The sequence below is a fragment of the Candidatus Rokuibacteriota bacterium genome, from assembly GCA_030647435.1.
Taxonomy (GTDB): Bacteria; Methylomirabilota; Methylomirabilia; order Rokubacteriales; family CSP1-6; genus AR37.
In genome coordinates, this window is record JAUSJX010000060.1 from 56974 (window position 1) to 114644 (window position 57671).

The 57671-nt window shown below is 66.8% G+C and carries 50 protein-coding genes, 1 tRNA gene and 4 pseudogenes (2 of these 55 only partly in view); 43 read left to right on the forward strand and 12 right to left on the reverse strand.

Annotated elements, in window-relative coordinates:
- Positions 1–48, forward strand: partial view of a carbonic anhydrase gene (locus Q7W02_10945; protein MDO8476684.1) — the final stretch only. The gene continues 426 nt to the left of window position 1, outside the view; only the last 48 of its 474 coding nucleotides appear in the window; its start codon lies off the left edge, out of view; the stop codon is at positions 46–48.
- A gap of 17 nt (positions 49–65) precedes the next feature.
- On the opposite strand, the gene Q7W02_10950 is transcribed toward Q7W02_10945, so the two are convergent.
- On the reverse strand, positions 66–443 hold the full coding sequence (locus Q7W02_10950) for a hypothetical protein (protein ID MDO8476685.1): 378 nt from the start codon (positions 441–443) through the stop codon (positions 66–68).
- Between the two features lie 128 nt (positions 444–571).
- Between Q7W02_10950 and Q7W02_10955 the strand changes: the two genes are divergently transcribed.
- The 12 genes and pseudogenes from Q7W02_10955 to Q7W02_11010 all read left to right on the forward strand — a co-directional run bounded on the left by Q7W02_10955 (position 572) and on the right by Q7W02_11010 (position 18122).
- Positions 572–1885 (forward strand): APC family permease, encoded by a 1314-nt coding sequence (locus Q7W02_10955; GenBank protein ID MDO8476686.1) that lies wholly within the window; start codon positions 572–574, stop codon positions 1883–1885.
- Positions 1886–2281: 396 nt separating this feature from the next.
- Entirely contained in the window at positions 2282–2860 is a 579-nt protein-coding gene (locus Q7W02_10960; GenBank protein ID MDO8476687.1) for a hypothetical protein, read from the forward strand.
- 30 nt (positions 2861–2890) lie between these two features.
- Complete coding sequence (locus Q7W02_10965) at positions 2891–3727, forward strand: aldo/keto reductase (GenBank protein MDO8476688.1); 837 nt, start codon at positions 2891–2893, stop codon at positions 3725–3727.
- A gap of 158 nt (positions 3728–3885) precedes the next feature.
- On the forward strand, positions 3886–4317 hold the full coding sequence (locus Q7W02_10970) for a hypothetical protein (protein MDO8476689.1): 432 nt from the start codon (positions 3886–3888) through the stop codon (positions 4315–4317).
- A gap of 16 nt (positions 4318–4333) precedes the next feature.
- A complete protein-coding gene (locus Q7W02_10975; GenBank protein MDO8476690.1) occupies positions 4334–5341 on the forward strand; it encodes a hypothetical protein in 1008 nt (335 codons plus the stop codon).
- 13 nt (positions 5342–5354) lie between these two features.
- Positions 5355–5791 (forward strand): annotated as a pseudogene (locus Q7W02_10980) (hypothetical protein).
- A 15-nt stretch (positions 5792–5806) separates the two neighbouring features.
- Positions 5807–7300, forward strand: coding sequence for a cytochrome c (locus Q7W02_10985; protein ID MDO8476691.1), 1494 nt, complete (start codon positions 5807–5809; stop codon positions 7298–7300).
- Between the two features lie 12 nt (positions 7301–7312).
- Entirely contained in the window at positions 7313–8812 is a 1500-nt protein-coding gene (locus tag Q7W02_10990) for a hypothetical protein (GenBank protein MDO8476692.1), read from the forward strand.
- On the forward strand, positions 8809–11103 hold the full coding sequence (locus Q7W02_10995) for a DUF2339 domain-containing protein (protein MDO8476693.1): 2295 nt from the start codon (positions 8809–8811) through the stop codon (positions 11101–11103). The genes Q7W02_10990 and Q7W02_10995 overlap by 4 nt, the downstream gene beginning before the upstream one ends.
- 530 nt (positions 11104–11633) lie before the next feature.
- Positions 11634–13643 (forward strand): hypothetical protein, encoded by a 2010-nt coding sequence (locus tag Q7W02_11000; GenBank protein ID MDO8476694.1) that lies wholly within the window; start codon positions 11634–11636, stop codon positions 13641–13643.
- A gap of 137 nt (positions 13644–13780) precedes the next feature.
- Positions 13781–16222 carry a hypothetical protein gene (locus Q7W02_11005; protein MDO8476695.1) on the forward strand — a complete coding sequence of 814 codons (2442 nt, stop codon included), beginning with the start codon at positions 13781–13783 and terminating at the stop codon, positions 16220–16222.
- Position 16223: 1 nt separating this feature from the next.
- Complete coding sequence (locus Q7W02_11010; protein MDO8476696.1) at positions 16224–18122, forward strand: GMC family oxidoreductase N-terminal domain-containing protein; 1899 nt, start codon at positions 16224–16226, stop codon at positions 18120–18122.
- 63 nt (positions 18123–18185) lie between these two features.
- Here the strand turns inward: Q7W02_11010 and Q7W02_11015 are convergent, their stop codons facing one another.
- Positions 18186–20222 (reverse strand): C1 family peptidase, encoded by a 2037-nt coding sequence (locus Q7W02_11015; GenBank protein ID MDO8476697.1) that lies wholly within the window; start codon positions 20220–20222, stop codon positions 18186–18188.
- A 463-nt stretch (positions 20223–20685) separates the two neighbouring features.
- Here Q7W02_11015 and Q7W02_11020 point away from each other — a divergent pair, with 463 nt between their 5' ends.
- The 13 genes and pseudogenes from Q7W02_11020 to Q7W02_11080 all read left to right on the forward strand — a co-directional run bounded on the left by Q7W02_11020 (position 20686) and on the right by Q7W02_11080 (position 34202).
- Positions 20686–22287 (forward strand): ABC transporter substrate-binding protein, encoded by a 1602-nt coding sequence (locus Q7W02_11020; protein ID MDO8476698.1) that lies wholly within the window; start codon positions 20686–20688, stop codon positions 22285–22287.
- Between the two features lie 51 nt (positions 22288–22338).
- Positions 22339–23292, forward strand: a complete 954-nt coding sequence (locus tag Q7W02_11025; protein ID MDO8476699.1) for an ABC transporter permease — start codon at positions 22339–22341, stop codon at positions 23290–23292.
- Positions 23293–23324: 32 nt separating this feature from the next.
- Positions 23325–24227, forward strand: a complete 903-nt coding sequence (locus Q7W02_11030; protein ID MDO8476700.1) for an ABC transporter permease — start codon at positions 23325–23327, stop codon at positions 24225–24227.
- Between the two features lie 11 nt (positions 24228–24238).
- Complete coding sequence (locus Q7W02_11035; GenBank protein ID MDO8476701.1) at positions 24239–25378, forward strand: ABC transporter ATP-binding protein; 1140 nt, start codon at positions 24239–24241, stop codon at positions 25376–25378.
- A complete protein-coding gene (locus Q7W02_11040; GenBank protein ID MDO8476702.1) occupies positions 25375–25593 on the forward strand; it encodes a hypothetical protein in 219 nt (72 codons plus the stop codon). Before Q7W02_11035 ends, Q7W02_11040 begins: the two co-directional genes overlap by 4 nt.
- Entirely contained in the window at positions 25590–27005 is a 1416-nt protein-coding gene (locus Q7W02_11045; GenBank protein ID MDO8476703.1) for an amidase, read from the forward strand. Before Q7W02_11040 ends, Q7W02_11045 begins: the two co-directional genes overlap by 4 nt.
- 28 nt (positions 27006–27033) lie before the next feature.
- Positions 27034–28071 carry an ABC transporter ATP-binding protein gene (locus Q7W02_11050; protein MDO8476704.1) on the forward strand — a complete coding sequence of 346 codons (1038 nt, stop codon included), beginning with the start codon at positions 27034–27036 and terminating at the stop codon, positions 28069–28071.
- Between the two features lie 17 nt (positions 28072–28088).
- A pseudogene (locus Q7W02_11055) lies at positions 28089–28295 on the forward strand (transposase).
- 783 nt (positions 28296–29078) lie between these two features.
- Positions 29079–30770, forward strand: coding sequence for a peptide ABC transporter substrate-binding protein (locus Q7W02_11060; protein ID MDO8476705.1), 1692 nt, complete (start codon positions 29079–29081; stop codon positions 30768–30770).
- Positions 30771–30825: 55 nt separating this feature from the next.
- Positions 30826–31779: an ABC transporter permease gene (locus Q7W02_11065; GenBank protein MDO8476706.1), complete on the forward strand. Its 954-nt coding sequence runs from the start codon at positions 30826–30828 to the stop codon at positions 31777–31779.
- Between the two features lie 62 nt (positions 31780–31841).
- Positions 31842–32678 (forward strand): ABC transporter permease, encoded by an 837-nt coding sequence (locus Q7W02_11070; protein MDO8476707.1) that lies wholly within the window; start codon positions 31842–31844, stop codon positions 32676–32678.
- Positions 32679–32718: 40 nt separating this feature from the next.
- Entirely contained in the window at positions 32719–33915 is a 1197-nt protein-coding gene (locus Q7W02_11075) for an FAD-binding oxidoreductase (GenBank protein MDO8476708.1), read from the forward strand.
- A 210-nt stretch (positions 33916–34125) separates the two neighbouring features.
- Positions 34126–34202 (forward strand) — tRNA-Arg (locus Q7W02_11080).
- 31 nt (positions 34203–34233) lie between these two features.
- Here Q7W02_11080 and Q7W02_11085 read toward each other — a convergent pair.
- A complete protein-coding gene (locus Q7W02_11085; GenBank protein ID MDO8476709.1) occupies positions 34234–34914 on the reverse strand; it encodes a transposase family protein in 681 nt (226 codons plus the stop codon).
- Positions 34915–35080: 166 nt separating this feature from the next.
- Here Q7W02_11085 and Q7W02_11090 point away from each other — a divergent pair, with 166 nt between their 5' ends.
- The 4 genes from Q7W02_11090 (at position 35081) to Q7W02_11105 (ending at position 38909) form a co-directional block, all read left to right on the forward strand.
- Entirely contained in the window at positions 35081–36613 is a 1533-nt protein-coding gene (locus Q7W02_11090; protein MDO8476710.1) for an ABC transporter substrate-binding protein, read from the forward strand.
- Between the two features lie 39 nt (positions 36614–36652).
- Positions 36653–37573, forward strand: a complete 921-nt coding sequence (locus Q7W02_11095) for an ABC transporter permease (protein MDO8476711.1) — start codon at positions 36653–36655, stop codon at positions 37571–37573.
- On the forward strand, positions 37573–38445 hold the full coding sequence (locus Q7W02_11100; protein MDO8476712.1) for an ABC transporter permease: 873 nt from the start codon (positions 37573–37575) through the stop codon (positions 38443–38445). The genes Q7W02_11095 and Q7W02_11100 overlap by 1 nt, the downstream gene beginning before the upstream one ends.
- Positions 38446–38732: 287 nt before the next feature.
- Entirely contained in the window at positions 38733–38909 is a 177-nt protein-coding gene (locus Q7W02_11105) for a hypothetical protein (protein MDO8476713.1), read from the forward strand.
- 4 nt (positions 38910–38913) lie between these two features.
- Here the strand turns inward: Q7W02_11105 and Q7W02_11110 are convergent, their stop codons facing one another.
- Positions 38914–39459 carry a hypothetical protein gene (locus Q7W02_11110; GenBank protein ID MDO8476714.1) on the reverse strand — a complete coding sequence of 182 codons (546 nt, stop codon included), beginning with the start codon at positions 39457–39459 and terminating at the stop codon, positions 38914–38916.
- A gap of 140 nt (positions 39460–39599) precedes the next feature.
- Here Q7W02_11110 and Q7W02_11115 point away from each other — a divergent pair, with 140 nt between their 5' ends.
- From Q7W02_11115 to Q7W02_11125, 3 genes are all read left to right on the forward strand, one after another.
- Complete coding sequence (locus tag Q7W02_11115) at positions 39600–40586, forward strand: heterodisulfide reductase-related iron-sulfur binding cluster (protein ID MDO8476715.1); 987 nt, start codon at positions 39600–39602, stop codon at positions 40584–40586.
- A gap of 267 nt (positions 40587–40853) precedes the next feature.
- A complete protein-coding gene (locus Q7W02_11120; GenBank protein ID MDO8476716.1) occupies positions 40854–42335 on the forward strand; it encodes a lipase family protein in 1482 nt (493 codons plus the stop codon).
- Between the two features lie 16 nt (positions 42336–42351).
- Positions 42352–43038: a hypothetical protein gene (locus tag Q7W02_11125; GenBank protein MDO8476717.1), complete on the forward strand. Its 687-nt coding sequence runs from the start codon at positions 42352–42354 to the stop codon at positions 43036–43038.
- A gap of 143 nt (positions 43039–43181) precedes the next feature.
- Here the strand turns inward: Q7W02_11125 and Q7W02_11130 are convergent, their stop codons facing one another.
- From Q7W02_11130 to Q7W02_11160, 7 genes and pseudogenes are all read right to left on the reverse strand, one after another.
- Positions 43182–43547 (reverse strand): hypothetical protein, encoded by a 366-nt coding sequence (locus Q7W02_11130; protein ID MDO8476718.1) that lies wholly within the window; start codon positions 43545–43547, stop codon positions 43182–43184.
- A 26-nt stretch (positions 43548–43573) separates the two neighbouring features.
- A complete protein-coding gene (locus Q7W02_11135) occupies positions 43574–43927 on the reverse strand; it encodes an HAD family hydrolase (protein ID MDO8476719.1) in 354 nt (117 codons plus the stop codon).
- 78 nt (positions 43928–44005) lie between these two features.
- The gene (locus tag Q7W02_11140) at positions 44006–44209 is read right to left on the reverse strand and encodes a hypothetical protein (GenBank protein ID MDO8476720.1); all 204 of its coding nucleotides are present in this window, start codon (positions 44207–44209) and stop codon (positions 44006–44008) included.
- 123 nt (positions 44210–44332) lie between these two features.
- Entirely contained in the window at positions 44333–45421 is a 1089-nt protein-coding gene (locus Q7W02_11145; GenBank protein ID MDO8476721.1) for a uroporphyrinogen decarboxylase family protein, read from the reverse strand.
- A gap of 90 nt (positions 45422–45511) precedes the next feature.
- Positions 45512–46048 (reverse strand): hypothetical protein, encoded by a 537-nt coding sequence (locus Q7W02_11150; protein MDO8476722.1) that lies wholly within the window; start codon positions 46046–46048, stop codon positions 45512–45514.
- 107 nt (positions 46049–46155) lie between these two features.
- Positions 46156–46932, reverse strand: a pseudogene (gene moeB, locus Q7W02_11155) (molybdopterin-synthase adenylyltransferase MoeB).
- A 27-nt stretch (positions 46933–46959) separates the two neighbouring features.
- Positions 46960–47265 (reverse strand): annotated as a pseudogene (locus tag Q7W02_11160) (rhodanese-like domain-containing protein).
- Positions 47266–47414: 149 nt separating this feature from the next.
- Between Q7W02_11160 and Q7W02_11165 the strand changes: the two are divergent.
- Genes Q7W02_11165 through Q7W02_11190 form a run of 6 tightly spaced genes read left to right on the forward strand, consistent with a single transcriptional unit; the run spans position 47415 to position 53675 of the window.
- Positions 47415–48476, forward strand: a complete 1062-nt coding sequence (locus tag Q7W02_11165) for a glucose-1-phosphate thymidylyltransferase (protein ID MDO8476723.1) — start codon at positions 47415–47417, stop codon at positions 48474–48476.
- The gene (locus Q7W02_11170; GenBank protein MDO8476724.1) at positions 48476–49012 is read left to right on the forward strand and encodes a dTDP-4-dehydrorhamnose 3,5-epimerase family protein; all 537 of its coding nucleotides are present in this window, start codon (positions 48476–48478) and stop codon (positions 49010–49012) included. The genes Q7W02_11165 and Q7W02_11170 overlap by 1 nt, the downstream gene beginning before the upstream one ends.
- A 7-nt stretch (positions 49013–49019) precedes the next feature.
- Entirely contained in the window at positions 49020–50036 is a 1017-nt protein-coding gene (gene rfbB, locus Q7W02_11175) for a dTDP-glucose 4,6-dehydratase (protein MDO8476725.1), read from the forward strand.
- A 2-nt stretch (positions 50037–50038) separates the two neighbouring features.
- Complete coding sequence (locus Q7W02_11180; protein MDO8476726.1) at positions 50039–51058, forward strand: S1C family serine protease; 1020 nt, start codon at positions 50039–50041, stop codon at positions 51056–51058.
- Positions 51059–51077: 19 nt separating this feature from the next.
- On the forward strand, positions 51078–52472 hold the full coding sequence (locus Q7W02_11185; protein ID MDO8476727.1) for an HD domain-containing protein: 1395 nt from the start codon (positions 51078–51080) through the stop codon (positions 52470–52472).
- Positions 52473–52502: 30 nt separating this feature from the next.
- Entirely contained in the window at positions 52503–53675 is a 1173-nt protein-coding gene (locus Q7W02_11190; GenBank protein MDO8476728.1) for an acyl-CoA dehydrogenase family protein, read from the forward strand.
- A 39-nt stretch (positions 53676–53714) separates the two neighbouring features.
- On the opposite strand, the gene Q7W02_11195 is transcribed toward Q7W02_11190, so the two are convergent.
- Entirely contained in the window at positions 53715–54101 is a 387-nt protein-coding gene (locus Q7W02_11195; protein ID MDO8476729.1) for a VOC family protein, read from the reverse strand.
- A gap of 27 nt (positions 54102–54128) precedes the next feature.
- Between Q7W02_11195 and Q7W02_11200 the strand changes: the two genes are divergently transcribed.
- From Q7W02_11200 to Q7W02_11215, 4 genes are all read left to right on the forward strand, one after another.
- Entirely contained in the window at positions 54129–55343 is a 1215-nt protein-coding gene (locus tag Q7W02_11200) for an MFS transporter (protein ID MDO8476730.1), read from the forward strand.
- A 13-nt stretch (positions 55344–55356) separates the two neighbouring features.
- On the forward strand, positions 55357–56190 hold the full coding sequence (locus Q7W02_11205) for a tRNA (adenine-N1)-methyltransferase (GenBank protein ID MDO8476731.1): 834 nt from the start codon (positions 55357–55359) through the stop codon (positions 56188–56190).
- Between the two features lie 26 nt (positions 56191–56216).
- A complete protein-coding gene (locus tag Q7W02_11210; protein ID MDO8476732.1) occupies positions 56217–56999 on the forward strand; it encodes an NCS2 family permease in 783 nt (260 codons plus the stop codon).
- Between the two features lie 313 nt (positions 57000–57312).
- Positions 57313–57671 carry the 5' end (the start) of a peptidyl-prolyl cis-trans isomerase gene (locus Q7W02_11215; GenBank protein ID MDO8476733.1) on the forward strand. It continues 1552 nt past the right edge of the window, so only the first 359 of its 1911 coding nucleotides appear in the window; the start codon lies at positions 57313–57315; the stop codon falls past the right edge of the window.

Below are 57671 nucleotides of genomic sequence, written 5' to 3' on the forward strand. Positions count from 1 at the left end.
GGCGCCGTGTACGACCTGCGCACGGGCGGCGTGACGCTGACCGTGTGAGGCCGACCCGCGGCAGGCTACTTGCCGGCGCCTGCCACGGGCCGGTACGCCACGTCACCGGACAGAAGCGCGAAGCGCGGTTCCATGCACGAGGCCGTCCAGCCGGTCTCCGCCAGATGCGTGCAGCCCTTCTTGCACGTGACGGCTCCCTCGTCTCCGAACCGCGAGCAGGAGACGACGTCCGACGGCTCTTCGGAGCCGGCCTGCGTGAGGAACGCCGCCGTCACCCAGCGCTTGGAGAACGGGCAATAGAACCCCGCTCTCGCCACACTCGGCGAGGCGTAGAACACCCAGCTCACAGCCCCGAGAAGGAACACGGATCCCACGGCCACAGCCGCCGGGACCACCAGGAGGAACAGGACGAACGTTGCTACCAGCGAGCCGATCCATTCCATGAGCTTCACCCCCAGTCAAACACGGTGAAACCATCCAAGCAAAGCATCCTCCTCCACGCCACGGAGCTCAATGATGCGGACAGCTCATTTCCCTGGGCTATATGGCCGAGAGCCGGCGGGCGCCGGATGTGAAGCCCGGCTCTCCTGACTCACTGGGCGACAGCCGAGGGCCGCACCGGACCCTCGGCCTCGGCGAGGTGACAGCCGGCGGTGTCGGAATCATCATCGGCGCCGGCATCTACGTGCTGATCGGCGCCGCGACGGCGCATGCCGGCGAAATGGTGTGGCTGGCCTTCGTTCTCGCGGCGGTGCTGAGCGCCCTGACGGGGCTCAGCTACGCCGAGCTCGCCTCGATGTACCCGAGCGCGGCTGCGGAGTACGAATACACTCGGCAGGCGCTGCCCGAATGGATCGCGTTCGTCGTCAGCTGGGTCATGGTCGCAGGGTTGGTCGTGGCTGCCGCGACGGTTTCACTCGGCTTCGCGCGCTACGCGGGGTATTTCTTCGACGTCGGCGTCCGTCCGGCCGCGCTCGCGCTCCTCGCGGGACTGGCAGTCCTTGCGACGATCGGCATCAAGCAGTCGGCACGCGTGACGGTGGTGCTCAGTGCCGTCCAGGTCGGGGGCCTGGTGATCGTGATCGTCATCGGCGCGCCCCACGTCGGCGATGTGAATCTCCTCACGGGCCCGGGCTTCGGCGGCGTGCTGAGCGGTGCGGCGCTGGTGTTCTTCGCGTTCATCGGCTTCGACGAGGTCATCACGCTGGCCGAAGAGACTCACGACCCGACGCGGACGGTGCCGAGAGCCCTGCTGCTTGCCCTCGGCATCTCGACCGTCCTGTACATCGCCGTGGCGGTGGCGGCGGTGAGCGTCCTGGGCGCGGGCGCTCTCGGCGCGTCCCACCGCCCGCTGACGGATGTGATGGCGCACGCCCTGGGGAGCCGGAGCGCCGCCCTCGTCTCGGCGATCGCCATGATCTCGACCACGAACACGACCCTGCTCGCTTTGACGGCGGCATCCCGCCTCCTCTATGGCATGGCTGCCGGGCGGGCACTGCCGGGATGGATTGGCGCCGTCCACCCGACGCGGCGCACGCCGGCCCGCGCGATCGCCGTCGCGGCAGTCGTGGCCGGAATGTTCGCCTTGATCGGCGATCTCACCCTGATCGCCGCCGTCACCGATTTCGCGGTCTATGTCGTCTTCCTCGCGGTGAATGCGACCGTGATCCTCCTGCGCTGGACGAAGCCCGGCATCCCTCGGGCATTCGCCGTGCCGTGGAGCGTGCGCGGGACCCCGGTCCTGCCGGTTCTCGGTCTCGCCTCGGTGCTCGTGATGCTGATCCAGTTGGAGGCGAGGGCAGTCTGGATGGGCCTCGCGGTGTGCGCCGCCGGCGTGATTGCGGCATTCCTGCGGCGATCCGGCAACCGGTCAGCGAGCGCGTGAAAGCCTCGAATCCATTCAGACGTTGCCGGGCGTCCCCTAAATGGCGATAATCCACGGACGCGGCATTTAGTCCATGAGGAGATCGACCATGCCACCCGCCGTATTCGCGGCCCCCTGCGTATTCTCGGTCGACGGCGCCGGCAAGGCCTGGTAGGCCGCGCGGCAACCCTGATGCCGAGACCGCGCGCTTCCCGAAGTCTGGTTCTGACCGTCGCCACTGCAGCACTCGTGCTGACAGGAGCTTCCGATTCGCCGGCCCAAGGCCCGCGGACGCCCGCCTCTCAGTCCTCCCCCAAGCCTTCCGAGCCCGTTCCAGCCCGCTCCACGAACCGGCTCGAGAAGCTGGCCGCCGACACGGCGCAGGCTCTGGAGAAATATCGAGCCACACTCGAGCCTGTGCTGGAAATCTACGAGCGGGAGCTGGCGCGGCAAACCGAGCTGGCCCAAATCGGCCAGGATCTTTTCGAGCGCGGCGCACTGTCGGCGGACGAGCTTCAACAGAGCCGGCGGGCGTTCGCCGCGGCCCAGAAGAATGTGAACGACACGCGCCGCGACAGGGCGGAGGCCGACCGCATGCTGACGGAAGCGCGGATCGTTGAGGTGGGCAGGCTCAGGCCGCTCAAGCTGGGTGGGTATGAGGAGACGGCGGGCCTCGTCCGCTTCAACGGCCCCGCGAACTGGTCCCTGGCAGGCGACACGCCCAAGCTGCAGCGCTTCTTCGCTGCGCAATTCGGCCGGGCGCTGCCCATCAGCGCCTTCGGTCAGACGGCGCTCCACGACCGGATGGGATTCGATCACCGCCACGCGCTCGACGTGGCGGTGCATCCCGACGGCCCGGAGGGCCGGGCCGTGATGGGCTACCTGCGCGCGTCCGGCATCCCCTTCATCGCCGCGTGGGGGGCCATCCCCGGCTCGACCTCCGGCGCCCACATTCACGTGGGCCAGGCCTCGCCGCGGCTGACCGTGCGGCGCTGAGTCAAGCGTTGACCGTGGCAGAATGACGCCATGCCAGCGCATCATCCCGTACCCGTTCCCGATTTTCTCTACGGTACCGCTTGGAAGGAAGACCGCACTCCGGCCTTGACCGAGTTCGCGGTCCGAATGGGCTTCCGGGGCGTCGACACAGCCAACCAGCGGCGGCACTACGTCGAGGCTGGAGTTGGTCAGGGGTTAGCATCCGCCTACCGCGCGGGGGTGGTCACGCGCGCGGATCTCTTCCTGCAGACGAAATTCACCTACCGTCCCGGCCAGGATCACCGGCTGCCCTACGACCCTGAGGCCGACCTGTCCACGCAGGTCGCCCAGTCGATGGCCAGCTCGCTTGAGCACCTCGGGACCGACCACGTCGACAGCTACGTGCTGCACGGGCCCGCATCCGGCTCCGGCTGGACCGACTACGACGCGGAGGTTTGGGTCGCGATGGTGAAGGAGCGCGATGCCGGCCGCACGCGGCTCCTCGGCGTGAGCAACGTCTCCCTGCGGCACCTGCAGCAGATGGTGGCCGCCCACGCCGAGACCCCCGCGTTCGTCCAGAACCGCTGCTTCGCCCGCGCCGGCTGGGACCGTGACGTTCGAGCGTTCTGCATGGATCGAAAGATCGTCTACCAGGGCTTCTCGCTGCTCACCGCGAATCCGGAGGTGCTGCGCCACCCGCTGGTGGCCGGGCTTGCCGCGCGCGGGAAGGCAACGCCGGCCCAGGTCGTGTTCCGTTTCGCGCAGGCGGTCGGAATGCTGCCGCTGACAGGGACCACCGACGCCGGGCACATGAAGCAGGACCTGGCCAGCCGCGATCTGGCGCTCTCCGCCGATGAAGTGCGGGCGATCGAGTCGCTGGCCGGCTGACGGAGGCCAGACCCATCGTGCCTACTTGGGGTCCCATTCTCGAGTGAATACTTCAACCCTCCACCCCTCCCCTTGACCACGGGACCGCGTCGGCGCAGGATGGCCTCCACCCGGCGCAGGCCCCTGACGCTCCGCCTCAACCTAAGGAGGGAGTGACCATGGCGTACGACGTGCCGCAGCTTCTGAAGATGTCGCAGGCGGAGCTCGATGCGCTCTTCACCGGCAGCGCGGCCGGCGAGATCCCCAACGGCGAGGCGCAGGGCACCGCGATCATCGCCCCGGGCACGACCTACAGCGCGAAGATCGCCACCTTCATCAGCCACTTCGCGTGGCAGGGCAAGACCTTCGATGCAAAGAAGGGGGCGTTGAAGAACCGCCTCACTTCGTTCGGACTCAACGCCATCATCGCCAAGGTGTACAAGGGGCCGAGCTGGCTCGATGGCAAGGAATGCATCGTGCTCGACTACTCCGAGACCTCGCTCGTCGCCGGCTGGATCCGCGATGAAATCCGCCAGATCGGGCCCGGCCTGTATCTCGGGAAGGTGTACGGGGGCAAGAAGAGGCTGATCGACTTCGCGCTGAAGTTCTGATCCACGGGCGCGCCGAGTGGACGACTACCAGAACACGCCCTCGATCATCGGTCGCGAGATCGCGAGCTTCCGCGGCGGCCAAAGGCTCGCCTATGGCGACCTGACAGGCCGCGAGAAGCGCGACTATCTCTTCGACGCGGGGATCCGGGCCGCCGCCTACGCGAACGAGCCGGGCGGGAGCAGGCCCGATGTGCGCCAGGGGCTCCTCCAGTTCACTGCGTCGGCGCTCAACTCCATCGCCCACCACCTCCTCGCCGAGACCGTGACACGGTCGAGCGACGAACTGGAGATACCGAAGCCCAAGCTCTTCCATAGCTACGGAACGACCGCCGAGATCGTCTTCACCCCGGCGCCGGGCACGCCCTACACCGGGATATTCGGGGAGCAGGCCCGGGGCCTGGCGCGGTTCTCCTATGCCGGACCGGTTGTTGGAATCGGCGTCGTGCCCGGTCTCGGCTTGAAGTTTCCCGTCGACGGCGACCGCCCCTCGGAGAATGCCGTCGTGATGAGCATGCTCGATCCCCAATCGCAGCACTCGGTCTTTGAGAACGCGTTCACCAACATCCTTCCCGTGCCGCGATTCACGAACCTCGTGATGCGAGCGGTCAAGGCGGGATTCGAGACAGTCGTCGTCGAGGGATGGGGACTGCATCAGCCGGTCGAGAACCTCGCCCGCGTCCACCCGAGCGGCCTCCCGGTGGACGGAGCGGTCCGGGCTCCCTATCGACTCATCTTCGTGCCCACCGAGGCGGCGAGGCGAGCCTCGAACCCGGTGCTCGATTTCCGAGACGATCTCGCGCAGAACATACCCAGCGGGACGACCATCTACGAGGTGCTCGCCCTCGACGAGGCCCGTGAGGCGGCGTTGCTCAAGACCGGAGCGGCAGACCTCGACGAGCTCATCCCGCATGCTGAGAGGATCGGCACCGTCACCACGGAGTCGGAGTTCATCGCCTCGAAATACGGGGACTACCGATCGTTCTTCAAGCACAGTGATGTCTTCCTGCGCAAGGAGCTGCGGTAGGAAGGGAGGAGACATGGCATACGACCTATCCAAACTCCTGAAGATGTCCCCGGCCGAGATCGACAAGCTTTTCGCCGACAGCCCGCCGGGCCCCATTCCGAACGGCGAGGCGGAGGGGACGGCCATCGTCGATCCGGGGACGGCGAGGTCTCCGGACATTGCGAAGATGATCAATCATTTCGCCTGGCAGGGGAAGATCTTCGACGCGAAGAACAAGACGCTCGTCAATCACATCGGGCCGTTCGGCATGAAAGCGATCCTGGCCGAGGTCTACATCGGCAAGAGTCTCATAGGCAAGAAGGACTGCGTCGTCCTCGACTACTCGAAGACGTCGCTGGTGGCGAAGCACAGCCGCGACGAGATCCGGCGGATCGCGCCGAAGACCTACCTCGTCCGGTCTACTGGGACACGAAGAAGCTGTTCTACTTCGCTCCCCAATTCAAGGGTTGAGTGAGGAGTCGACCGATGGACCGATGGCGCCGGCGTTTCTGGATCCTGCTCGCGATCGTCGTGGGCGTACCGTTGCTCATCGGAATCATGCTGGCCATGCGTTTCCTGCCGGACCGGCCGGTGACGTACGCCAACATCGAGGACCACTTCAAGTACGGCTCGACCGGCGGCGAGCGCAACGCCGGATTCCCGTTGTGGATGTGGAAGGCCTTACCGGTCGTGTTCGCGGACAAGCTCCCGAAGAACGGCGGTGTGGGCTACGAGGCCTTCGGCATGGTGTACGAGGACGACGAGCGCGGCCGGCGCAGAGAGCTGCCGGTCGGCATGATGCAGCGCCGCAACCTCGGCATCGATCGCGTGTTCGTCAACTGCGCCGTCTGCCACGCCACTACCGTGCGCGAGGCGCCGGACAAGCCGCGAAAGGTCTACGTCGCCATGGGGGCGGCACACTTCGATCTCGGGCTGCTCGAAAAGTTCCTGACCGACATCGTTGTGGACGAGCGCTTCACCGCGGACGTCCTCGTCCCGGCCATCGAGAAGCAGTCCGGCGGGAGACTCAGTTTGCTCGACCGGTATCTGGTCTATCCGGTGGCCGTCGCCCTCGCGCGCGAGCGGCTGTTGATGCTGCGCGATCGTTTCTTCCCCATGGACCTCGAGTCGTGGGGGCCGGGACGCGTGGACACGTGGAACTCGGCGAAGGCGGGACTGAACTTCAATATCAGCCTGCTGCCGGAGCACGAGCGGCGCGGCGCGACTGATTTCCCATCGATCTGGAACCAGCGCAAGCGCAAGCATCGTGACGACGGCAAGCCGATGGCGCTGCACTGGACCGGCAACAACACCGAGGTCAATGAGCGCAACTTGAGTGCCGCCTTCGGCACCGGCGCCACGCCGGCGACCGTCGACCATGCGGCGATCGAACGCCTGCAGAATTGGCTGCTGGATGCGGCCCCGCCGCCGTTCCCGTTTCCCATCGACACGGCGAAGGCCGCTCGCGGCGCGGTGGTCTACAGGGAGTACTGCGCGAGCTGCCACGGCAAGAGCGGCCAGGACTTCAGCGGCCTGTACGTCGGACACGTCACGCCGATCGACGTCGTCGGCACCGATCCCGACCACTACGTCTCGTACACGTACGAGCTGAGCGCGAGCCAGAACACCCTTTACGCCGGCACGCCGTATCGATTCACCCATTTCCGCAAGACGGCCGGTTACGCCAACGCGCCGCTTGACGGCATCTGGCTGCGCGGCCCGTACCTGCACAACGGATCGGTGCCGACGCTGCGCGAGCTCCTCGATCCGCCGACGCGGCGGCCCACGTTCTACCGCGGCTATGACGTCCTCGACCCGGTGAGGGTTGGTTTCATCAGCGACGTGCCGGAGGAGAAGGGACGCAAGTTCACCGTCTACGAGACCAATAAGCCGACCAAATCGAACCGCGGCCACACTTTCGGCGCGAACCTGCCGTCCGCGGACAAAGACGCGATCGTCGAGTACATGAAAACGTTTTGAGGAGAGCGACGCATGATCGCCTGGACGCCTGAAAGAACACGGACGCTTCGAATGACGCTTGTGGTGCTCTTCGTGGTCCTTGCGTTCGGCGCATGGTTCGGCTGGTACAAGTTCTTCCGCGTGGTGCCGCAGCCGCCCTTCAACACCGCGGACGAACGCTTCATGTACGGCTCCATCGGTGCGGAGGATAACGCCGGCATCCCGTACTGGATCCTTTACGTCCTTCCGCGCGTCTTCCCCGACAAGCTTCCCGGCCCCAACGGCTACGCCTCGTTCGGCGTGGCGTGGGAAATGGGGAAGGAACTGCCCATCGGGTTCACCAAGAAGACCATCGGCTTCGAGCGCGTGGCCAACAACTGCGCCGGGTGCCACGTCGCGAGCTATCGCCTGTCGCCGAACGACAATCCGAAGTTCGTCCCCACCGGCCCGAATCACACCTTCAATCTCGAGGCGTTCTTCCGCTTTCTCGTCGATTGCGCCGGCGATCCGCGGTTCAACTCCGGCACGTTGATGAACGAGATCAACCTCGACGCCAACCTGTCGTGGATCGACAAGCAGATCTACCGCTTCGTGCTGATTCCGGCCACCAGGAAGCGTCTGCTCGAGCGGGGGCCGCGCTTCGCCTGGATCTACCTCCACGGCCTGCCGAAGTGGCCCGACTGGGGCCGCGGCCGCGACGACGCCATGAACCTCACGAAGTACTTCCTGACCACTTCGCCGCTGGACGACACGCTGGGCCCCACCGACATGCCGTCGATCTGGAACATCAAGAAGTACAAGACGCGCCAGGGAACGCGCATGAACTTCGCGGGCGACAGTTGGGACGCCAACTCCGTGATCATCGACTCCGCCCTCGGACTCCTCGGCGCGGCGCCCGGCAGCAATCAGGTGTTCCTCGACGAGGTGCGCTGGCTGAACAAGTACCTCGATGAGTATCAGGCGCCGAAGTTCCCCTTCCCCATCGACCAGGCGAAAGCAAGCGCGGGGAAGGCGGTCTTCGATGCGAACTGCGCGCGCTGCCATTGGAGCGAGCGCACCGGCACGGTGGTGCCGGTCGAAGAGGTCGGCACCGACATCGAACGGATCAAGAGCTGGAACAAGGATGCGGCGATCCGGGCGAACGAGGTGGTGAAGGCCTTCGGTATCGAGCGCAGAGGTCTGGTGGAAGCCAGCCCGACCGGCTACATCGCCGCGTTCCTCGACGGCATCTGGCTGCGCGCGCCGTATCTGCACAACGGGTCGGTGCCGACGCTGCGCGATCTGCTCACGCCCGCGGCGCAGCGGCCGCAGGTCTTCTATCGCGGCTACGACGTCTACGATCCGCTCAACGTCGGCTTCATCTCGCTGGAGGAGCAGGCGAAGCGCCTCGGCGCATCGTGGGACACCGTGAAGTACGTCGGCACGCCGTACGACGTGCACTGGCGCTCCAACGGAAACATGGGACATGAGTACGGCGTGAACCTGCCGCAGGGCGACAAGAACGCGCTGCTCGAGTACCTGAAGACGCTATGAGCGACTACCCGGCCACGCATCACCCGCCGACGAAGAGCGAGTGGACGTCGATCGGCGTCCACTTCTTCTCCTGGGCTGCCGGCATCGCGCTGGTGCTCGCGGCGGTGTTCCTCTTCCGCTCCTCGGACGGACATCCATGGCTGCGCGCCGGACTCGGACTCGGCACCGGAGTCGCGCTGGTCGTCGTTGCCGAGCGATGGATCGCGGCGAAGTACCGCGTAACCGCGAACGCGCTCGACGCCGCGGGGATCGGAATTCTCTACGCGACGCTCTACGCGATGCACGCGCGGTGGGCGCTCGTCCCGCTGGTGGTGGCGTTCATCGGGATGCTGCTGGTCACTGCGGCCGCGGTGGCTCTCGCCACGCGCCGCGGTTCGATGTTCGTCGCCATCCTCGGCCTGCTGGGCGGTTTCGTCAGCGCCTTCCTGTTGTCTTCGACCGAGAACTATCCGCTCGCGGTTTTCTCGTGCCTTTTGGCCCTCAACATCGGCATCGCCTGGCTTGCCGCGCGGAAAGGCTGGTGGCTGCTCAGCGCGCTGAGCGTCATCCTGACGGCGCTCTACGAATGGGGATGGGCGCTGCAGGCGATCAACGTCGGTCTTCTGCCGCTCGCCGCGGGGATCTTTGCCGTGTTCGCGGTGGTGGGGACCGTTTCGCTCTGGTACGGGCGGCCGGACGATTGTCCGGCCGGGGTTCGATGGATCGCCGCCGCGGCCGCGCATCTCCCGCTCCTTTTCGCCGTCTACGTTGCGGCGCATCTGAACTACGGCCCACAGTACAACGTCCTGTTCGCGTTCCTGCTGATCGTCGACGCCGGGCTTCTGGCGATCGTCTGGCGCGGCGGTCCGAAGTGGCTGCACGCGGCGGGCGGCGCCGCCACGCTGATCACGTTCATCGTCTGGCTGCGCGTCTCGTACACGCACGCGTCGTGGCGGTGGTTGCTGCTGTGGCTCGCGCTCTTCATCGCGCTCTATCTCGCCAAGGTCACGCCGTTCGCGGGGCTGCTCTTCGGCGTTTTCATCGGGATCGGCATTCGCGAGCCGCAGCAGTGGGGCGCAATCATCATGGCAATGCTTGTGATGCTGGCGGCCGTTCTCGTCGTCGCCATCGGACACGGAAGGCCGATCGTCGCCGCGATCGCCATCGCCTTGTCGTGCGTCACGCTGATGACGCTCCATCCGCCGCTGTGGATGCTGATCGCCTTGCACGCCCTCCTCTTCGCCGCGCTCTTCGCGGTGGCCTGGGTTTCCGAGCACCACGTGCTTGCCATTCTGGCCGTCCCGTTCTTCGTGGCGATGGTCATTACCGCGTACTCGCCGGCGCAATGGGCGCAGTACTCGGTCTGGACGCTGCTGGCGATCGCCGTCGTGCCGTACCTCCTCTTCGTCGCCTATCCGCTGGCGCTCGGCGCGCGAGCAAAGGCCTCGCTCGATCCGTCCATCGCCGCGGGTCTGGCCAGTCTCTTCATGTTCGTCATCGCCTGGATGACGCGCTCCGCCGTCGACGCGCAGCATCGCTGGTTGATCGGCCTGGTGCCGCTGGCTGAGGGCGTGGTCATGGCCGTTCTGTTGTGGCGCGCCCTGAAGTTCGACCCGCGCGAGCCGCGCATCACGCTGCTCGCATCGCTCACGCTGGCGTGCTTCAACGTCGCCCTTCCCATGCTGTTGCCGGAGGGATGGCTCGTCGCCCTCTGGGCGATTGAGGTCGCGGCGCTGGTCTGGACCTTCACGCGGTTCCGTCATCCCGTATTGGTGGTGTGGGCGACCGGACCGGCTGTGGTGGTGTTCTTCCGTCTGGCCTTCGATTCCGACCTGTACGTCTTCTGGACCGTCTACGTCGTCTGCGGCCTGGCGATGTTCGCCGCGGCGTACCTCATTCGCCTCGACATTCCCGTGCTGCAGCGGATCTTCTCCGTGGCCGGGCTCTTCGAGCTCTGGTTCCTGATCAACATCATGATCGCGAACAGCTTCCACTCCGCGAACGGCGCTTTGAATTTCGACTTCGCGACTTCGCAGGCGGGGGAGAACGTCTGGTACACGGTCACCTGGGCGCTGATCGCCACCGGCCTTCTGATCCTCGGCTTCCTCATTCGCTGGCCCGCTGCGCGCGGAGCGGCGCTCGCGCTGCTCGTGGCGGCCGTTCTCAAGGCGTTCGTGTTCGACCTGCCGCATCTCGGCGGTGTCTATCTCGCGGCGTCGCTGTTCGGTCTCGGCGCGTCGCTCGTCGTCGTTGGCATCACCCTGCAGAAATTCACGACGGGACGGAGCGCCGGCGTCCCGCCGGCTGGCTAGGCGCGGGTTAATCCCGAGTTAGACGGCCTTTGTGCCTCGAAGTGCTGATCTGAAGTGAACGCTTGCGAGTGAAATCGTTGGCGATCTCACGTGCCGTAAATGTTCGCGACAGCGAAAAACGACGCGTAAAGACACACAGCGGCGAGGCTGACTGCAACCGCGAGTCGAACACGCCACGAAGCTGTGCCATAACTCCTGGGAGGCGGCGCGCGTCCGAGGATGACAGGTTATGTCACGCACGGCCCCACCCGACGGCCCCGCCCCGGCCTGGGCCACACCGGACACCGTTTATGCCGGCTACGCTCCAAGGTTCCCTGGTGGAAACGGAGTGCCGCTTCGATTGACGACGTGAGACACTGGCGGCGATGGGCCCGAATCTTAGGCGAATCCCGGTCCGTGGAAATCCAGGCTACTAGGGAGACATGCTCCACCGCAGGCTCTCCGCACTTGCTTCAGCCTCTCTGTTTTGCTTTGTCGCCGCCTGCAGCCGCTCTCCACAATATCCACCCGATGACGCCAAGGCCGCCGGGTTGACCGCGGCGGACTTTCCCCAGGCCGCCGAGGATGTCTTCAGGCGGATGGACGGCGGCATCCGGCTCACCGAGGACGAGATCAAGGGCCGCAACACCTGGATCCTGTGGACCGCCGGCAACCAGGTGTTCTGGGATCGCATCGCCCGTGAGGGATACGGCATCGTCGACCTGCTCAAGACGCTCGACTCGCGCACGCGTCCACGTCGATTCGCGGCGATGGGACTCGTCAACGAGCCCGGTTTCCGGATGGCCGGGGCGCCCGACGCGCACGGCCTGTGGCTGGACGAGAGAGTCGCGCCGGCTCCACCCGGTATCGACGAGAAAATCTACGGGCGATCCTCGGGCGTCATGGGCTTCCGCATCTATCCGAATCCCGATTTCGACGACAGGGCCAGGGAGTCCTGGGATCCCGATCGCTACTACACTGACCGGAGCTATTTCGACGACCCCAAGCTCGTCAGGCCGTACCGCGTCGGCGTGACGTGCGGCCTGTGCCACGTCGGGCCCCATCCGCTCAACGCTCCCGCTGATCCGGAGAACCCGAGGTGGGAGAACCTGGCCTCCGCCATCGGTAATCAGTACTTCCGCGAGGGCAAGGTCTTCGCCACCGGCTCGCAGCCGGGCAGCTTCCTGTGGGAGATGCTCAACGCCCAGCCGCCGGGCACTTCCGACACGTCACGCTCCGCCAATGATCACATCAACAATCCGAGCGCGATCAATGCCCTCTTCGGCCTCGAGGCCCGGCTCGCCGCGGCGGTCGAGGAGCGGGTGGCCGGCGGCGGGACGCGGAAGGTGCCGCACATCCTGAAGGACGGCGCGGACTCGGTCGGCGTCGCCGACGCCGTCATGCGCGTCTACGTGAACGAAGGGCTCTACTCTCAGCAGTGGCTGACGGATCACGATCTGCTGCTCGGGCTCAGGCCGCAGCGTCCCTTCAGCGTCGCGCAGGCCTCCACGAACTCTGTCTACTGGCAGGCGACGTACGACCGGGTCGGCAACATCGCCCAGTTCTTCACGCGGATCAAGCCGATGCATCTCGAGGATGCGCCCGGCGGCCGCGAGCACATCACACGCGACACGGCGACGATGGATCGCGGCAAGATCGTGTTCGCCGACACGTGCGCGGCCTGCCATTCGAGCAAGCAGCCTCCGGCAGGGACCGCGGCCGGGCGCGTCGAGGCGCCGCAGTGGCATCGCGAGTCCGTCATGCGCCCGGATTTCAGGGACGGCAACTTCCTGTCCACCGACAGGCGATATCGGGTGTCCCGGATCAAGACCAATGCGTGCCGGGCGCTCGCAACCAACGCCACGGCGGGGCACATCTGGGACAACTTTTCGTCGGAGACGTACAAGACCCTGGACTCGGTGGGGGACATCGAGACCTTCGATCCGACGGACGCGTCGAAACCCTACAGTTTCAAGGTGCCCGCCCATGGGCCGGGATACTACCGGGTGCCCTCGCTGATCTCGATGTGGTCGTCCGCGCCCTTCCTGCACAACAACTCGCTGGGCGCGTTCACCGCTGATCCATCGGTCTCGGGTCGCCTGCGCGCCTTCGACGACGCCATCGAGAAGCTCCTGTGGCCCGAACGGCGCCACGGCACGGGGTCCATCTCGACGACGACCGACCGCAGCTACATCAGAATTCCCGAGTCCTTCGTCCCCGACCTGCTCAAGCCCCTGTGCAGGAAGGGTGTTCTCGAGATCGGCCCGATTCCCAAGGGCACCCCGATCAACCTCCTGGCGAATATCGACCCGAATTTGGGCAATCTGCTCAGGCTGATTCCCGCCGTCAACGCCGCCCTGGCCGAGGCCGCGGCCAAGCGGCTCGACATGTTCAACCTCGCTGCCAGACCCGCGAAGGACGAGATCCGGAAGAGCCTGATCGCGGCTCTGCTGTCCGCCAGCACGTGCCCCGATCTGGTCGAGGACCGCGGTCACCTGTATGGCGCGAACCTGTCCGATGCCGACAAGCGCGCACTCGTCGAGTTTCTCAAGACGCTCTAACAGGATCTATGTCTCGCCGGCACCTCCTGGTCGCGCCTTTTGCCGGTTGACATTCTCGCGAGCACTGGGAGAGGATACGGCGCGGGTTCGTTCCCGCGTGAGCAAGGGGCCGCCGACCAGCGAAGAGGGAGACCACTATGACCGGACGCCACCTGCGCATGACTGGCACTGTCCTGCCTCTCTTCTTCCTCCTCCTCGCGAGCTGCAGCAAGGACCAGGCGGAACACGTCCTCGACGAGGCCAGCCGCGCGGGCAGGACTGCCGCGTCGTTTCCTGCGGCTGGCGAGCCCTACTTCCACGACATGGATGGCGGCGTGACCCTGACACTCCAGGAAGAGCAGGGACGCAACACGTGGATCGTGTGGACGGGAGGCAACGACCGCTTCTGGGACGTCATCTCGATCAAGAGCTTCGGCGCTTTCGATCTTCTCAAGATCCTGTCTTCGCACAAGAGCCTGAAGGGCAACCGGGACAACCGCTGGACCTACTTCGGGTTGGTCAACGAGCCCTGCTTCGAGAAGCCCACAGGCCCCGATCCCCAGCGCTACGGCCTGTGGCTCGACAAGCGCAGCGCCGGCTGTCCCCCGGACCCCTTTGAGAACGACAAGAAGTATCCGGGGGTCGCGATCGGCGCGCGCGGCAAGAATCTCCCGGTCGGATCCTTCTACGGATACGCGACCGGGATCGTCGGGCTGCGGCTCTTTCCGAATCCAGACTTCAACGAGGCGGCGGCCAAGAAGTGGGACGCGGACAAGTACTACAACGACGAGAAGTACTACTTCTCGAAGGATCTGATCCGGCCCTATCGCGTCGGCATGTCGTGCGGGTTCTGCCACGTGGGACCGAACCCGGTCAAGCCGCCCGCCGACCCGGAGAACCCGAAGTGGGAGGATCTCAGCTCGAACGTCGGCGCGCAGTACTTCTGGGTCGACCGCATCTTCACCTGGAAGTACGAGCAATCCAACTACATGTACCAGCTGCTTCACAGCTCGCGACCCGGCACCCTCGACACGTCCCTGGTCTCGACGGACTACATCAACAACCCGCGCTCCATGAACGCCGTGTACAACCTGGGAGCGCGCCTGGGGATCGCCAAGCGCTGGGGCAAGGAGACGCTGGCGGGCGGCGGTTTGAACAACAGCCAGTTCAACGATTTCGTCAAGGAAGGACCGTTGACGGAGTTTTTCCAGAAGCCGGATACCGTATTGACGCCCCACGTCCTCAAAGACGGGTCTGACTCCGTGGGTGCGGTGGGAGCGCTCAACCGCGTGTATCTCAATATCGGCTTGTTCAGCGAGGAATGGCTGCTGCACTTCAATGCCTTAGCAGGCGGGACGCCGATCACGCCCATCAGGATCGACGTTGCGCGCAAGAATTCCGCGTACTGGCTGGCGACCGAGGCGCAGACGCCGGCCATGGCTCTCTTCTTCCTCAAGAGCGCCACGCCGCACTATCTGAAGGATGCTCCCGGAGGCGGGGCGCACCTGACGAAGGACCAGGCGACGCTCAAGCGCGGCAAGACGGTGTTCGCGGAGCGCTGCGCCCGCTGCCATTCGAACAAAGCCCCCGAGCCCGCGGTGGGGCTCGATCCCGGCGGGTGCGCCGGCCCCGGTTATCTCGGCTGCTGGCTTCGCTACTGGGAGTGGACGAAAACGGATGAGTACAAGCAGCAAATGCGGCAGATCGTGCTGGCGGACGATTTCCTGACCGACAATTTCCTGTCCACGGATGTCCGCGTGCCGGTCACGCTTCTCGAGACCAACGCCTGCAGCCCGCTCGCGACCAACGCCATCGGCGGAAACATCTGGGACAACTTCTCGTCGAAGTCTTACAAGGACCTTCCGTCGGTGGGGACGATCACGGTGTACGACCCGTTCACGGGCGAGCCGCGGCCGTACACGATGCCGGCGGGTGGGCGCGGCTACACGCGGCCCGCCTCGCTCATCAGCCTCTGGTCGACGGCTCCATTCCTCCAGAACAACACCGTGGGGAAGTTCGAGGAAAGCCCGTCGGTGGAGGCCCGGATGCGGTCCTTCAATGACTCGATCGAACAGCTGCTGTGGCCGGAGAAGCGGGACAAGGACCCCGTGCTCGGCGCCAAGATCCCCGGCGTCATCGACCGCACGACGGCGCGAAGCTACCTGCGCGTGGCGGGCGGCTATCTCCCCGATTTCCTGCGGCCGCTGCTCGGACCGCTTCATCGTTTCGCCCCCTGGCTGTTCGGCGAAGGCGGTGTCGAGATCGGGCCGATCCCCGCGGGCACCCCGGTGAGTCTCTTGGGTAGCCTCGAGCTGCTGCCGGACGGGGGAAACCACGCCGAGCAGATCAAGCACGGTGCAGAGGTTCTCAAGCTGCTGATCCACATCGATCGCGATCTGAAGACGCTCCCGCCGCAGGCCACCGACGACGAAGCGCGGAAGAAATTCGCAAACCTGGGCGATCGGCTGCTCAAGCTGAGCAAGTGCCCGGACCTCGTCGTGAACCGCGGCCACTACTTCGGCACCGATGCCTTCAAGGAGGAGCCCGGGCTCAGCGATGAAGACAAGCGGGCCCTGATCGAGTTCCTGAAGACCCTCTAGCGTGCAGGCCACCGGTCAGGCCGACTGCGAGTACGTCGTCGTGGGCTCGGGCGCGGGCGGCGGGACCGTGGCCGCGCGTCTTGCCGAGGCCGGACGCTCGGTCGTCTTGCTCGAGGCGGGCGGTGACCCGAAGCAGCTCGCCGGCGGCGATCCGGTCGATCCCGGCGGAAACCGGCTGCCCGACGACTATGACGTTCCCGCGTTCCACGGCTTCGCAGCTGAAAACGACGCGCTGAGCTGGAACTTCTTCGTCCGCCACTACGGCAGCGACCCGCTGCAGCGCCGGGACCCCAAGTACCGCGAGACCTGGGATGGCAAGCGCGTCGACGGGGTTCTGTATCCGCGGGCCGGGACCTTGGGGGGCTGCACCGCCCACAACGCCATGATCATGCTCTATCCGCACGACGCCGACTGGGACGATATCGCGAGCCTCACCGGCGACCGCTCGTGGGACTCCGGGCACATGCGCACCTACTTCCAGCGGCTGGAGAACTGCCAGCACCGATGGCCGTATCGATGGCTCGCCAAGCTCGGCATCGACCCCACGCGCCACGGCTGGAAGGGGTGGCTACACACCGAGAAGGCAATCCCCGAGTCCATGCTCGACGACCGGGCCCTGATCAAGGTGATTAAGAAGTCCGCCCACGAAGTCCTCTTGCAGGATGGGCAGCCGCTCCGGGGCGCGCGCTGGCTGGTGCAGGGGCAGCTCGACCTGAACGACTGGCGGCTGGTGAAAGAGAATGCCGTCGGAATCGGGTACATGCCGCTTACGACCCGCCATCACGCGCGGATGGGCTCGCGGGAGCGCGTCCTCGAGACGGCACGGCGATATCCCGGCCGGCTCAAGCTCGAGCTGAACGCGCTGGCGACCCGCGTGCTGCTCGACGACCAGAACCGGGCGATCGGGGTCGAATACCTCCGCGGTGAACGGCTCTACCGCGCGCACCGCCGACCGAGCGGCGGAGGGGGCGAGCGTCGCGAGGTCCGCGCCTCGCGGGAGGTCATCCTGGCGGGCGGGGCCTTCAATACACCGCAGCTGCTGATGCTCTCCGGCATTGGTCCGCGAGAGACGCTGCAGCGCCACGGGATCGACGTCCGGGTGGATCTTCCCGGCGTGGGCAAGAACCTCCAGGACCGCTACGAGGTCAGCGTGGTGAACCGGATGAACTTCGACCAGTGGGAGGTGCTGAAGGGCGCCACGTTCGCGAAGGGTGATCCTCACTACCGTCAGTGGGCGGACCGGGGGCAAGGCGTGTACGCGACCAACGGAGCGGTCCTCGGCATCGTCAAGCGCTCCGCTTCGACCAGGCCGCTCCCGGACCTGTTTTGCATGGCGCTGCTGGGGCGGTTCCAGGGCTATTTCCCTGGCTACTCGCGGGCCCTGGCCGAGCAGCTCAACTATCTGAGTTGGACGATCGTCAAGGCGCACACGAACAATCGGGCGGGCGAGGTGACGCTGCGCTCCGCGGATCCGCGCGAGACACCGGCCATCAACTTCCGGTATTTCGAGGAGGGCAGCGATTCAGCGGGAGAGGATCTCGACTCGGTGGTCGACGCCGTCAAGTTCGCTCGCAGCGTGACCAGGGGCATCCAGCACAATCGGCTGATCGGCGCTGAGGAAGTGCCCGGCGCGCACGTCCGGTCGGACGACGAGATCAAGGACTTCATCCGCAACAACGCCTGGGGGCACCACGCCTCCTGCACCTGCCCGATCGGAGCGAGAGAGCGAGACGGCGTGCTCGGCTCCGACTTCCGGGTGCACGGTACACGCGGCCTGCGCGTGGCGGACGCCTCCGTGTTCCCGCGGATCCCGGGCTTCTTCATCGCCAGCGCGGTCTACATGATCGGCGAGAAGGCGGCGGATGTCCTCCTCGCCGACCCGGAGGGCGGGTCCCGGTGAAGGACCCCCGCAGGTAGTTCCGCTCGTGGCCGACCCAATCGGGAACGAATTTCAGCCGCCGCCCTACACCAGCGTCCGCCGACGATCCCGCAGCGTGGAGGCCGAAGGCGCGAATTCGACCGCCGCCTGGCCGACTCCGCCGCGGGTGAGGGTGATGCGGGCGAGGGTCGAGAGCACGGTGGCCTTGTCGTCGTCGAAATCGCCGTGATGCCGGGCGTGCGAGGCGTTGGCCGATTCCCCCTCGGGCAGCCCGTTCGGGCTGCGGACCCATTGGGCCGCCGGCACACCGAAGAGCGGGACCATCGGCGGGTTTGTCTTCTTGACCTCGGTCTCGGTGGGAACCTGGAACACGTCCCGCTGGTCGATGATGAACCGCTCCAGCCCCAGCAATGGCTCACCGTCCGCAAAGAACAGCCCGGACTTGTCCTCGAAGGCGTTGGAGACGAGATAGAGCAACGACTTGTGATAGATGTTGGCGCAATCGTCATCCTGCTCTGCCGCGTCCTTGAGGGTGAAGAGAGAGAACCGCTTGACCGACTTGTCCTGGATCGAGGGCAGGTAGGCCTCGTCAAACAGGTCCATGGTGCAGGCCGGGGCCCAGAGCGTGAGCGAGGCAATCTTGCCGCCCAGCCCGGTGAGGCCTTTCGTGGGCCCGCTATCGATCGTCCCCTTGCCACACCAGAGTTGTACGAGGGGCGCCATGAAGATGCTCCCGGCGCTGTGGCCGGCCACATGAATGTCCCAGGCCGGGTCGGCCGCGAGCAACTTGGCCAGCTCGGTGAGGACGAGCCGGGCGCCGCCTTTGTCTTGCGTCGTGGCGAGCAGCGCGTTTTCCTTCATCTCGCTCCAGAGCGGCTTGCCCGCCTCCCGGGCCAGCGGTTCGAGCGTGTCGTCGAGGCGGTCGAGCATGAAATCTTTCCCGGCGTCCAGTAGGCCCTCCGGGCGGCGGCGGGCCAGCGCGTCCTGCAGGATGTTTCGCAACGTGGTCAAGAAATCCGTCTTCCAGATAAAGGCCAGCGGATAGACCTGCGCCTCGAGCAGCGGTTTGCGATACTCTTCGACGCGCTGCAGCGCATCGTTCTCCCCCACCAGCCCGCCGTGCGCGTAGAGCAACAACCGCTTCTTGGCCCAGCCCGACGTGATGCGGGGCAGATCCTGTGCGAAGAGCGTTTTCACGTCGGCCTCCGTGGTGCCGAACGTACCGTCAGGGCGGAGGAAGCCGTCATTGCCCACGCTGATGATGTGCGGCCGCAGATCGGTGAAGGAAAAATCAGAGCTCGTGCTCAGGCTGGCGTACCCCTTCGTGTTCTTCTTTGGCTGGGTCAAGATCACGGGCGCGCCGAGACGGCCCACCCAGACATCGGTGCCATTGGCCAGCCAGTCGTCGTAGGTGATCAAGGCAAAGCCGCCTTTGCCCCACGTCTCGGTCCAGGAATTCTGGATCCAGAAGCCCCGCTCGTCGTAGCCGACGATGGCGAAGGCGTGGCCGCCCAGGGCCTCGACGGTGAAGGGAATGACGCCGTCCGCGCCGATCTGGCCCCAGCCTTTATGCACCGTGCCCGTGGCATAGAGAATGCCGACCTCCGCCAGGGCGCTGTGCATGGCGACCATCTCTTCGTGGTTGACCCGGAAATACGCGCCGAGCGGCCGCCCGGCCGCGTTGAGCGCCCGGGGGTGCGTCAACGTGCCGCCCGGCTTGTTGGCGTCGTAGGGCCAGAGCGTCTTGGCGCACACACCGTGCTTGTGCCAGCCCTTCATCGCGCCGCGGGCGCTGGAGCCGGAATACGCTTCGCCCGGCCATTCGTCATAGCGGCGGGCCATCTCGTACAGCATGCGCGGGCTGACCAGCGTGGAATCCGGGACGACGCGCCGCTGCTGCAAGAGAAAGTTGGCCACGGCGGCGAGGCCGAAACCGGTGCAGGCGCCCTCCTTGCCCTGGTCCAGCACAGGCACCTTCTTGTTCTTGTAGTACGCCTGGTATTGCTCGAGCGGTATGCGCGTGGGCACCTCGACCAGCGTGGGCACATACATCTTGTCCCGGAAATCGAGCGTGTCGGGATGGGCGTCGAGCTGGTCCTGGCTGACGGGGATCTTGGGCATGACCCGGCCCCGGGAGCGGCGAATGGTGACGGACGGTGAACTCTTCCTGGCTCGTTGAACTCGAGGCATACGAAGCTCCTTTCGCTGGGAACCTGCACGCACCGCCTGCGGGCAGCTGCCCGCTCCCCTGCCATGGGAGTCGCCCGATTCGCCCGAGGGTCTGCCCAAACAGGCCCCGTGTCAAATGGAGACTCGGCAGGGACTGTGACAAGGGGGGAAGACCCTCGAGCGAGGCGGGTCATGACCGAGAATGGGTTTTATGTCAGGTCCACGCCCACGCCCACGCCCGGCTCGGCCGCCCTCGGGCCGCGGGCCCGACCCCGGGGACTCCGTTAATGATGGCTACGCTCAGCGGCGCCTTGTTCTGGGGGGAGAATGCTGATAGGGTGCGCTTCGAGCTATCCAGGGGACGTCGAGTTCCCTGCCTTCTTCGCCGTATCCGACCGATCAAGGGAGATCGATAATGAACAGACGAGTTGCGGTCGTAGGGCTGTTGGCCCTTCTTCTGACGTGGCTGCCTGGGCACGGCCACGCGGAATCCGTGCTGCGGGTGGGCATGACGGCTGCCAATGTTCCGGTGACGTTCGGCCAGCCGGACAATGGATTCGAAGGTTTCCGATTCATCGGCTACACGATTTACGACGCGCTGATCAACTGGGACCTGAGTTCGTCGGACAAGCCCACCGGCCTTGTCCCCGGCCTGGCCCAGTCCTGGGCGGTGGATGCCAAGGACAAGACCAAGTGGACGTTCCATCTGCGCAAGGGCGTGAAGTTCCATGACGGATCGGAGTTCACGGCCGACGCGGTGATCTTCAACTTCGACAAGCTGTTCAAGAAGGACTCGCCCCAGTACGACGCGCGGCAGGCGTCGCTGGTCAACTTCCGCATTCCTTCGGTGAAGAGCTACCGCAAGGTAGACACGTACACGGTGGAGTTCACCACCAACGAGCCCGACGCCTTCTTCCCCTTCCAGATCTGTTACATCGTCTACGCAAGCCCCCAACAGTGGGCCAAGACGGGCAAGGACTGGAGCAAGTTCGCCTTCGAGCCGTCGGGGACGGGCCCCTGGAAGCTGACCAAGCTGGCACCGCGTGAGCGGGCCGAGCTGGCGCGCAATGCGGCCTACTGGGACAAGAAGCGCGTGCCCAAGGCGGATAAGCTGGTGCTGATTCCCATACCTGAAGCCACCACGCGCACCGCCGCCCTGCTCTCCGGGCAGGTGGACTGGATCGAGGCGCCCTCGCCTGATGCGGTGCCGCGGCTGAAGTCCGCCGGCATGCAGATCATCACCAATGTGTACCCGCACATCTGGTCCTATCACCTGAGCCGGCTGCCCGACTCCCCCTGGAACGATATCCGGGTGCGCAAGGCGGCCAACCTGGCGGTGGACCGCGCCGGGCTTACTCAGTTGCTCGGCGGGCTGATGGCGGCCGCCAAGGGCCACATGCCGGTGGGGGATCCCTGGTTTGGCCGTCCCAGCTTCGATCTGAAATACGATCCGGCACAGGCCAAGGCGTTGCTGGCACAAGCCGGCTATAGCCCGAGCCGTCCGGTCAAGGCCAAGATCCTGATTTCAGCCAGCGGCTCGGGACAGATGCAACCCCTGCCCATGAATGAGTTCATCCAGCAGAACTTCAAGGACGTGGGCATCGAGGTGGAGTTTGTCGTGATGGAGTGGCAGAGCCTGCTGGATCAGTGGCGGGCTGGAGCCAAGGCGCCGGCGAATCCCGGCGGACATGCCATCAACGTCAGCTACGCCACCCAGGAGCCCTTCAGTGCGTTCACGCGGTTGGTCTACGGTCCGCTGCACGCGCCCGACGGCGTCAACTGGGGCTGGTTAAGCGATCCTAAGCTCGATGACCTGTTGGAAAAGGCCAAGAAGTCGTTCGATCCCGAGCAGCGCGACCGCTACCTGGCCGAGGTGCACACCTACGAGGTGGACAATGCGCTGTTCGTGTGGGTGGCCCACGACCTCAACCCGCGCGCCCTCTCCCCAAAGGTGAAAGGATTCGTGCAGGCACGCAACTGGTTCCAGGACCTCACCCCGGTCACAGTGGCCCAATAGGGTCCCGCGAGCCGGCCTCATCGGCGCACGTGGCCGCAACGAATACCCATTGTGCTCTATTATCTCCTCAAGCGGTTGTTCTATACGCTGCCCATCGCGCTGGGCGTGACCCTGATCGTGTTCATGCTGGTGCATCTGGCGCCGGGAGATCCGCTGAATGCGGTGGTGCCAGCCGATGCGCCGGCCGAGGTAGTGGAAAGGCTGCGGCAAGCCTACGGTTTCGACAAACCATTGCCGATTCAATACCTGATCTGGATGGGCCACGTCGCCACCGGCGAGCTAGGAACGTCGATCGCCACCGGCCGGCCGGTGGCCGGCGAGATCGGCCCGGCAATCCTGAACACACTGCTGCTGGCCCTGGCAGCCGCGTTCGTCGGATTCAGCGGCGGCACGCTGCTCGGTGGCATCGCCGGCTTCACGCAGGGCCGCGCCTGGGACAAGCTGGCCACCGGCCTGGCCATCACGGGGGTGAGCGTTCCGCACTACTGGCTGGGAATCGTGCTGGTGATTTTCTTTTCCGTGGAGCTGAATCTGTTGCCCGCCATGGGGATGGGGCCCGGAGGATCCTCGGCTTGGGCCTGGGACTGGCTGCACGTGCGCCACATGGTGCTGCCTGTGGTGACGCTGTCGGTGATCCCGCTGGGGGTGGTCGCCCGCACCGTACGGTCCTGCGTGGCCGAGATTCTGAATCAGGAGTTCGTGCAGGCCCTCCACGCCAAAGGGTTGCTCAACCGGCAGGTGGTTGGGCACGTGGTTAAAAACGCCGCGCCCGTCGTGCTGGCCGTGATCGGTTTGCAACTGGGCTATCTGCTCGGCGGCTCGATCCTGGTGGAGACGGTGTTCTCCTGGCCGGGCGCCGGGTTCCTGATGAACGACGCCATCTTCCGGCGGGACCTGCCGCTGCTGCAGGGCACCATCCTCGTGCTGGCCCTGTTCTTCGTCCTGCTGAATCTGTTCGTGGACCTCATCCAGACCATGTTCGATCCGCGCATCCGGCGGGGATGAACCGCCCCCGCGTGTCCGGCCCGGAGAGGGCCATGCCCGACGCCTCCAGCCGGGCCGCCAAGCCCGATATCGATGCCGCCCAGACCCTGGTGAGTTCGCGGGGGTACTGGGAGACGGTGTACCAGCGCCTTAAACGCGACAAGGTCACCATCGCCTGCGCGGTGGTGCTGCTGCTGATCATTCTGTCGGCCGTGTTCGCCGACAGGCTCGTTCCGGCCGACCCGTACAAGGCGAGCATGCTCAAGCGTCTCAAGCCGATTGGGACGCCCGGATTCGTGCTCGGGGCGGACGAGCTGGGGCGCGACATGTTGTCCCGGCTGCTCTATGGGGGCCGCCTATCGCTGTTCATGGGCATCATGCCCGTGTTCAACGCCCTGGTGGTGGGCGGGTTGCTGGGGGTGGTCGCCGGCTTCGTTGGCGGGCGGGTCAACATGGCCATCATGCGGATCGTGGATGTCTTCTACGCGTTTCCCTCGGTACTGCTGGCGATCGCCATTTCCGGGGCGCTGGGCGCCGGCATCCTGAACGCCCTGGTCTCGCTGAGCCTGGTGTTCGTGCCGCCGGTCACTCGGGTGACCGAGAGCGTGACCACGCAAGTGCGCGCCTTCGATTTCGTGGAAGCGGCCCGGGCGAGCGGAGCCGGTACGTTCACCGTCATCCGCGTGCACGTGTTGAGCAACGTGGTGGGCCCCGTATTCATCTACGCGACCAGCCTGATCAGCGTCAGCATCATCCTGGCCTCCGGGCTGAGCTTTCTCGGGCTGGGCGTCGTGCCGCCCGAGCCGGAGTGGGGCCTGATGCTGAACACGCTGCGTCAATCCATCTATGTGAGCCCCTACGTCGCTGCGCTGCCGGGGGTCATGATCTTCGTCACCTCGCTGTGCTTCAACCTGATGAGCGACGGGTTGCGCAGCGCCATGGACATGCGGCTTTAACCGGTGCGGGCATGAATCTTGATCCCTCCAGCAGTGCCCCCCGCGGCAGCGTGGCGGCCTCCGGCGCCAGCGGAGCGGAGCAGCCCCTGCTGGCCGTGCGCGACCTGTGCAAGTATTTCCCTCTGAAGTCCGGCCTGCTCCACAAGCGCATGTCGTGGGTGCACGCGGTCGACCACGTTTCCTTTTCGGTGGACGCCGGCGAGACGCTGGGAATCGTCGGGGAATCGGGTTGCGGGAAGTCCACCGCGGCACGACTGCTGATGCGACTGCTCGATCCGGACCGGGGCGAGGTGGATTTCTCCGGCCGGCGCGTAGGGGATGCCGCGGGCATCAGCATCCGCGAACTGCGGCGCAACATGCAGATGGTGTTCCAGGACTCCTATTCCTCGCTCAACCCCAGGCTGCCGGTGGAGGATACCATCACCTTCGGCCCGATTGTGCATGGCCTTTCGCGCCAGGAGGCCCGCACGCTGGCCCGCGAGCTGCTGGCCCAGGTCGGGCTGGAGCCCAATTCGTTCGTGCGGCGCTACGCGCACGAGCTTTCCGGCGGCCAGCGCCAACGGGTCAACATCGCCCGGGCATTGGCACTGCATCCCAGGCTGTTGATTCTCGACGAAGCGGTGTCATCGCTGGACAAGTCCATTGCCGCCCAGGTGCTCAACCTGCTGATGGACCTCAAGGCCAAGCTGCACCTGACATACCTGTTCATCTCCCATGATCTCAACGTCGTGCAGTACCTGAGCGATCGCGTGATGATCATGTACCTGGGCAAGGTGATGGAGGTCGGGCCGGTGGAGGACATCTATCGCTCCGCCCTGCACCCCTACACGCGGGCGCTGCTGTCGGCCATGCCGTCCATGGACCCGGACCGGCGCACCACCGAGCCGCCGCTGACCGGCGACCCGCCCAACCCGATCGACCCGCCACCGGGTTGCCGCTTTCGTCCGCGCTGCGCCTACGCCGAAGAGGTGTGCGGAACACGCGAGCCCGAGTTGGCCGACGGGGCCTGGGGGCCCCGGCACGCGGTGGCCTGCCACATGGCCGTCCCCGGCTCGGGTCACAGCCGCGCGGGGCAAATCCCTGCCCCGCCGCACCTGGCGCGCGGCAGCAATGACTCCGACGCAAGGGGCGCATCGAGGCGATCCTCATGAGCCCAGCGGAGACTTTCAGCAAAGAGCAGCTGCTCGCCCTGGCAGATGCGCTGCAACATATCCGGTTGCAGCCCAGGCAGGCGCAGGACTTGGCCGGGCTGGTGCACCACGAGAATGAAGCGGTGCTCGCTGCCGCTCAGCAGCTGGCCTTCGAGAGCGAGCCCGGCCAGTTCATGGCGCTGCTGCACCGCTACTGCGAAGGAGCCAAGCCATGACGGAGCATGAACTCACCGCCATGACCTTGGTGGAGGTGGCCGAGGCCATCGCGTCCCGCCAGGTATCGTCGCTCGAGGTGGTGCGCGCCTGCCTGGAGCGCAGCGAGCGGGGGCAGCGGCGGCTCAACTGCTTCATCGCCATCGAAGCGGATGCGGTGTTGCAGGCCGCTGCGCAGGCCGATGCCGAGCTGGCGCGGGGCCGGCGCCGGGGGCCTCTGCACGGCGTGCCGCTGGCCCACAAGGACATGTTCTATCGCAGCGGGCGGGAGTCTTCCTGCGGTTCGAAGATCCGCCGCGGATTCGTGCCGGATACGACGGCCACCGTCATAGCCCGCCTGGAAGCCGCCGGCGCGCTGGTGCTGGGACGGCTGAACCAGGCCGAGTTTGCGGTCGGCCCAACCGGTCACAACGTGCACTACGGCGACTGCCGCAACCCGTGGAATGCCGAGCACATCCCGGGCGGTTCCTCCAGCGGCTCGGGCGCGGCGGTGGCGGCCCGGTTGGTCTATGGCGCCTTTGGTTCGGACACGGGGGGCTCGGTGCGCCTGCCCGCCGCCATGTGCGGGGTGGTCGGGCTCAAGCCCACGCAGACCCGCGTCAGCCGGCATGGGATGATGCCGCTCTCCTTCTCCCTGGACCAGGCGGGACCGCTGGCCCGCACCGCGCGCGACTGCGCGCGGCTGCTACGCATTATCGCCGGCCCGGACGGTCTGGACTCCACCTGCAGCGCCGAGCCCGTGCCGGATTACGAGACGGAACTGGAGCGGGAAGGCACGCCCGTGCGCATCGGGGTGCCGTCCAACTACTTCTACGACCTCGCCACGCCTGAGGTGCGCCGGGCCATGGAGCAGAGCCTGGCCGTATTCCGGTCGCTCGGCGCGGAGGTGCTGCCAATCCAGGTGCCCGATCACGACATCATTGGGGAGCTCGGTGCGGTGGTGATGCAGTCGGAGGCAGCCACCCTGCATCGGCGCTGGCTGAGCACCCGGCCACAGGATTACGCCGACCAGGTGCGGGCGCGGATCGAGCCGGGGCTGTACTTGCCGGCCACGCGCTATCTGGAGGCCCTGGACCTGCGGGCCGTTGTGCTGGAGCGCTTCATGAAGGGCGTGTTCGCGCACGTGGACGTTGTGCACGCACCGGTGCTGTCCTTCCCGGTGCCCACCCTGGCGGAGACCGACGTCAAGGCCGGCCCGGGTTTCCGCGATGTCATTGCGCGGCTCACGCACTGCACGCGCACCATTAACTACGTGGGCCTGCCGGCGCTGAGCATGCCGGCCGGCTTTACGGATAACGGCCTGCCCGTAGCGTTCCAGCTCATCGGGCGGCCCTTTGCCGAGGCCCGGTTGCTCCAGTTGGGGAACGCCTTCCAGCAGGCGACCGATTGGCACCGCAAGTCGCCTGCATGGTAACTCCACCCTTGGCGCAAAGAGCATCCCGATGAACGGCTCCCCCTCTCCCGAACACTCGGCCGCTCCGGGGTCCCCGCAAAATGACGGGGCCTCGCTCGTCGAGGTGGACGGACTCAGTGTCTGCTTCGAATCGCCCGAGCACAGCGTATACGCCGTAAACGGCGTCAGCTTCACCCTGCGCCGGGGAGAGGTGCTGGGCATCCTCGGTGAGTCGGGATCGGGCAAGAGCGTGACGCTGCGCGCACTGATGCGCCTCCTGCCCACGCGGCGCGTGCGCATTGGCGGGCGGGTGCTCATCGACAAGCAGGATATCTTTGCGCTGGAGCCGGGCGCGCTGGCCGACCTCCGCGGCAAGACGGTGGCGATGATTTTCCAGGAGCCGATGATCGCCTTCGATCCGGTCTATACCATCGGCCGGCAGATTGCCGAGACCATCATCCGGCACGAGGGAGTGACGCAGCACGAGGCGGAGCGGCGCGCCGTGGACCTGCTGGAACGCGTGCGGATCCCCTCGCCAAGGCAACGCCTCAAGGCCTATCCCCACGAGCTTTCCGGTGGGATGCGCCAGCGGGCGATGATCGCGCTGGCACTGTGCTGCCGGCCCAGCCTGCTGCTGGCGGACGAACCCACGACCGCTCTCGATGCCACCGTGCAGATTCAGATCCTGTTGCTGTTGCGGGAACTGCAGCGCGAGCTCGGGATGGCGATGATATTCGTCACCCACGACGTCGGTGCGGCCGCCGAGATATCGGACCGCCTTGCGGTGATGTATGCGGGACAGCTGGTGGAAACGGGCCCGGTGGGGAGCGTGATCCGCGAACGACGGCATCCGTACACGGAGGGGCTGCTGGCCTCCACGGTACACGGCAGCAACCGGCATCAGCGGCTGGAGGTCATCCCGGGCTCCCCGCCCAGCCTCACGAGCCCGCCCGATCATTGCAGCTTCGCCCCCCGCTGCCGCTACGCCAGCAATCCCTGCCACACGCAGGTCCCGGGCAACAGCTGGCCCGCCCCGGATCACGTAGTGCGGTGCTTCAAGGCAGCAGAGCTGCTGGCCGGGGCCTGAGTGGGCGCTTCGACGAGTTGTACGCGTCCACCGGCTGCCCGTCGATCCCGCCAGAGCGACTGCTGCGCGCTTCGCTGCTGCAGGCGCTCTACACGATTCGCAGCGAGCGGTTGCTGATGGAGCAGTTGGACTACAACCTGCTGTACCGCTGGTTTGTGGGCCTGAACATGGACGATCCGGTGTGGAACGCCACGGTGTTTACCAAGAACCGGGCTCGGCTGCTGGAGCTGGTCAAAGCGAATCAGTTAGGAGCATTGGCGGAGGTGGCGATATCGACCAGTGGGTACTGCACTCGCCTCGACCAGATCGCGGAGGAAACGGCGCCCCCTGCCTGGCGCCCCGGTTGACAGCTCTCGCCCCCTGCGTCGAGGCGCCGATTTGACTGCTCCGGCGCGCTCTGGCAGGATCGGCCCGAGATGGGAGGGGCGTTATCAGCGCTGTGACAAGAGGAAGAGCTGTGACAAGGAGGGAAGAGCCTGGGCCGCGGGGCGCCATGACTGAGAATGGGTGTTGATATGACTTCCGCTGTCAAGAGTCACGATGACGTGTGGATTGGGCAGGCCGGTGCGTCGTGGCTTCATGGTGGGTGCTCGAGCCATCGGAAGAGACGGAGCCTGTAACTGCGACGGTTGATCATGCTGATATCCGTGGGTTGGGTACCCCCGTACTTGTGTCCGTCGCGGCGCCTGCTTCGCTCTATGGGCGAGGATCGTGGCTTCGTAACACCGTCGAAGGTTGCGCCGATACCGGGGCCGCGTCCCCGCCGATGGCTCGAGATCGTGATCAACGTGTCTGCGCTCCGTCGGAAGTCATAATGTTATGTTCTCTACGCTCTCGGCCTCCTCGAGGTCGCGCGCGCGCGTGGCCTCGTAGTGCTGCCAAATGCTGGCTACGCTCTTGACGCCGCCCTGGCGACGGAGCAGTATCGGTCGCGTCCGACCCGCTCGGCGCCCTGGAGCCGAGTTCTGAGCCGCACCGCGCTGTGAACCCGAGACGAAGGAGGAGCCATGATCGACCTCGACGCTCGCCCCGAAGATCCCGGACCCGGCTCTCCGTCGCTCTCGCGGCGCGAGTTGCTCGGACTGCTCGCGACGACGGGCGCGGGCGTGATGCTGGCCCCCATCATCCGCTCCGGCGCCGTGCTCGCCGCCGAGACCCCGAAGAAGGGCGGCCAGATCGTGGTGGCGCTGTCCCAGGAGCCCACCGTCTTCAACCCCGCCCGACCTCACATCGAGGTGGACCGCGGTGTCCACTTCGGACTCTTCGACAGCCTGTGGCGGGTGGACGAGAAGGCCCAGTTCTTCCCCAATCTGGCGGCGGAGGTGCCGACCGTGAAGAACGGCGGTATCCAGAAGAACGGCCTCGAATACACAGTAAAGCTCAGGAAGGGCGTCAAGTGGCACGACGGCAAGCCGTTCACCTCGAAGGACGTGAAATTCACGCACGAGCTGATCACGAATCCCAAGTTCGGGGCCTTCAGCAAGGTGGGGCACGATCAGGTGGCGAGCGTCGAGACGCCTGACGAGTCCACCGTGCGGATCCGACTCAAGGAGCCCTTCGCCCCCTTCATGACGGCGTGGGGCGACACCTACATCGTGCCCGCCCACATCCTGGAGGGCGTGGCCGATCCCAACACCGCCGAGTTCAACACCAAGAGCCCGGTGGGCACGGGGCCATTCAGGCTCGGCAGCCGCGTGGCCGGCGACCACCTCCTCCTCGTGGCCAATCCCGCGTACCACATGGGAGCGCCCGCCCTCGAGCGAGTGATCTTCAAGTACATCCCGGACCTCACGGTCCTGTACACGCAGTTCAAAGGCGGCGCCGTGGACGTGACGGGCATGCAGGGCATCTCAGCGGAGTTCTATAACGAGGCCAAGAGCCTCCCCGGCGTGACCATCCACCTGCACTACTCGCCCTCGGTGGAATACATCTACTTCAATCACGGCAACCCGAAGTTCAAGGAGCGTGCCGTCCGCCAGGCGCTCTACCTCGCGATGGACAAGAAGGCCATCGTCGACCAGGTCTACTACGGGCTGCCCAAGCCGGTGGAAGGATACCTGCCGCCCACGTCCTGGGCCTACAACGCCGAGCTGCCCAAGCACGAGTTCAACCCCGACAAGGCCAAGCAGATCCTGGAGGAGGCCGGATGGAAGGCGGGCGGCGACGGCGTGCGGGCCAAGGGCGGCGTGCGCCTGTCCTTCACCAACGCCACGACCGCGGGCAACAAGCTCCGCGAGCAGACGCAGGCGCTCGTCCAGCAGAACTGGCGGGCCATCGGCGTGGACATGCAGATCACCAACATGCCGGCCGCCGTGATCTGGGGGGAGTACTACGTGAAGTCCAAGTTCGAGACGCTGCTGGTCGGGATCCAGGCCTCCGTGGGCGACGATCCCGACTGCCTGAACCGCATCCACAGCAAGTACATCGCCGCCAAGACGGGCTCGGGCCGGAACGTGAGCCAGTACGAGAACCCCACGGTCGACAAGCTCCTCGAGGACGGCGTGCGGGAGATTGACCGCGCCAAGCGCCGCGCCATCTATCTCAAGCTCCAGGAGGTGATCCGCACCGACCTCGCGTACCTGCCCATCTTCAGCTATGTCCGCATCGAGGGCGTGAAGCAGGGCATCGTCAACTACACGCCCAACAGCAACACGCTGACGAATAGCTGGAACATGCACGAGTGGGGGTGGAAGGCCTGATCGAAGGTCTCTCAGCGCGGCGCGGGGCGTTGGCCGCGCCGGCTTCGACACGGCGATGAGACAGTACTTCGCGCGGCGGGTGATCCAGGCGGTCGTGGTGCTCTGCCTGGTGTCGCTCGCCGGGTTCTCCCTCCTCCATCTGGCGCCGGGCGGGCCGGCGGCCATTTACGCGCTCAGCCCCACCATGAGCGCCGAGGATCTCGACCGGATCACCCACGAGTTCGGGCTCGACCGGCCGATCCACGTCCAGTACCTCTCCTGGGCCAAGGGCTTCCTCAGCGGCAACTGGGGCCGCTCCTACCGTGACGGGCGGGTGGTTCTCGAGGTGATCGTCGACCGGGTCCCGGCCACGGTCATTCTCATGCTGAGCGCTTTCTCGGTGGCCGTGCTCCTGGGCCTGGCCAGTGGGATCGTAAGCGCCGTCCGCCAGTACTCGCTCTTCGACCACCTGGCCACCCTCGGGGCCATGGTGGCGCTGTCCATCCCCACCTTCTGGCTGGGCCTCATGGCCATCTACGTCTTCTCGGAGCTGCTCCACACCCTGCCGCCCGGCAATATTGGGACGGTGGGCGCGCCGTTCGCCCTCGCAGACCGTCTGCGCCACCTGATCCTGCCGGCGGGTACGCTCGGCGTGGTCATGGTGGCGACGTGGAGCCGCTACACGCGGGCCTCCATGCTGGAGGTGATCGGCGAGGACTACATCCGCACCGCGCGGGCCAAGGGCGTGTCGCAGGGCTGGGTCATCCTCAAGCACGCGCTCAGGAATGCGCTCATCCCGCTGGTGACGCTGGCCGGCCTCCAGCTCCCGCTGGTGTTCAGCGGCGCGCTGGTGACGGAGACCATCTTCACCTGGCCGGGCATGGGCCGGCTCTTCGTGGACTCCATCGGCTACCGAGATTACCCGGTGCTCATGGGGATCCTGGTGTTCACGGCGGCGCTGGTCATCCTGGGCAATCTGGTGGCGGACCTCGTCTACGCGGCCATCGACCCGCGGGTGCGCCACTCGTGAGCGCGGCCGTCGTCGCAGCCGCGGCTCCCGCGCCGGCCGCCGCGCCGCAGGCTCTCGCCGGCATCTTCTGGGCGCGCTTCGTCCGCCACCGGCCCGCCGTGATCAGCGCGGGGGTGATCGCCCTCCTCGTGCTCTCGTCGATCTTCGCCGGCCCGATCGCCATGCGCGATCCGCTCCAGATCGAGATGTCCCACAAGTTCGCGCGGCCCCTCGCCAAGGGTCATCTCCTGGGTGCCGACGAGCTCGGTCGCGACGTGCTCTCGCGCCTGCTTCACGCCGGGCGCATCTCGCTGACGGTGGGGCTTGCCGCCATGGCCGTGACCGTCATCGTGGGCGCCGTCCTGGGGATCCTGGCAGGGTACGTCCGCGGGGTGGTGGACACGGTGCTGCTCCGGCTCACCGACGCCATGCTTTCGTTCCCCCCGATCTTCATGCTGCTGGCGCTGGCCGCATTCGTCCGGCCCTCGCTGGCCTCCATGACGGTCATCATCGCGGTCACGTCATGGATGGACGTGACGCGCATGGTGCGGGGCCAGATCCTCACGCTCCGCGAGCAGGAGTTCGTGACGGGCGCGCGGGGGCTCGGGGCCTCCGGGGCGCGGATCATGGCGCGGCACCTTCTGCCCAACACGGTGGGGATCATCGCCGTGGCCGCCACACTCTCGGTGGCGCGCGCCATCCTGCTTGAGTCCTATATCAGCTTCCTCGGCTATGGCATCCAGCCGCCTCTGGCGAGCTGGGGCAACATGCTCAACAATGCCCAGAGCTACTTCACGACGGCTCCGTGGGTGGCGATCTTCCCCGGGGTGATGATCACGCTGGCGGTGACGAGCTTCAACTTCCTCGGCGACGGGCTCCGCGACGCCCTCGATCCCCGCCACGTCCGCTCGAGGACCTGAGCGGCAGCGGCGGCGCGCGGCCCGAGAGACAGGAGCGGTGATGGCTGAGACGGCGGACGTGGTCGTGGTCGGTGGTGGGGTCAACGGAGCGAGCATCGCCTACGCGCTTGCCTCCAGAGGGGTCAAGCGGGTCGTGCTGCTCGAGAAGGGCGCGCTGGCGAGCGGCGCCTCGGGCCGGTCGAGCGCCCTCGTCCGCATGCACTACACCAACGAGTGGGACGCGCGGCTGGCCTGGGCCAGCTTCCCGGTCTTCACGCACTGGGAGGAGCTGATGGGCGGGCCGCCGGTGTTCACCCACACGGGCTTCGTCAATGTGGTGGCACCGCCCTATGCGGAGGCTCTCAGGAAGAACGTGGAGATGCTGCGCGGGATCGGCATCAACACGGTCGCCGTCACGCCCTCGGAGCTCCAGGACCTTCAGCCCTTCGCCAACGTGGAGGACCTCGGTGCCGCCGCCTACGAGCCTGACAGCGGCTACGCCAATCCCCAGGACACGGTCGAGGGCTTCGGCCGGCGCGCCCGGGAGCTGGGCGCCCGGATCCTCCAGTGGACCACGGTGACCGGCATCGTCCGGAGCGAGAGCCGCGTCGTCGGCGTCGAGACCAGCGCCGGCCGTATCGACGCCGGCGCGGTGGTGGTGGCGGCGGGCGCGTGGGCGCCGCGGCTCTGCCGCGAGATCGGTCTTCCCTTGCCCGCGCGGCCCAAGGCCATCGACACGGCGGTGGTGACGCGCCCGCCGGAGCTCCGCGATCCGCACATGGTTTTCATCGACAACGTGATGGGCAGCTACTTCCGGCCGGAGAGCGGCATCCTCACCATCGTGGGCGTGCCGTGCCAGGAGTGGGACATCGATCCGGACACCGTCGGCACGGGGCTCCCGCCGCACGCGGCCGGCGTGGGGGCGCGGATCCTTACCCAGCGCATCCCCGCCATGGAGCGGGCCACGCTCGCGCGGGGATACCGCGCCTTCGACTGCTATAGCCAGGACCGCCACGCCATCCTTGGCCGCGTGGATGGGATTGACGGCCTCTATCTCGCCACGGCTTTCAGCGGCTCGGGCTTCAAGATCGCCCCCGCCGTCGGCACCTGCATGGCCGAGCTCATCACGGAGGGGTGCTCCAAGACGGTCGACATCGAGGCCTTCAGCCTGCGCCGCTTCGCCGAGGGGCGCACCATCGAAGGGCCCTATCCCTATGCGGTGCGGCCGGACTATATCGATCCCAGTGGCAGGTCTTGAGTTCCAGCATCCCGTCCCGCCCGGCCGGGTGCCGGCGCGGGTGGCGAAGAACGTGACCGTCGATCAGACCCGCTCGCTGTTCGATCGCTATCAGATTGTGAGCCAGGGGCACCTGGAGGATGTCGCCAGACTCCTCGCGGGCATATTTTCCGGGCACACCAGCCATTCGGAAGTTGCTGGGCGTCCCATAAGTAGCGATAATCCAAGCACGCGCCCGTAGCTCAGGTGGATAGAGCATCGGCCTTCTAAGCCGAGGGTCGGGGGTTCGAATCCCTCCGGGCGCGCCATTCCGTTTCTCACCTCGTTCTCACGGTCATCTCACGCGGCGCGGTAAACGGGCATGGGCAACACTAACTGCCGGGCCGCGGCCCGGACCGCGCGGCGCCGCGCCGGGGGCAAGGCCTCCGCGAAGAACCGGTCCAGGGTCTCGCGCTTGCGCTCCCGGCCCACCCAGAGCGGCTCCCCGGTCTCGAGGTCACTGACCACGGTCAGGAACTTGACCGTCTTGCCCAGGAAGATCTCATCCACCCCCAGGTCGCGCAGCGGCTGGCGCGGGCGCTCGGCCGCCCAGCGCCGCAGCACCCGCTTGTCCATCCGCCGCACCGTCTCCGGCGGCAGGCTCCGCTGGGCGGCGACTCGGCTCACCGGGGCGGCCTCACACTCCTGCGCCACGGCCGCCTCCAGCCGCGCCGTGTAGTGGACCTTGCCGGCCACGAAGGGCAGCCGTTCGGTCCGCACGCCACAGCGGCGACAGCGGACCCGATGCACCTCGACCCGCAGCCACACGGTCCATGTCCCCCAGGGCAGATCCCGGATCCGCCGCTCCGTCCAGCTGTGGATCTCTCGCACCGAGATCCCGCAGCCTCCACAGACGTAATACGGCTCTCGGGCGGTCTGCCGGATCGAGAGGGTCAGCGTGTTGGCGGCTTCGTCCGTCTCCCAGCCGTAGATCCCGTAGCCGGGCAGGCGCAGCATGCGTGATACGATCTCCTCGGGCATCGGCTCCCTCCTGTCCGTGATGGCGAGTCACGTCAGGAGGTCTATCACTTTCGGAGCCGATGCCCCCTATCATCTCAGCCCCCGCATCCACACAGGGGGCCGTACAGATTCTGGTGAAGACCGATGTTTCCTATGGGCCGAGCGGCACCGCAGAGGAGAGAGCCCCATGCGCGAGCAGCATCCACAACTCGATCACATCGGCCGACGCGACTTCCTGACGGTGAGCGCTGCGGGCCTGGCGCTGGCGAGCGCGCCGGGCCTGGCCGCCGGGCAGGCCAAGCGCAGCGGCGAGATCGCCGCCGGCCTGTCCGAGCGCATGCTCACGCTCGATCCCGCCAACCACTACTCGATCTCCACGACCTCCGTCCTGCGCCACCTCTTCGACCCGCTCATCGACGTGACCAATGATTCCAAGTTCGTTCCCGCGCTCGCCGAGACCTGGCGCCCGGTCAACAACACGACCTGGCGCTTCACGCTCCGCAAGGGCGTCACCTTTCACGACGGCACGCCGTTCAACGCGGACAGCGTGGTCTTCACGCTCAAGCGCGTCCACGACAATACCAAGCTCATCAAGTCCTTCGTGTACCAGGACATCGAATCCGTGGAGAAGGACGGAGACTACGGGGTCATCGTCACGTCCAAGCGGCCCTTCGGCTCACTCCCCGCCCATCTCACCATGCTGGGCATGCTGCCTCCGAGCGCGGGGCGGAACGAAGAGGCTTTCTTCCAGAAGCCCATCGGCACCGGCCCGTTCCGCTTCGCTTCCTGGACACACGGCGATCAGATCGCGATGACGGCGAATCCGACCTACTGGAAGCCGGGCATCCCGAAGGTCGAGAAGGTCACCTTCCGCTTCATTCCGGAGCTGTCCACGCGCACGGCCGCGCTCCGTGCGGGCGAGCTACAGGTGATCGACCGGGTCACGCCGGATCTCGTCGAGACGCTCAAGGGCACGCGCGGCGTCAAGGTGCTCGACGTGCCCGCCATCGAGGCCCAGCGCTGGATCTTCCAGCTCGGCAGGGAGCCCGTGAAGGACCAGCGGCTGCGCCAGGCCATTTCGCTCGCCATCGACCGCAGTGTGATCATCAAGGAGCTGCTCCGCGGCTACGGGCGCCCCGTCGACAGCCCCGTGCCGCCCGGTCTCATCGGCCATACGAGCCTGCCGCCCAAGGTCTACGATCCCGAGAAGGCGCGGCAAATTCTCAAGCAGGCCGGCTACTCCAACGTCTCGGTCGATATCGTCCTGATGAAGGACTTCTACCCCAAGCAGCTCGAGATCGCCCAGGCCGTCGCGGCGATGCTCGGCGACGTGGGCATCAAGCTCAATATCAAGAACCTCGAGATCGCGGCGGCGCGCGAGCAGCGAACGGCGGGCACCTACGATCTCTTCTTCTCCGGCTGGGCGCACATGCCCCACGACCCCGACTGGTACTTCGGCCAGTGGTTCACCAAGGCCGGCGCCGAGAAGCTCACCCGCTACACGAATCCCCGGGTGGAGCAGCTCATCGCCGAGGGGCGCGTGCCCGATCCCAAGGTGCGGCAGGCGAAGTACGAGGAGATCGGGCGCATCGTGTGGGACGAGGACGCGGAGCTCTGGCTCTACTACACCGTCGCGATCTACGGCGTCAGCGATCGCCTGCGGAATTTCGAGGCGCGCCGCGACTACTACGTCCTGCTGAGTGACGTCGGCATCGTGTAGCCGGCCGGCCGCGCCGGGCCCGGCGGAACCGCGCGACGGATGAGAACCTATATCCTCCGCCGCGTCGCGCAGTCGGCGCTCACGCTGCTGGGCGTGTCGGTGCTGGTCTTCGTCATCCTTCGCGTCCTGCCCGGCGACCCGGCCAGGATGCTCCTGCCCGACGGCGCTCCCGAGTCCGCCGTGGCCGAGCTGAACCGGCAGCTGGGGCTGCACGAGCCCTTGATCGTCCAGTACGGCCTCTTCCTGCGCAGCGTGGCCCACGGAGACTTCGGCCAGTCGTTCCAGTACCGGGCGCCCGCCCTGCGGGTGGTGCTGGAGCGGCTGCCCGCCACGGTGCAGCTCACGCTCGCGGCCATGCTCGTCACCATAGCCGTCGGCGTGTCGTTGGGCATCTTCACGGCGGTGCGCCGGGGCACGCGCTACGATGTCGCGGGCACGATCGTCGCCGTACTCGGCCAGTCGCTGCCGAACTTCTGGCTCGGCATCATGCTCATCCTGCTCTTCGGCGTGGCGCTCCGCTGGCTGCCGACCTCCGGTTTCGCGAGTTGGACATCCCTGGTCCTGCCGGCCATCACGCTCGCGGCCTTTCCCACCGCGCTGGTCGCGCGGCTCACGCGCTCGAGCATGCTCGAGATACTCAACCGCGACTATATCCGCACCGGCCGCGCCAAGGGCCTGACCGAGCAGAGCGTCGTGCTCCGCCACGCCCTCCGCAATGCGGCCATCCCGGTGCTGACGGTCATCGGGCTTCAGATCGGCGCGCTCCTCGGCGGCGCCGTCATCACCGAATCGGTTTTCGCGTGGCCGGGCATGGGCAAGCTCATCGTGGATGCCATCTTCTTTCGCGACTTCCCGGTGGTCCAGACGGTGCTCATCCTCTCCGCCACCGTCTTCGTCGCGATCAATCTCCTCGTGGACCTGCTCTACACGGTCATCGATCCCCGCATCCGGTACTTGTGATGGCATCCCGCGAGGAAGCCGGGCCGCTCAGGCGATGGGGACGCCGCCATCCGACCATAGCGATCGGGGGCGTTCTGCTCGGCCTCGTCGTCTTCGCGAGCCTCCTCGCCCCGACGCTCACCAGCTACGATCCCGTCAAACCGAGCTTCAGCCAGCGCCTCGCGCCACCCTGGGGCCTGGGCGGCACGCGCGCGCACCTGCTCGGCACGGACAATCTGGGCCGCGACATCCTGGCTCGCCTGCTCCACGGCGGGCGTATCTCCCTGGCCCTCGCCGTGACCGCCGTCGCCATCGCCGGGGTGGTGGGCGTCGTCGTGGGACTCGCCGCGAGCTGGGGGGGCGGAAGGGCGGACGCCGTCATCATGCGGGTGGCGGACGTGCAGCTCGCCTTCCCGGTGATCATGCTCGCCATCGCCATCGTAGCCGTGGTCGGCACGAACCCGCTCGCGCTCGTGGGCGTGCTCGCGCTCAGCGGATGGGTGCTCTACGCGCGGACGATCCGGGCCCACGTCCTCACGATTCGCGGCCTCGACTATATTGATGCTGCCGCCATGCTCGGCGCCAGCGATATGCGCATCATCCTGCGACACGTCCTGCCGAATACGGTGGCGCCCATCCTCGTGATCGGCTCCAGCCAGTTCGCCACGATGGTCCTGCTGGAATCCGGTCTCAGCTTCCTCGGGATGGGCATCCAGGCGCCGCTGCCGTCGTGGGGTTCGATGCTGGCGGAGGGCCGTGACTATCTGTCGAATGCCTGGTGGCTCGCCACCGCTCCCGGGCTCATGATCGCCCTCGTTGTGCTGGGCGCGAACCTGCTCGGCGATGGGCTGCGCGATCTCCTGGACCCGACGCTGCGCAATGTCGAGGGCTGAGCCCGGCGACGATGGCGACGCGTCGCCGACTCAGCGGCCCTTGTCGCGCAACTGAAGCGAGCAATTCCGGGTCTCAGGCTGGGGCCCGCAGGGCAGGCCGCATCTCGCCCACCCGCCTCGCACGGCGAGGGAGCCGAGGGAACAGCGTTTGTCCGTCCTATGCGCACGCCCCGGCCCAGTGTCAGCGCTTCACCGCCCAGGAGGTCCACGACGTCTTCGCGCGCTACGCCCGCCCCGACGCCCGCTTCCGCTTCCTCATCACCCCGCGTCCCTAAGGAGACACTGAGATGAAGAACGTGCAGATGACGGTGGCCGGGAACATCCTGACGATCACGGTGGACTTGACCAAAGAGTTTGGGCCGTCTTCGACCGGGAAGACGATCATCATCGCCTCGACCGAGGGCAATGTCGCGGTGCCCGAGCGCGACGAGAAGATCGGGCTGAACGTCTACCGGAAGAAGTGAAGGCTCAGGCGCCCCGGCTCGGGGCGCCGCGGCGCGGTGGCTGTCCCCGCAAGCCCGCCTGCACGACAATGCCGATCAGCGCAACGGCGATCACCAGCAGGAACGCGAGCCCCTGCGAGAGGGCGACGCGGCCTTCGACGCCGGCGACGATCAAGCCCGCGCCCGCGAGCGACGAGAGCAAAATCAGCGCCCACTCGAACAGCGTCCGCACGAGCACCAGTCCCACGATCCCGGCAACGAGATAGACGACCCAGGCCGGCACATCGCCCGTGATGCCCTGCTGGCGGAGCAACAGCAGGCCGATTCCGCCGCCGGCGAAAAAACCGATCAGTGCGATGACGAGCTTCTTGGCGACGACCGCGAGCACGGCGCCCGTGAGCGCGAGGACGAGCGCCACCGTGAGGATCATCCATTCGGACTGTCCGGGCAGCAGGCGCGGCCCGAGCGCCAATCCGGTCAGGAAGCCGACGCCGGCGACGAACGCCCAGTAGAGACGGCGTCCGTATCCCAGCAGGACGAGGCCGACGAGGATCCCGGCGATAGACGACATGGACGAGCGCCCCTTTCTCGCCGCGGCGTCGGCGCGGGCGGCGCCGTAGGGTACGAGGATAGCACCGAGCGCCCGTGAAAGTTCCTGGCCTCGGTTGACTTGCCTCGCCCCCAGGCCTAGCATCCCCGGGGGAGGGCGAGATGGCCTACGACTACAAGCGCTACTTCGGCGAGATCGCGGTCATTCGCGACCTGACCACCATGCCGGAAGAGGTCGGCTGGCGCACCACCGCCCCGGCGGAGAACGACGAGCGGCACCCTATCGTGCTCTACCTCGGTTGCAATGTCTTCCGCACCTCCCACATGATTCAGACTATCACCGCGATCTTCGACCGTCTCGGGCTCGACTACGTGGCGGTCGGCGGCCCCACGTACTGCTGCGGCATCGTCCACCACCAGCAGGGCGACACGGCCGCCGCCGGCGGCATGGCGGATCACACGATCAAGCTCTTCGAGCGCTACCAGCCCGACGAGGTCGTGATGTGGTGCCCGTCCTGCATCTACTTCTACGACGAAGTCCGCCAGGCCCAGCTTCCCTTCAAGGTCAGTCATGCCGCGGAGTTCCTTGTCTCGCGGCTGCCGGAGCTCCGATTCACCGGGCACGTGAACGCCTCGGTCGCCCTCCACTACCACAACTTCATCGAGCCCCGACGGCGCGAGGGGCTGGCGGGGCGGCGGCTCCTCGAGGCGGTACCGGGGCTTCGCTACGTGGAGATCGAGCCCGACCCACGCTTCGGCCGGAGCTGCACGCCGTCCGTCCAGCAGCAGGTCGGCCTCGACGCCTGGAACCGGATGGCGCGTGATGAGATTGACCGCGCCTGCGCAGCGGGCGCCGGCACTCTCGCCACGATCTATCACGGCTGCCAGCGCTATATCTGCGTCTTCGAGCTTGATCGCCCGATCGCGATCGAGCACTACCTCTCGGTCTTCGCCCGCGGGCTCGGCATCGAGTTCGAGGACAAGTTCAAGAAGTACCGCCTCTGGCAGGATCCGGAGCGGGTTCTCGCCGAAACCACGCCCTGCCAGCGCGCGAACAATGTGGTCGCCGCGCGGGCCCGCGAAGTGGTGCAGGACGCATTCGGCCCGCTCCCGTCCGCTCGCGACGCGGCGGACGCCCCGCCGTCGTAGCGGCGGCTTCCGCTGATGCCGGTCCTCCAGCACATCGGCGTGATCGGGGAGGGGACGTGCTCCAAACGCACGGCGGCCCTCGCGCGACGCGTGGGCGCTGCCGTCGCGCATGCTGCTGACGCTCGCCTGCGCCCCGGTGAAGCGAGCAATTCCGGGTGTCAGGCCCGGGCCCGCAGAGGAGACCGCATGTCGCCCGCCCGCATCGCGCCGCGAGGGAGCCGAGGGAGCAGCGTTTGTCCGTCCTATGCGTTTTGAAAGCACCTCTCTATGAAAATCACTGTCGCCCCGCCACTTGGCGTTCCGCGCTCGCTGTCTAAAGCGGCAGAAGGCGCGCTGTCGCCCGCGCCAGAGTCCACGGATCCTTTGGCGTTCACGCGGCGGATTCACTTCGGCAACGACTCCGAGATCGACGAGGCGGGAGTGGCGCTCGTCGACCTCAGTGTGCTGATCTACAGACCGCTCGACACGATCCAGCGAGTGTTTGCGAAGGTGGGCGTCATGCCGACGGCGATCGACGCATATTTCGATCGGGGCCCCGACTTCGTATGGCTGGAGAGTCAGGCGCGCGCGAAGGCCTTTGCCAAGGCGCTCAGTAGTGCGCCACCCATCTCCAGCAAACCGAAGGCGACCGCTGCGTCGACGCTTTCCCCGCTCGATGAAAAGCTGGCACAGCTGCGCGCGGCGGTAGACACGGCCAGCGCGAGCCGGCCCACCGGATCGACGCAGGAGTCGGCGAACCTCCAGCAACTTCGTGATGAGCTCGCCAAGCTGCTGCGCACGTACATGGTGGTCGTCCCCGCCACGGACGCGGAAATCGGCCGCGATTGGCGCAATCGCGCACCGCGCGTGATTGCATTCCGGCATGGATCGGACGCCTATATCGCATTCCGCGGCTCGGCAACGCCGTTGGATTGGAAGCGGGACTTCATGTTCTGGCCGGCCGATCGGCGTCCGCTGCGGCACAAGGGGTTCGACGTCACGTGGACCGAGGTTCGCGCGCATGTCGAGGCCTGGCTGGCGCAGGCTACGCGCGAGCTGGGATCCAGGCCGACGGTCCACATCGGCGGACATTCGCTCGCGGGCGCGGTCGCGACGCTGGCGGCCGTTGATCTTGCGACCGTTGGGTATCCGATCGCCCGCGTCGTCACGATCGGGTCACCACGGGTCGGTGGTCGGGCGTTTCGGGAACTCTATCGGTCGACCACCGCGGCGCCGGACGTGTCCGGCAAGCCGCGTTTCCTCGACCAGGTGACGACGCGATTCGTGCATGGCACCGACGCCTTTTCGATGTTGCCGCCGCCGCCGTTCGCGGTGCATGTCGTTCCCCCCCTGGCGCTCAAAGCCGAGGACCGGTTGAACGTCGAGGATTTCGCCGGACAAGGCCTTCTCGACACGGCGCCCCTAATTGCCCTCGTCAGCGGCGCGAGCACGCTGCCGGCGGTGGGGTACACGGGAGGTGTGGCGCCGACGAAACCCGTGGGCCGCGTTAACTTGCTCCGTGCAGCGACGACACAGGCCGCAACCTGGACCGCCATGCTCTTCCCGGCGATTTGGTGGACGCGCCTTCTCCCGTTTCTTCCTGCCGTTGTCGAGCAAACGCGTGTGAGCTTCGGACAGCACAGGTCGGCCCGCTATTGGGCTTTCCTGCCGCCGACGATCTTGCGCAGCGCTTTGGCGACGGTCTTGATGTCATCGAAAGGGTTGTCTCCCTCGCTCAGGCGCAGCAGCCAACCTTCCGTGAAGCCATAAAACGTTGCCGGCGCCCATGAAGATCGCCACTTTCAACATCAACAGCATCCGGGGCCGCCTGCCGCGCCTGCTGGAATGGCTGGGCGAGGCGCAGCCGGACGTGGTGTGTCTGCAAGAGTTGCGCATCTTCCACGACGAGTGTCCGGTCGAGACGATACGCGACGCGGGTTACGGTGCCCTCTGGCAGGGGCAGAAGCCGAGGTACAACGGCGTCGCGATCCTCGCGCGGGGCGCCGATCCGGTGGAGATGAGCGTAGCTAACATAACGCCCGTTCTCGGACACGGCGGCCCTGGGTGCCCGTGTCAGACGCTGCTTGTGAGCCGGAGCTTGCCGCCCGCGCTCATGATGAGTGAGATGAACGCGCTGAGCACGAGCACGGCGGATGGGCATGCCGAATACGACCTGAGGGGAGACGCGATGCCACAGACACCTCACGTCGAGACGCACTTCACCTCCTCGGAAAAGATCCGAGACATTGACCTGCCCCCAGGTGATGTACCAGCCGCTAGGTTAATCCAAGGCAAGCGGGCGGGTCTCGGACCTGCCCGTCACTCTGAAGCGCACCGCGGATCCGCACCTACTCATTTCCTCAATGACCCTGTCCAGTGTCCCGTATCCGATGGCTCTACCACCTTCATCGATAGCGCCGTCGGCTTCGGGCACAGCGTCAAGGGCTTCTTTACGAACCTCTTCTCGAATTGACGCCGATAGCGCCAAGCTAACGCTCCGCCACTCGATGACGGAGGAAGCGTCATGAATAGCATCATGGTAACGACGTTCGCTTTCGTGGGAGTGCTAGCAGGAGTGCTGGCTCAACTTCACGTTCGGTCGCGACCCCGTTGGGGCTACCTCCGCTCGAAGAAGCGACGCTTGAGGTAGGCCACGCCCCTCGTGCCGACGAGCACCGACCCCACAAAGAACATCCCCCAGCTCACGGCCGCCAGCCCCACTGCCACTTCCCCTTTACGCCACACCGTGATCGGCAAGAAGGGCACCAGGGGATACGCGAGATAAATCCCAAAGCTCAGCGCCATCAAAATGACGCCCAGCCAAAACGAAAACCCCTGCGGTGGCCTTCGGATCTTCACAATGTTTCTGGTCGCCTCCCTCTCCTCCATGGCCCCAACCGTCCAGGGCGACACCACCTGCGGGCTAGGATCGTCCTGGTTGGGTACGTTCACGCGGCCTGACCAGGCGTGGGTTACCGACATCACTTACATCCCGGGAGGGCACCCATTCAGCGTACCCCTTTGGCGAACTCGCTTTCTTGGATGAAGCGCCAGCCTGCGCGCTCCGCAGCGCCACGGTCGTCGCTCGCACCGGAAATGCCAAGGAAGTTGCCGACCATCACGTAGTCATGCCCCGGAATGTACTGCCGCAGCTGGCGCAAAAGGTCGTGTTTCTCGATGCCGCATGGCCCCACGAACGAGCAGATGTGGTGCCAGTCCGGCCAGTGAAGCGTCACCATCGCCCAATTCCCACAGAGGCCGACGATATGGCCGTGCTCGCGCAACTCGACGAGATCGAACAGCTTCACAGGACCCTTGCTGACCTCCAGTGTCTCATCCACGTCGAACGCGTACACGACCATAGCGGTTTCCTCCAGCCACCGCGTGGGCATCACAATCCGTTTCCGAAGCCCAGCGGACCGCGATGAATCCTTCCCGAATCACGACTGCGCTTTGTGAAAGGCGTACAGGAACAGCACCGCACTCAGGCCAGCGAAGGCGTAGATGAAGGAAGTCAACAATCTAGTCGCCGGAATCAGACCACGCAGAAGATTCAGTACGTCGAAGATGAAACCCGCTATCAACAGAACCGTCAGCATGACCGTTCCGACCAGTGCCAGAAATGCCGATTTCTTTAGGCTCATGGTAGGAGTATGGATGTTCTCAGCGCCTTTCTTCAAGTGACGGATGGGACCGTTCGCTTAACCGCCCTCCACTCTCCCTCGCCGATTCGCGACCGGCATCGAAGGGACGGCGACGGGCCCCCTTCAGCGGTCCAGGATCCGCTCGTAGCGCCCGTACTCGCGGGCGGCCTCCATGAACCACCGGACGCAGTCGGGGTTGGAGCGCGGCGGCAGCTCGCACGAGGTGGACAGCACGAAGCGGGAGCGGCGCCCGACCGTGTCGATGCAGCGCCGCACCTCGGCCTCGATTTCCGCCCGGGTGGCCCGCTCGAAGATGGTCACGTCCACGTTGCCGATCCCCACCACGCCCCGCTGGTTGCCCAGCGTGACGAGCTTGTCGAGCTGGTCCACCTTGAGCGCCGGATCGTCCTGCTGGTCGAGGTCGATGGTGATCGCCACGAACCCGACGTCCATCAGGTCCTCGTGGATCTGGTGGGTCGTGCCGCAGATGTGCACCGTGGTGCCGACTCGCTTGGCCTTGAAGTAGTCCACCAGATCCTTGTGGTAGGGCTTGATGAATTCCCGATACGTGTCGGGCCCCACGAGCGAGCAGGAGGCGGTCGGGTCCGAGTAGCTGAGGCCGATCTTGGTCTCGAGGACCGCGTCGCCCACGACCTTGGCGTATTCCGTCGTGAACCGCATCAGCTCGTGGACGAACTCTGGGTCGTCGATGGTGTCGAGGCACATCACCTCCGGATTCCGCATCAGCATGGCGATCGTCCAGGGGCCGACATTGACGGAGCCGAGCGGGCTCGGGATCCCGGCGGCGGAAAGCGCCGAGCACTGCTCGAGAAATGCCGGCAGCCGCCCGTCACGCTTCGGGTCGGGGATCTCGAGCGACGCGAGCTTGCCCTTGTCGTCCTGCAGGACGTGACGGTCGATGGATGGGACGACGTAGTCCGAGTACTTCACGCGGCACCCGACGGCTTCGGCCTCCTTGGCGAGGTCGTTGAAGGCGATCATGATATCGGGCTGGTAGCGCTCGTAGTAGTTCAGCATCGCCTTGGCGGCCTTGGTGGGGTTGGTGCAGTACTCCTCGATCGACAGGCCGTCCAGACAGCCGGCGAAGGCGCCGGCGATGGGGTACGCCGGCACGCGGTCCGCGAACCCGCCCTTGTAGGCGGCGACGACGCGCTCGCGCGGCGTGGACTGGGTCGTCTTCTCCTCTTCCATGTGGCGGCCTCCTTCGAAGCGGATCGCCGCGATTATTGCCCAAGTCGACGGCGGCCTCAAGGCCCGGCGCGTGATTGTCCCAACTGGGATTCAGGTGCGTGAAGCGCGCTGCCAGGCGCGATAGGTCTCGTTGGCGAGGATGCCGAGCGCGATCGTGATCATCACGATGCCCAGGCCGAAGGTCAGCCGCCCGAGAAGCTGCGCCCAGTTGAGCAGCCCGAGCTGTCCGAGAAGATAGTTCCAGTCGTGGCCGGTAGGGTCGCCGCCGAGGAGCGGCAGCGCCCGCTTCTTCGCGTCAGCCATATAGATCGCGACGTCGGTGACGCTCTCGCCGGTCCAGAAGAGCGCGACGGCAAACGAGCCGAGCTGGCGCTGGTGGAGGAAGGTCCACGCGCAGCCGGCGGGCAGAATGACCTGGAGGGCGGAGCCGGCGAGGACGTAGAGGAAGCGCGGCAGGAAGAGCGCGAAGGTGTGGCCGGCCTCGTGGAGGACAAGGTCGATGCCGTGAATGAAGCGCAGCGGCCCGGTCGTTGAATTAAAATCCAACTCGCGTTCGAGGATCTGCCAGCCGAGGAGCGCCATCACGAGCAGGCCGAGGGCCCGGCCGGCGACGGCCGCCCACAACACGAGGGGAGCCGCTAGCCTCCGGCCTTGGCGGCGGGAGAGATGGCCGCGGCCTGATGGCCGTTGTCGTCGATGCCGCAGGCCGCCGGGGCGCCCTCGCGGTGGATCGACAGGTCCCGGATGCTCGGATGCTCGCCGCACACCGGGCACTTCGGATCGCGCCTGAGCTTGACCTCGCGGAAGCGCATGCCGAGGGCGTCGTAGGTCAGGAGCCGCCCGATGAGGGGATCGCCGATGCCGAGCAGGAGCTTGATGACCTCGGTCGCCTGCACCAGTCCGATCACGCCTGGGAGCACGCCCAGGACCCCGGCCTCGCTTCAGGAGGGAACGAGGCCCGCCGGCGGCGGCGTGGGATAGAGGCAGCGGTAGCAGGGGCCCTGCCCCGGCGCGAAGACCGTCGCCATGCCCTCGAACTGGAAGATCGAGCCGTGGATATTGGTCTTGCCCGCGAGGCAGCAGGCGTCGTTGACGAGGTAGCGGGTGTCGAAGTTGTCCGAGCCGTCCACGACGAGGTCGTAGTCCTTGATGATGTCCATCACGTTGTCCACGTCGATGCGCGTGGGCAGCTTGATGACGTTGATGTCGGGGTTGAGCGCCTGGATGGTCTCGGCGCCGGAGTCGACCTTGGGGCGTCCGACGCTGGCCGTCGTGTGGAGCACCTGGCGCTGCAGGTTGGAAACGTCCACGACGTCGCCGTCCATGAGCCCGAGCGTCCCCACCCCCGCGGCGGCGAGATAGAGCGCCGTCGGCGAGCCCAGCCCGCCCGCGCCGATCAGCAGCACCTTCGAGCGCAGGAGCTTGCGCTGCCCCTTCTCGCCGACCTGCGGGAGGAGGAAGTGGCGGCTGTAGCGCTGGATCTGCTCGCTGCCGAGCGGCGCGTCCTTCACGACGCCGAGGCCCGACTGGGCCCAGCGCTGGAAGCCGCCCTGGAGGTTGACCACGTTCGTGTAGCCGAGATCGTGGAGCGCCTTGGCCGCGAGCATGGAGCGAAGCCCGGTCTGGCAGTACAGGACAATGGGCGTCGTCTGATCGGCCGCGGCCGTGCCGATGCGGAACTCGAGGAAGCCGCGGCTGATGTTGTTCGCGCCTTCGATCGAGCCGTCGCGGTACTCGTCTGGGTCACGCACGTCGATGACCACGACGGCCTCGCCCGCGTCGAGCCGCTTCTTGAGCTCGGCCGGCGGCTGTTCCGGGATGACCTGCCTGGCCTCGCCCAGCATCTCCTTCAACGTCTTCATGCGATCGCTCCTTGCGGCGGTTGCGTCTTTAGAATCTACAGGTTCATATTACCACCATTCCCGGTCGGAGCAGGGAAGAAGGCCCTCCTCCCTGTCGGAGCTGGAACAAGACTGCTATAATCGGCCGCGAAATGAAAGGGTTAATCCTCTCCGGCGGGCGCGGGACGCGGCTCCGCCCCATCACCTTCACCTCGGCCAAGCAGCTGATCCCGGTGGCCAACAAGCCCATCCTCTTCTATGGGATCGAGGCGCTGGCGGCTTCCGGCATCCGCGAGATCGGCATCGTCGTCGGCGAGACCCACCGGGAGATCCGTGACGCCGTCGGCGACGGCTCGCGCTTCGGCGTGTCGGTGACGTACATCCAGCAGGATGCCCCGCTGGGACTCGCGCACGCGGTCCTCGTCTCCGAGCCCTTCCTGGGCTCGGACTCCTTCTGCATGTACCTGGGCGACAACCTGATCCGCGAGAAGCTCGAGCCGCTCGTCACGCGCTTCCGCGACGAGAAGCCGCAGAGCCAGATCCTGCTCGCCCGCGTGCCCGATCCGACCCAGTTCGGCGTCGCCGAGCTTCGGGACGGCAAAGTGGTCCGGCTCATCGAGAAGCCCAAGGTCCCGCCGTCCGACCTGGCGCTGGTCGGCGTCTACATGTTCGACGCGACGATCTTCCAGGCGGTCAAGGCCATCAAGCCTTCGGCGCGCGGCGAGCTCGAGATCACCGACGCGATCCAGTGGCTCATCGACCAGGGGCACGTCGTCCGGCCGCACATCATCGAAGGCTGGTGGAAGGACACGGGCAAGCTCGAGGACCTGCTCGAGGCCAACCGCATCATCCTCGACACGCTCGTGCCGAGGACGGACGGCGTCGTCGAGGACTCCGACATCGCGGGCAAGGTCGTGGTCGAGGCCGGCGCGCGGGTGGTCAAGAGCACGGTGCGGGGGCCGGCCATCATCGGCAAGGGCGCCGTGATCGAGAACGCGTACATCGGGCCCTTCACCTCCATCGGCGACGGCGTCGTGGTGCGGGGCAGCGAGGTCGAGCACTCCATCGTCCTCGAGGGCGCCAGCATCTCGGACATCGGCGGCCGCATCGAGTCGAGCCTCATCGGGCGTAACGTGTCCATCCACAAGAGCGCGCGCAAGCCGAGGTCGTTCAACTTCATGCTGGGCGACCGCAGCGAGGTTGGGCTCGTCTGATGCGCCTCAACGACGACGCCCAGCGCGCCTACTTGGTGCAGGACTACGCCGCGCAGCCGGCCATCCAGGGCGTGGAGCTCGTCGACCTCAAGCGCATCGCGGACGACGGCGGGAACTTCACGGAGCTCGGGCGTCTCGGCGCCGGCATCCACGCGGCTTTCCAAGGCTTCGAGGTCAAGCAGATCAACTACAGCGAGCTGGAGCCCGGCGCGATCAAGGCCTTCCATATCCATCGGAGCCAGACGGATGCCTGGTTCGTCCCGCCCGGCGACAAGATGCTCCTGGTGCTGCTCGACGTCCGCGCGGGCTCGCCGACTTCGAGCGTCGCGCGCCGGCTGGTCCTGGGCGACGGCGCCTCGCGCCTCGTACGCATTCCGCCTGGCGTGGCGCACGGCGTGAGGAACCTCGCGGCGGCGCGCGGGCGGATCATCTATTTCGTCGACGCGCAGTTCCAGGCGGCCCCGGCCGAGTGCGACGAGGGGCGGCTGCCCTGGGACTTTGCCGGCGCCGGCGTCTGGGACGTCGTGCGGGGATAAGCCGCCCGTGAAGATCCTCGTGACGGGTGGGGCGGGCTTCATCGGCTCCAACTATGTCCGCCACGTCCTGACCAATCACCCCGAGGACGCGGTGGTCAACCTCGACAAGCTGACCTACGCGGGCAACCTCGAGAACCTCCGCGACGTCGAGAAGGACCCCCGCTACCGTTTCGTCCACGGCGACATCTGCGATCGCGCCGCCGTGGACGAAGCGATGGAAGGGACGGCGGCGGTCGTCCACTTCGCCGCCGAGACCCACGTGGACCGCTCGAACGCGGGCGCCGGCGAGTTCCTCAAGACCAATGTCAGCGGCACCTTCACGCTCCTCGAGGCCGCGCGGGAGCGGAAGATCGGGCGCTTCCTCGCCGTCGGGACCGACGAGGTGTACGGGAGCATCGCCAAGGGCGGCGCGCGCGAGCTCGACCCGCTGAACCCGTCCAATCCCTACTCGGCCTCCAAGGCCGCGGCCGACCTCCTCGCCAAGGCGTACTGGATCACCCACCGCCTGCCCGTGGTGATCACGCGCAGCAGCAACAACTTCGGCCCGTACCAGTATCCGGAGAAGGTCATCCCGCTCTTCATCACCAACGCGATCGAAGACATGCCGCTGCCGCTCTACGGCGACGGGAAGAACGTGCGCGACTGGCTCTACGTCCTCGACAATTGCGCGGCCATCGACCTCGTCCTCCGCAAGGGCAAGGACGGCGAGATCTACAACATCGGCGGCAGCCACGAGGCCGAGAACGTGGTGCTGACCCGGCAGGTGCTGCACCTCCTCGGCAAGCCCGAGAGCCTCATCACCCCGGTGGCCGACCGGCCGGGCCACGACCGGCGCTACGCGCTCGACTCGACCAAGGTCCGGACGCTCGGGTGGAAGCCGGCGCATCCCTTCGCCGCCGCCCTCGAGGCGACCGTGGCGTGGTACAAGGGACACGAGGCGTGGTGGAAGCCGATCAAGTCCGGCGCCTTCCGCGCGTACTACGAGAAGCAGTACCTGACCGCAGTTCGAGCTGAGACAAGATAGCCATGCGCCGCTCCGTCCTGATCGCCGCCGTCCTGCTGCTGGCGCTCCCCGCGCTGCTCGTCGCGGCGCCGAAGGGCGGCGCGCCCCGGCCGGACCCGAACCGAATCTCCTCCCTCCCGTCTCATATCGAGCGCGTCGCGCCGTCCATCGTCGGCATCCACGTCGAGGTGCCCCCCGACCGGTCGTCCGTGGCGACGCTCGGCGCCGAGCGCTGGGGCAGCGGCGTCATCTTCGACCAGGCCGGGTACGCGCTCACGGTGAGCTATGTCCTGCTGGACGCCGCGTGGATCGACGTGACGCTCCGCGACGGGCGCAAGGTCCCGGCCAAGCTCGTCGGTCTCGACCTCGAGTCGGGGCTTGGAGTCGTCAAGCTGGACGGGCCCGGGCCCTGGCGGGCGGCCACGCTCGGCGACTCGACCCGGATGGCGGTCGGAGACCTGACGGGCACCGTGGGTCTCGACGATGACGGCCAGCTCGTAGCGGTGCCCGGCAAGGTCCAGGAGATCAAGCCCTTCGCCGCCTCGTGGGAGTACATGCTCGACCGCGCGATCCTCGTGGCGCCCTACAGCCCGGCCTTCGGCGGCGCGGCCCTGGTAGATGCGACCGGCGCCGTCGTGGGCATCATCTTGCTGAGACTCGGGGAAGCGCCCTTCGTCAACCTCGCCGTCCCGATCGAGCAGTTCCTCGGCGGCAAGCAGGAGCTGATCGCCAAGGGCCGCGTCGAGAGCCGCCGCCCGCGGCCGTGGATCGGCCTCTACACGCGAGAGCTCGTGGGCGGGGGCGTGGTCGTGGCGGGCGTCTCGCCCATCGGACCCGCGCGCACGGCGGGATTCCGCCCGGGCGACGTCATCGTGCGCGTCAACGGCGCCGAGGTCTCGAGCCAGGCGGAGTTCTACCGGCGGCTCTGGCTTGGCGTGATCGGGCAGGACGTGCAGCTCGTGGTCATGCGCGCCGCACGCCTCGAGGCGATCACCGTGCGCCCCGTGGACCGTTACCGCCTCCTCAAGACCGGCGACCGGTAGCGGGCCCACGATGCGTGGCGTGGACACTTACCAGGGGCGCGGCCTCATCGCCGACCCCATCCATCAGTACATCCTCTACACGCGCCCCGACGGCATCCCCGGCGAGGCGACGGAGCAGGACCTCCTCGACTCGCCCTGGATGCAGCGGCTCCGGCGCGTGCCGCAGCTCCAGTCGGCGCGCTGGGTCTTCCCGGCCGCCGAGCACAGCCGATTCCAGCACTCGCTGGGGGCGATGCACCTGGCGGGCCGCTTCGCCCAGCAGCTGCACCCCTCGCTCAAGGCCGAGTTCCCGGACGCCCCGTCGGCGGCGCTCCTGGAAGAGCTGCTGCGGATGTCGGGGCTCCTCCACGACATCGGACATGGGCCCTTCGGGCACTTCTTCGACGACAACTTCCTGGTGGATTTCGGTCTCACGCACGAGATCGTCGGCCAGCGGATCATCCGCGAGCAGATCGCCGACCTGATCCGCGGGCTCAGGCGCAGCCCATCGGCGCCGTTCGAGACCGGCGAGGCGATCAACCCCGATTGGATCTGCTACCTCATGGGCAAGGACCGGACGCGGCCCGAGGCCGAGCACCCGCGCTGGCTCGCCCACCTCAAGCCGCTCCTCAGCGGGATCTACACCGCCGATAACATGGACTACGTGCTCCGCGACTCGTACATGTGCGGCGTGGCCGTCGGGCCCATCGACATCGAGCGGATCATCTACTACTCGTTTTTCAGCGACAAAGGGTTGACGCTCGACCGCGGGGGCATCCAGGCGTTCATCATGTTCCTGAACGCCCGCTTCTACATGTACACCAACGTCTACTATCACCGGACCACGCGAGGCATCGACCTGCACCTGAAGGAGATCTTCCGCGATACCATCCGGCTCATGTTCCCCTACGATCTCAACAAGGACCTGGCGCCCTATCTCCACCTGACCGAGTGGACGCTGCTCGAGGAGGTCGCGCGCTGGCAGGACGCCGGCGATCCCGAGCGCAAGACCCTCGGCCAGGAGTGGCGGCACATCCTCGACCGGCGCCTGAAGTGGCGGATGTCCCACGAGGTCGTCCTCGATCTCTTCGAGCCGCGCAGGGGGTTCGGCTTCATGAAGGCCGAGGAGGTCGAGCAGCGCGTGCGCGAGCTCCTGCCGGCGGGGATGCGGGACTTCCCGTTCAAGATCGACATGGCCCAGCAGGACCCGCGGCCGCTCAACCCCATCGGGATGCAGGACCGCCAGATCTACGTCTACGACTCGGCCACGCGCTCCGTATCGGCGGAGCCGCTCAAGGAGCTGCTCAAGTACCTGCCCGGCAAGGTCGCGCAGTGCCGCATCTTCGCCAAGACCCACGAACACGATCAGGCGCTTGCGAAGGCGCTCAACCAGGCGCTCGGAGAAGAGCGCCCCGCCCACCCGACCAACCTCTAGTCGCCAACCTCTAGACCTGAGGGCTCACCGATGGACACCTATCGCGGCGTCGACTACTACGGCATCGAGGCCTTGCTGACGGAAGAGCAGCGGATGGTGCGGGACGCCGTCCGGGACTGGGTGGAGAAGGAGTTCGTGCCGATCGTGAGTCGGCACCACCGCGACGAGACGTTCCCGCTTGAGGTGGCCAAGCCGCTGGGCGAGATGGGCGTCTTCGGCGCCACGCTCAAGGGCTACGGCTGCGCCGGCCTCGACAACGTCGCGTACGGGCTCATCATGCAGGAGCTCGAGCGCGGGGATTCGGGGCTGCGCTCCTTCGCCTCGGTGCAGAGCGGCCTCGTCATGTACCCGATCTACGCCTACGGCTCGGAGACGCAGAAGGAGAAGTGGCTGCCGCGACTCCAGTCCGGACAGTCGCTCGGCTGCTTCGGGCTGACCGAGCCGGATCATGGATCCGACCCGGGTTCCATGGCGACGCGCGCCATCAAGAAGGGCAACGAGTACGTGCTCAACGGCACCAAGCTCTGGATCACCAACGGCTCGGTCGCCGAGGTCGCCGTGGTCTGGGCCAAGGGCGACGACGGCGAGATCGGCGGCTACCTCGTCGAACGCGGCACGCCCGGCTTCTCGACGCTCGACATCCACGGCAAGTTCTCCATGCGTGCGTCGATCACGTCGGAGCTCGCCTTCGCCGATTGCAAGATCCCGCTCGAGAACAAGCTGCCCGGCGTCAAGGGGCTCAAGGGACCGCTCGGCTGTCTCTCCCAGGCGCGCTACGGGATCGCGTGGGGGGCGATCGGCGCGGCCATGGGCTGCTACGACTGGGCGCTCCAGTACTCCCAGCAGCGCATCCAGTTCGGGAAGCCGATCGGCTCGTTCCAGCTCGTCCAGCAGAAGCTCGTCTGGATGATCACGGAGATCACCAAGGCCCAGCTCTTGTGCCTGCGCCTGGGCCAGCTCAAGGACGAGGGCAAGGTCAGGGCGCAGCAGATCTCCATGGCCAAGCGGAACAACGTCCAGATGGCGCTCGACACGGCGCGCCTGGCGCGCGACATCCTGGGCGCCGCCGGCATCGTGGACGAGCACCCGATCATCCGCCACATGATGAACCTGGAGACCGTCAACACCTACGAGGGCACCCACGACATCCACACGCTGATCATCGGACGCGACATCACGGGTCTCGACGCTTTCGGCATGTGAGCGCCGCTCCGGGCGCGACCCGGCGACGTGGCGCGTGCGTCAGGCGGGCAGCGCCGCGTAGAGCTCGACGGTGTGGCCGTCCGGATCCTTGACGCAGAAGCAGGGCGTCGCGCCGCCCACCTCGCCGAAAGGCTGGAGCCCCGCCTGCTCCGCCTCGCGGCGCGCAGCCTGCAGAGCCTCGCGCGTGCTGCCGACGCAGAAGGCGACGTGGTAGAGGCCGGGCGCTCCGGCGGGAAGAGGCTTCGCCTCGATGCGCGCCACCTCGAGCGAGACGTCGTGGTGGTGGGCGCCGGCGGAGAGGAAGACGATGCGCCCATCCTTGCCGCGACCCGTCTCGCGGAGGCCGAGAACGTCTCGATAGAACCGAACGGATGAACCGAGGTCGCGCACGAAGAGGGAAACGTGTCCCAACTCGCTGACTCGCATGGCGGCGGTAGTGTAGCATAGGGGTCTATGACGCCCGACTCGAGCGCGCCAGCGGTTGCCGTTCCGGGCCGCGCCGTCGCAGCGCCCGCCGACAAAGCGAGGCCGAACTACAAGCTGCTCGGGCTGCTCGCGCTCGGGCATCTCGTCATCGACACGAACCAGGGCTCGCTCCCCGCGCTCCTGCCGTATCTGAAGACCGCGCTCGGTCTCACGTACACGGCGACGGGCGTGATCGTGCTCATGGCCAACATCACGTCGTCGCTGATCCAGCCGTTCTTCGGTTTCCTCGCCGACAAGACGGCGCGGCGGTGGCTCCTGCCGCTGTCCGTGTTCCTCTCCTCGGTGGGCATCGCGCTGAGCGGCGTGGCGCCGTCCTACTACGCCGTGCTGGCGCTCGTCATGATCAGCGGCTTCGGCATCGCCGCGTACCACCCCGAGGGTTATCGCACCGCGACCCAGGTCGCCGGGGAGCGCAAGGCGACGGGCGTCTCCATCTTCTCGACCGGCGGCAACATCGGCATCGCGGCGGGACCGCCGTTCATCACGCTCCTCCTCACGGGCTTCGGCATGCCCGGCACCCTGGGCATGTTCCTGCCGGGGCTCCTCGTGGCGGGGCTCCTCATGGCCGTGCTGCCGGGGCTGTCGCGGCCGCTGCCGGGGCGCGCGCAGGGCGCGGCGTTGGCGCCGAAGACCATGGTGGGAGGCATGAGCCTGCTCGTGCTCGTCGTCTCCATCCGGTCGTGGACCCAGCTCGGGTTCACGACGTACATGCCGTTCTACTACCTCGAAGTCCTCAGGGGCGACCCGCGCATGGTCGGCACGCTCCTGGCCGTCTTCCTCGGCGCGGGCGCCGTGGGCACGCTCATCGCGGGACCGATCTCGGACCGGGTCGGCCACCGCCGCTACATGGTCAGCGTGTTCTTCCTTGCCGCCCCACTCGCCGTGGCGTTCCTGCTCGTGAGCGGCGTGTGGACCTTCGTGTTCCTGGCCGCCCTCGGGTTCGTCCTCGTGTCGACCTTCACGGTCGCCGTCGTGCTGGGGCAGGCCTACATGCCGCGCAATCTTGGGATGGCCTCAGGGCTCATCGTGGGCTTTGCCATCGGCGCGGGCGGCGTCGGCGCCACCGCGCTCGGCTGGGTCGCGGACCACTGGGGCTTGTCCTCGGCGCTGTGGATCTCGGCGCTCATGCCGATCCTGGGCTGCGCGGTCTCCCTGACGCTGCCCGAGCCGCGCTCGCGCTGACCTGAGCCTGCCCGTGAGCCTCCTCTCCCACTTCCAGGATGGCGAGCAGACGCTGCTCATCGACCAGCGCGGCAAGCGCCATCTCATCCTGTTGCGAAAGGGCGAGACCTTCCACTCCGACCGCGGGTGGATCAAGCACGAGGACATCATCGGCCGGCCCGACGGCTCGTGGGTGCGCACATCCAAGAACACGCGCTGCCTCGCGGTGCGCCCAACGCTGGCCGAGTACGTGCTCGACATGCCGCGCGGCGCCCAGGTTATCTACCCGAAAGACCTTGCGATGGTGCTCTTCTGGGCCGACATCTTCCCGGGCGCGCGCGTGCTCGAGGCGGGGATGGGATCGGGCGCGCTGACGCTGGCGCTCCTGCGCGCCGTCGGGCCCGAGGGCAAGGTCATCACGTACGAGCAGCGCGAGGACTTCGCGCGGCGCGCGCTCGCCAACATCAAGATGCGCATGGGCGAGGTGTCGAACCTCGCGGTCCGGCTGCGGCCCGTGGAGGAGGGGCTCGCCGAGGAGGAGCCGGTGGATCGGGCCGTCTTCGACCTGCCCGAGCCGTGGCATCTGGTCGATTCCGTCACGCACGTGCTGCGCTCGGGCGGCGTCTTTCTCTCGTACGTGCCCACGATCATCCAGTCCCACCAGCTGTCCGAAGCGCTCCGCCGGCACCCCGGCTATTCGCTCGTCGAGACCTTCGAGACGCTGATGCGGCCGTGGAACATCGACGGGCTGTCGGTGCGTCCCTTCCACCGAATGGTCGCGCACACGGGCTTTCTCACCGTCGCGCGGCGCGTGGTGCCGGAGGAGGGTGGGGCGCAGCCTCACGTCGAGTATCCCGAGGGCCACTGAGTGCTGTTAAAGCGCTGGTTCGGACTTTGTCCCGCCGGAGCGACAGTGGGCGGCGAGGTCCGCGGGGGCCAGACCACCCTCATGGTCATGGCCTACATCATCTTCGTGACCCGGCCATCCTGGGCTTCGCCGGCATCCCGGCGCGCTTCGTCGCCTGGCCGGACTTCTCGAGCCTGGGCGCCGGCTTCGACCTCTCGATCTTCGCCCGCGTCGGGGTCCTGACCGCCATCGTCACGATCTTCTCCGTCATGCCCTCGGACTTCTTCGACACCATGGGCACGGTGATCGGGGTGGGCGCCGAGGCGGGATGGCTCACTCCCGACGGCAGGCTCCCGCGCCTGAATCGCGTCCTGCTCGTCGATTCGCTGGCGGCGGTGGCGGGCGCGTCGTCGGCAACGACCTACGTCGAGTCGGCGGCCGGCGTGGCGGCCGGCGCGCACACCGGCCTCGCCTCCGTGGTCACGGGCGGCTGTTTTCTCCTGGCGCTGTTCTTCGCTCCCGTGGCAGGCGTCGTGCCCGCCCAGGCGACGGCGCCCGCGCTGATCCTGGTCGGCTTCCTCATGACCTCGCTCGTCCGGGACATTCCCTTCGGCGGCCTCGAGGAGGGATTCCCGGCGCTCCTGACCGTGGCGCTGATGCCCTTCACGTACTCGATCACGGACGGCATCGGGGCGGGCTTCGTCGCGTACTGCGCCATCAAGCTCCTGCGCGGCAAGGGGGCGGAGGTCCACGGCATGATGTACGGAGCCGCGGCCGCCTTCCTCATCTACTTCGCGCTGCCCGCAATCCGCCCCCTCCTCCGGAATTAGCAGGCGGCTGAAAAAGGCCCATCTGCATCATTTAGCAAGAAGACTGTTGGGGCGCCCTCGGCCGCACGCTCGTGGCAGTTCGAGCTGAGGGGCGGAGCCCCGAGGCGAGGGCTGAGACAGTCGTACGCCTCGCGTGCGGAATCAACCCAGCCCTCGTCTCGCGACGGCACAGGCCGTCGCTCAACTCGAACAGCGGGGCGCCGCCTCGCATCTGGACCTTTTTGAGCCGCCTGTCCAACGCCCTCTAGCTCCTGTGGTAGGCTAGGTGCTCTGCCGCGTCGCCGGCTGAATCCGCTCTAAGAAGGAGGTCGCGTTGCTGATCGGAGCCATGCGGGGGTATTTCAGGGGGCTGAAGTTCGTCCTCCTGGTCGTCATCGTCGCGTTCATCGCCACGTCGCTCTTTTTCTACGGCTCAGGCCCCATGCGGGGGGACGGCGCGCGCTCGAACGCGCCGGCCACCGTCAACGGCGAGGAGGTTCCGGCCGCCCGCTTCCAGCGCATGCAGCGGAACCTCCTCGAGTACTATCGCCGCGCCTACCGGCAGGACATCACGCCGGAGATGGCGGAGCGCATGGGGCTGACCCAGCAGGTCATCAGCGACCTCGTCCAGGAGGCGCTCATCATCCAGCAGGCCAAGCGCGAGGGCATCACGGTCGGCGACGAGGAGCTGCG

Excerpts from the sequence above, each read along its gene's own strand:
- Q7W02_10950 (MDO8476685.1), bottom strand. The coding sequence starts at position 443 with ATGGAATGGATCGGCTCGCTGGTAGCAACGTTCGTCCTGTTCCTCCTG.
- Q7W02_10965 (MDO8476688.1), top strand. The coding sequence starts at position 2,891 with ATGCCAGCGCATCATCCCGTACCCGTTCCCGATTTTCTCTACGGTACC.
- Q7W02_10970 (MDO8476689.1), top strand. The coding sequence starts at position 3,886 with ATGGCGTACGACGTGCCGCAGCTTCTGAAGATGTCGCAGGCGGAGCTC.
- Q7W02_10985 (MDO8476691.1), top strand. The coding sequence starts at position 5,807 with ATGGACCGATGGCGCCGGCGTTTCTGGATCCTGCTCGCGATCGTCGTG.
- Q7W02_10990 (MDO8476692.1), top strand. The coding sequence starts at position 7,313 with ATGATCGCCTGGACGCCTGAAAGAACACGGACGCTTCGAATGACGCTT.
- Q7W02_10995 (MDO8476693.1), top strand. The coding sequence starts at position 8,809 with ATGAGCGACTACCCGGCCACGCATCACCCGCCGACGAAGAGCGAGTGG.
- Q7W02_11005 (MDO8476695.1), top strand. The coding sequence starts at position 13,781 with ATGACCGGACGCCACCTGCGCATGACTGGCACTGTCCTGCCTCTCTTC.
- Q7W02_11015 (MDO8476697.1), bottom strand. The coding sequence starts at position 20,222 with ATGCCCAAGATCCCCGTCAGCCAGGACCAGCTCGACGCCCATCCCGAC.
- Q7W02_11020 (MDO8476698.1), top strand. The coding sequence starts at position 20,686 with ATGAACAGACGAGTTGCGGTCGTAGGGCTGTTGGCCCTTCTTCTGACG.
- Q7W02_11030 (MDO8476700.1), top strand. The coding sequence starts at position 23,325 with ATGCCCGACGCCTCCAGCCGGGCCGCCAAGCCCGATATCGATGCCGCC.
- Q7W02_11035 (MDO8476701.1), top strand. The coding sequence starts at position 24,239 with ATGAATCTTGATCCCTCCAGCAGTGCCCCCCGCGGCAGCGTGGCGGCC.
- Q7W02_11040 (MDO8476702.1), top strand. The coding sequence starts at position 25,375 with ATGAGCCCAGCGGAGACTTTCAGCAAAGAGCAGCTGCTCGCCCTGGCA.
- Q7W02_11045 (MDO8476703.1), top strand. The coding sequence starts at position 25,590 with ATGACGGAGCATGAACTCACCGCCATGACCTTGGTGGAGGTGGCCGAG.
- Q7W02_11050 (MDO8476704.1), top strand. The coding sequence starts at position 27,034 with ATGAACGGCTCCCCCTCTCCCGAACACTCGGCCGCTCCGGGGTCCCCG.
- Q7W02_11060 (MDO8476705.1), top strand. The coding sequence starts at position 29,079 with ATGATCGACCTCGACGCTCGCCCCGAAGATCCCGGACCCGGCTCTCCG.
- Q7W02_11065 (MDO8476706.1), top strand. The coding sequence starts at position 30,826 with ATGAGACAGTACTTCGCGCGGCGGGTGATCCAGGCGGTCGTGGTGCTC.
- Q7W02_11075 (MDO8476708.1), top strand. The coding sequence starts at position 32,719 with ATGGCTGAGACGGCGGACGTGGTCGTGGTCGGTGGTGGGGTCAACGGA.
- Q7W02_11085 (MDO8476709.1), bottom strand. The coding sequence starts at position 34,914 with ATGCCCGAGGAGATCGTATCACGCATGCTGCGCCTGCCCGGCTACGGG.
- Q7W02_11090 (MDO8476710.1), top strand. The coding sequence starts at position 35,081 with ATGCGCGAGCAGCATCCACAACTCGATCACATCGGCCGACGCGACTTC.
- Q7W02_11095 (MDO8476711.1), top strand. The coding sequence starts at position 36,653 with ATGAGAACCTATATCCTCCGCCGCGTCGCGCAGTCGGCGCTCACGCTG.
- Q7W02_11100 (MDO8476712.1), top strand. The coding sequence starts at position 37,573 with ATGGCATCCCGCGAGGAAGCCGGGCCGCTCAGGCGATGGGGACGCCGC.
- Q7W02_11105 (MDO8476713.1), top strand. The coding sequence starts at position 38,733 with ATGAAGAACGTGCAGATGACGGTGGCCGGGAACATCCTGACGATCACG.
- Q7W02_11110 (MDO8476714.1), bottom strand. The coding sequence starts at position 39,459 with ATGTCGTCTATCGCCGGGATCCTCGTCGGCCTCGTCCTGCTGGGATAC.
- Q7W02_11115 (MDO8476715.1), top strand. The coding sequence starts at position 39,600 with ATGGCCTACGACTACAAGCGCTACTTCGGCGAGATCGCGGTCATTCGC.
- Q7W02_11120 (MDO8476716.1), top strand. The coding sequence starts at position 40,854 with ATGAAAATCACTGTCGCCCCGCCACTTGGCGTTCCGCGCTCGCTGTCT.
- Q7W02_11125 (MDO8476717.1), top strand. The coding sequence starts at position 42,352 with ATGAAGATCGCCACTTTCAACATCAACAGCATCCGGGGCCGCCTGCCG.
- Q7W02_11130 (MDO8476718.1), bottom strand. The coding sequence starts at position 43,547 with ATGTCGGTAACCCACGCCTGGTCAGGCCGCGTGAACGTACCCAACCAG.
- Q7W02_11135 (MDO8476719.1), bottom strand. The coding sequence starts at position 43,927 with ATGGTCGTGTACGCGTTCGACGTGGATGAGACACTGGAGGTCAGCAAG.
- Q7W02_11140 (MDO8476720.1), bottom strand. The coding sequence starts at position 44,209 with ATGAGCCTAAAGAAATCGGCATTTCTGGCACTGGTCGGAACGGTCATG.
- Q7W02_11145 (MDO8476721.1), bottom strand. The coding sequence starts at position 45,421 with ATGGAAGAGGAGAAGACGACCCAGTCCACGCCGCGCGAGCGCGTCGTC.
- Q7W02_11165 (MDO8476723.1), top strand. The coding sequence starts at position 47,415 with ATGAAAGGGTTAATCCTCTCCGGCGGGCGCGGGACGCGGCTCCGCCCC.
- Q7W02_11170 (MDO8476724.1), top strand. The coding sequence starts at position 48,476 with ATGCGCCTCAACGACGACGCCCAGCGCGCCTACTTGGTGCAGGACTAC.
- Q7W02_11180 (MDO8476726.1), top strand. The coding sequence starts at position 50,039 with ATGCGCCGCTCCGTCCTGATCGCCGCCGTCCTGCTGCTGGCGCTCCCC.
- Q7W02_11190 (MDO8476728.1), top strand. The coding sequence starts at position 52,503 with ATGGACACCTATCGCGGCGTCGACTACTACGGCATCGAGGCCTTGCTG.
- Q7W02_11195 (MDO8476729.1), bottom strand. The coding sequence starts at position 54,101 with ATGCGAGTCAGCGAGTTGGGACACGTTTCCCTCTTCGTGCGCGACCTC.
- Q7W02_11200 (MDO8476730.1), top strand. The coding sequence starts at position 54,129 with ATGACGCCCGACTCGAGCGCGCCAGCGGTTGCCGTTCCGGGCCGCGCC.